Annotated in this window: 49 protein-coding genes, 1 tRNA gene, 1 other RNA gene and 1 pseudogene (2 of these 52 only partly in view); 24 read left to right on the top strand and 28 right to left on the bottom strand. The window is 42.3% G+C overall.

All coding sequences use genetic code 11. From position 1 onward, the window contains the following. Positions 1–748: the 3' portion of an EAL and GGDEF domain-containing protein gene (locus CYCME_RS05075; RefSeq protein ID WP_020932312.1), read on the top strand. 1,949 nt of this gene lie to the left of the window's left edge; the window shows 748 of its 2,697 coding nt (coding positions 1,950–2,697); the start codon falls outside the window, past its left edge; the stop codon is at positions 746–748. A 16-nt stretch (positions 749–764) separates the two neighbouring features. On the opposite strand, the gene CYCME_RS05070 is transcribed toward CYCME_RS05075, so the two are convergent. From CYCME_RS05070 to CYCME_RS05060, 3 genes are all read right to left on the bottom strand, one after another. After that, positions 765–1,346, bottom strand: coding sequence for a DUF3501 family protein (locus CYCME_RS05070; RefSeq protein WP_020932311.1), 582 nt, complete (start codon positions 1,344–1,346; stop codon positions 765–767). 16 nt (positions 1,347–1,362) lie between these two features. Further along, positions 1,363–2,688, bottom strand: a complete 1,326-nt coding sequence (locus CYCME_RS05065; RefSeq protein ID WP_016390069.1) for a heterodisulfide reductase-related iron-sulfur binding cluster — start codon at positions 2,686–2,688, stop codon at positions 1,363–1,365. 61 nt (positions 2,689–2,749) lie between these two features. Then, complete coding sequence (locus tag CYCME_RS05060) at positions 2,750–3,169, bottom strand: rubrerythrin family protein (RefSeq protein ID WP_015006241.1); 420 nt, start codon at positions 3,167–3,169, stop codon at positions 2,750–2,752. A 204-nt stretch (positions 3,170–3,373) separates the two neighbouring features. Here CYCME_RS05060 and CYCME_RS05055 point away from each other — a divergent pair, with 204 nt between their 5' ends. The 8 genes from CYCME_RS05055 to mobA all read left to right on the top strand — a co-directional run bounded on the left by CYCME_RS05055 (position 3,374) and on the right by mobA (position 14,042). After that, entirely contained in the window at positions 3,374–3,598 is a 225-nt protein-coding gene (locus CYCME_RS05055) for an exodeoxyribonuclease VII small subunit (protein ID WP_015006242.1), read from the top strand. A gap of 21 nt (positions 3,599–3,619) precedes the next feature. Then, the gene (locus CYCME_RS05050; protein WP_020932310.1) at positions 3,620–4,504 is read left to right on the top strand and encodes a polyprenyl synthetase family protein; all 885 of its coding nucleotides are present in this window, start codon (positions 3,620–3,622) and stop codon (positions 4,502–4,504) included. 90 nt (positions 4,505–4,594) lie between these two features. Next, positions 4,595–6,466 carry a 1-deoxy-D-xylulose-5-phosphate synthase gene (dxs, locus tag CYCME_RS05045; protein WP_041932904.1) on the top strand — a complete coding sequence of 624 codons (1,872 nt, stop codon included), beginning with the start codon at positions 4,595–4,597 and terminating at the stop codon, positions 6,464–6,466. Between the two features lie 24 nt (positions 6,467–6,490). Continuing rightward, on the top strand, positions 6,491–7,273 hold the full coding sequence (folE2, locus tag CYCME_RS05040) for a GTP cyclohydrolase FolE2 (protein WP_015006245.1): 783 nt from the start codon (positions 6,491–6,493) through the stop codon (positions 7,271–7,273). 19 nt (positions 7,274–7,292) lie between these two features. Beyond that, positions 7,293–8,897: a phosphoenolpyruvate carboxykinase (ATP) gene (gene pckA, locus CYCME_RS05035; RefSeq protein WP_020932308.1), complete on the top strand. Its 1,605-nt coding sequence runs from the start codon at positions 7,293–7,295 to the stop codon at positions 8,895–8,897. 55 nt (positions 8,898–8,952) lie between these two features. Continuing rightward, positions 8,953–10,689: an NAD(P)H-dependent oxidoreductase subunit E gene (locus CYCME_RS05030; RefSeq protein ID WP_223253225.1), complete on the top strand. Its 1,737-nt coding sequence runs from the start codon at positions 8,953–8,955 to the stop codon at positions 10,687–10,689. After that, entirely contained in the window at positions 10,690–13,404 is a 2,715-nt protein-coding gene (fdhF, locus tag CYCME_RS05025) for a formate dehydrogenase subunit alpha (RefSeq protein WP_020932306.1), read from the top strand. Continuing rightward, on the top strand, positions 13,404–14,042 hold the full coding sequence (gene mobA, locus CYCME_RS05020) for a molybdenum cofactor guanylyltransferase MobA (RefSeq protein WP_020162372.1): 639 nt from the start codon (positions 13,404–13,406) through the stop codon (positions 14,040–14,042). The genes fdhF and mobA overlap by 1 nt, the downstream gene beginning before the upstream one ends. A 2-nt stretch (positions 14,043–14,044) precedes the next feature. On the opposite strand, the gene CYCME_RS05015 is transcribed toward mobA, so the two are convergent. From CYCME_RS05015 to rlmE, 10 genes and pseudogenes are all read right to left on the bottom strand, one after another. Next, positions 14,045–14,851, bottom strand: a complete 807-nt coding sequence (locus CYCME_RS05015; RefSeq protein ID WP_020932305.1) for a formate dehydrogenase accessory sulfurtransferase FdhD — start codon at positions 14,849–14,851, stop codon at positions 14,045–14,047. Between the two features lie 86 nt (positions 14,852–14,937). After that, on the bottom strand, positions 14,938–15,915 hold the full coding sequence (locus CYCME_RS05010; RefSeq protein WP_015006251.1) for a malate dehydrogenase: 978 nt from the start codon (positions 15,913–15,915) through the stop codon (positions 14,938–14,940). Positions 15,916–16,012: 97 nt separating this feature from the next. After that, complete coding sequence (locus CYCME_RS05005; RefSeq protein ID WP_015006252.1) at positions 16,013–16,333, bottom strand: DUF2818 family protein; 321 nt, start codon at positions 16,331–16,333, stop codon at positions 16,013–16,015. Between the two features lie 26 nt (positions 16,334–16,359). Then, positions 16,360–16,445, bottom strand: a tRNA-Leu gene (locus CYCME_RS05000). 191 nt (positions 16,446–16,636) lie between these two features. After that, a pseudogene (gene secG, locus CYCME_RS13305) lies at positions 16,637–16,856 on the bottom strand (preprotein translocase subunit SecG); the annotation flags it as partial. Between the two features lie 68 nt (positions 16,857–16,924). After that, positions 16,925–17,671 carry a triose-phosphate isomerase gene (tpiA, locus tag CYCME_RS04990; RefSeq protein ID WP_020932304.1) on the bottom strand — a complete coding sequence of 249 codons (747 nt, stop codon included), beginning with the start codon at positions 17,669–17,671 and terminating at the stop codon, positions 16,925–16,927. A gap of 92 nt (positions 17,672–17,763) precedes the next feature. Next, positions 17,764–19,104 carry a phosphoglucosamine mutase gene (glmM, locus tag CYCME_RS04985; protein ID WP_016390058.1) on the bottom strand — a complete coding sequence of 447 codons (1,341 nt, stop codon included), beginning with the start codon at positions 19,102–19,104 and terminating at the stop codon, positions 17,764–17,766. 7 nt (positions 19,105–19,111) lie between these two features. Continuing rightward, positions 19,112–19,891, bottom strand: a complete 780-nt coding sequence (folP, locus tag CYCME_RS04980; protein ID WP_020932303.1) for a dihydropteroate synthase — start codon at positions 19,889–19,891, stop codon at positions 19,112–19,114. A gap of 52 nt (positions 19,892–19,943) precedes the next feature. Continuing rightward, positions 19,944–21,866: an ATP-dependent zinc metalloprotease FtsH gene (gene ftsH / locus CYCME_RS04975; RefSeq protein WP_020162380.1), complete on the bottom strand. Its 1,923-nt coding sequence runs from the start codon at positions 21,864–21,866 to the stop codon at positions 19,944–19,946. Positions 21,867–21,961: 95 nt separating this feature from the next. Further along, entirely contained in the window at positions 21,962–22,582 is a 621-nt protein-coding gene (gene rlmE, locus CYCME_RS04970) for a 23S rRNA (uridine(2552)-2'-O)-methyltransferase RlmE (RefSeq protein ID WP_020932302.1), read from the bottom strand. Positions 22,583–22,705: 123 nt separating this feature from the next. Between rlmE and yhbY the strand changes: the two genes are divergently transcribed. Beyond that, positions 22,706–22,993: a ribosome assembly RNA-binding protein YhbY gene (gene yhbY / locus CYCME_RS04965; protein WP_015006259.1), complete on the top strand. Its 288-nt coding sequence runs from the start codon at positions 22,706–22,708 to the stop codon at positions 22,991–22,993. On the opposite strand, the gene greA is transcribed toward yhbY, so the two are convergent. From greA to grpE, 8 genes are all read right to left on the bottom strand, one after another. Next, positions 22,984–23,460 (bottom strand): transcription elongation factor GreA, encoded by a 477-nt coding sequence (greA, locus tag CYCME_RS04960; protein ID WP_015006260.1) that lies wholly within the window; start codon positions 23,458–23,460, stop codon positions 22,984–22,986. The genes yhbY and greA overlap by 10 nt on opposite strands. Before the next feature lie 23 nt (positions 23,461–23,483). Further along, entirely contained in the window at positions 23,484–26,699 is a 3,216-nt protein-coding gene (carB, locus tag CYCME_RS04955) for a carbamoyl-phosphate synthase large subunit (RefSeq protein ID WP_020932301.1), read from the bottom strand. 80 nt (positions 26,700–26,779) lie between these two features. Further along, a complete protein-coding gene (carA, locus tag CYCME_RS04950) occupies positions 26,780–27,913 on the bottom strand; it encodes a glutamine-hydrolyzing carbamoyl-phosphate synthase small subunit (RefSeq protein WP_020932300.1) in 1,134 nt (377 codons plus the stop codon). Positions 27,914–28,053: 140 nt separating this feature from the next. Next, positions 28,054–29,343: an NAD(P)/FAD-dependent oxidoreductase gene (locus CYCME_RS04945; RefSeq protein ID WP_015006263.1), complete on the bottom strand. Its 1,290-nt coding sequence runs from the start codon at positions 29,341–29,343 to the stop codon at positions 28,054–28,056. 163 nt (positions 29,344–29,506) lie between these two features. Then, positions 29,507–30,313 (bottom strand): 4-hydroxy-tetrahydrodipicolinate reductase, encoded by an 807-nt coding sequence (dapB, locus tag CYCME_RS04940; RefSeq protein ID WP_015006264.1) that lies wholly within the window; start codon positions 30,311–30,313, stop codon positions 29,507–29,509. A gap of 78 nt (positions 30,314–30,391) precedes the next feature. Then, positions 30,392–31,522: a molecular chaperone DnaJ gene (gene dnaJ, locus CYCME_RS04935; RefSeq protein WP_015006265.1), complete on the bottom strand. Its 1,131-nt coding sequence runs from the start codon at positions 31,520–31,522 to the stop codon at positions 30,392–30,394. 103 nt (positions 31,523–31,625) lie between these two features. Then, positions 31,626–33,560, bottom strand: coding sequence for a molecular chaperone DnaK (gene dnaK / locus CYCME_RS04930; protein WP_015006266.1), 1,935 nt, complete (start codon positions 33,558–33,560; stop codon positions 31,626–31,628). Between the two features lie 68 nt (positions 33,561–33,628). Continuing rightward, positions 33,629–34,267 (bottom strand): nucleotide exchange factor GrpE, encoded by a 639-nt coding sequence (gene grpE, locus CYCME_RS04925; protein ID WP_015006267.1) that lies wholly within the window; start codon positions 34,265–34,267, stop codon positions 33,629–33,631. A gap of 423 nt (positions 34,268–34,690) precedes the next feature. On the opposite strand from grpE, the gene CYCME_RS04920 reads away from it, so the two are divergent. Beyond that, positions 34,691–35,575: an NAD(+) kinase gene (locus CYCME_RS04920; RefSeq protein ID WP_015006269.1), complete on the top strand. Its 885-nt coding sequence runs from the start codon at positions 34,691–34,693 to the stop codon at positions 35,573–35,575. An 8-nt stretch (positions 35,576–35,583) separates the two neighbouring features. Then, positions 35,584–37,254 carry a DNA repair protein RecN gene (gene recN, locus CYCME_RS04915; RefSeq protein WP_020932299.1) on the top strand — a complete coding sequence of 557 codons (1,671 nt, stop codon included), beginning with the start codon at positions 35,584–35,586 and terminating at the stop codon, positions 37,252–37,254. On the opposite strand, the gene fur is transcribed toward recN, so the two are convergent. Continuing rightward, positions 37,247–37,657, bottom strand: coding sequence for a ferric iron uptake transcriptional regulator (fur, locus tag CYCME_RS04910; protein WP_015006271.1), 411 nt, complete (start codon positions 37,655–37,657; stop codon positions 37,247–37,249). The genes recN and fur overlap by 8 nt on opposite strands. 80 nt (positions 37,658–37,737) lie before the next feature. Here fur and CYCME_RS04905 point away from each other — a divergent pair, with 80 nt between their 5' ends. The 3 genes from CYCME_RS04905 to CYCME_RS04895 are packed head-to-tail and all read left to right on the top strand — an operon-like array spanning position 37,738 to position 39,110. Continuing rightward, on the top strand, positions 37,738–38,232 hold the full coding sequence (locus CYCME_RS04905) for an outer membrane protein assembly factor BamE (RefSeq protein WP_016390050.1): 495 nt from the start codon (positions 37,738–37,740) through the stop codon (positions 38,230–38,232). 1 nt (position 38,233) lies between these two features. Continuing rightward, complete coding sequence (locus CYCME_RS04900) at positions 38,234–38,662, top strand: PaaI family thioesterase (protein WP_020932298.1); 429 nt, start codon at positions 38,234–38,236, stop codon at positions 38,660–38,662. Between the two features lies 1 nt (position 38,663). Next, positions 38,664–39,110 (top strand): PaaI family thioesterase, encoded by a 447-nt coding sequence (locus CYCME_RS04895; RefSeq protein WP_015006274.1) that lies wholly within the window; start codon positions 38,664–38,666, stop codon positions 39,108–39,110. A 63-nt stretch (positions 39,111–39,173) separates the two neighbouring features. On the opposite strand, the gene CYCME_RS04890 is transcribed toward CYCME_RS04895, so the two are convergent. The 6 genes from CYCME_RS04890 to CYCME_RS04865 form a co-directional block, all read right to left on the bottom strand. Continuing rightward, positions 39,174–40,427, bottom strand: coding sequence for an aromatic ring-hydroxylating dioxygenase subunit alpha (locus tag CYCME_RS04890; protein ID WP_020932297.1), 1,254 nt, complete (start codon positions 40,425–40,427; stop codon positions 39,174–39,176). Between the two features lie 15 nt (positions 40,428–40,442). After that, positions 40,443–40,928, bottom strand: coding sequence for an aromatic-ring-hydroxylating dioxygenase subunit beta (locus CYCME_RS04885; protein WP_015006276.1), 486 nt, complete (start codon positions 40,926–40,928; stop codon positions 40,443–40,445). A gap of 239 nt (positions 40,929–41,167) precedes the next feature. Next, positions 41,168–42,721 (bottom strand): 2-isopropylmalate synthase, encoded by a 1,554-nt coding sequence (locus CYCME_RS04880; protein WP_020932296.1) that lies wholly within the window; start codon positions 42,719–42,721, stop codon positions 41,168–41,170. 244 nt (positions 42,722–42,965) lie between these two features. Beyond that, positions 42,966–43,274: an RnfH family protein gene (locus tag CYCME_RS04875; protein ID WP_015006279.1), complete on the bottom strand. Its 309-nt coding sequence runs from the start codon at positions 43,272–43,274 to the stop codon at positions 42,966–42,968. Beyond that, the gene (locus CYCME_RS04870; protein WP_016390047.1) at positions 43,267–43,698 is read right to left on the bottom strand and encodes a type II toxin-antitoxin system RatA family toxin; all 432 of its coding nucleotides are present in this window, start codon (positions 43,696–43,698) and stop codon (positions 43,267–43,269) included. The genes CYCME_RS04875 and CYCME_RS04870 overlap by 8 nt, the downstream gene beginning before the upstream one ends. Before the next feature lie 4 nt (positions 43,699–43,702). After that, complete coding sequence (locus CYCME_RS04865; RefSeq protein WP_020932295.1) at positions 43,703–45,055, bottom strand: sodium-dependent transporter; 1,353 nt, start codon at positions 45,053–45,055, stop codon at positions 43,703–43,705. Positions 45,056–45,164: 109 nt separating this feature from the next. Here CYCME_RS04865 and smpB point away from each other — a divergent pair, with 109 nt between their 5' ends. From smpB to mcrC, 9 genes are all read left to right on the top strand, one after another. Further along, positions 45,165–45,641: an SsrA-binding protein SmpB gene (gene smpB, locus CYCME_RS04860; protein ID WP_015006282.1), complete on the top strand. Its 477-nt coding sequence runs from the start codon at positions 45,165–45,167 to the stop codon at positions 45,639–45,641. Positions 45,642–45,866: 225 nt separating this feature from the next. Beyond that, positions 45,867–46,242: a transfer-messenger RNA gene (ssrA, locus tag CYCME_RS12910) on the top strand. A 516-nt stretch (positions 46,243–46,758) separates the two neighbouring features. Continuing rightward, the gene (locus CYCME_RS04855; protein WP_020932294.1) at positions 46,759–47,658 is read left to right on the top strand and encodes a WYL domain-containing protein; all 900 of its coding nucleotides are present in this window, start codon (positions 46,759–46,761) and stop codon (positions 47,656–47,658) included. A gap of 117 nt (positions 47,659–47,775) precedes the next feature. Then, positions 47,776–49,527: a type I restriction-modification system subunit M gene (locus tag CYCME_RS04850; protein ID WP_020932293.1), complete on the top strand. Its 1,752-nt coding sequence runs from the start codon at positions 47,776–47,778 to the stop codon at positions 49,525–49,527. Continuing rightward, on the top strand, positions 49,517–50,896 hold the full coding sequence (locus CYCME_RS04845) for a restriction endonuclease subunit S (RefSeq protein ID WP_020932292.1): 1,380 nt from the start codon (positions 49,517–49,519) through the stop codon (positions 50,894–50,896). The genes CYCME_RS04850 and CYCME_RS04845 overlap by 11 nt, the downstream gene beginning before the upstream one ends. 2 nt (positions 50,897–50,898) lie before the next feature. Then, a complete protein-coding gene (locus tag CYCME_RS04840) occupies positions 50,899–51,570 on the top strand; it encodes an abortive infection family protein (protein WP_020932291.1) in 672 nt (223 codons plus the stop codon). Continuing rightward, the gene (locus CYCME_RS04835; protein ID WP_020932290.1) at positions 51,563–54,748 is read left to right on the top strand and encodes a type I restriction endonuclease subunit R; all 3,186 of its coding nucleotides are present in this window, start codon (positions 51,563–51,565) and stop codon (positions 54,746–54,748) included. The genes CYCME_RS04840 and CYCME_RS04835 overlap by 8 nt, the downstream gene beginning before the upstream one ends. Positions 54,749–54,763: 15 nt before the next feature. Continuing rightward, positions 54,764–56,962: an McrB family protein gene (locus tag CYCME_RS04830; RefSeq protein WP_020932289.1), complete on the top strand. Its 2,199-nt coding sequence runs from the start codon at positions 54,764–54,766 to the stop codon at positions 56,960–56,962. Further along, positions 56,962–57,671 carry the 5' portion of a 5-methylcytosine-specific restriction endonuclease system specificity protein McrC gene (gene mcrC, locus CYCME_RS04825; RefSeq protein ID WP_020932288.1) on the top strand. The gene runs 418 nt beyond the window's last position, so the window shows 710 of its 1,128 coding nt (coding positions 1–710); it begins with the start codon at positions 56,962–56,964; its stop codon lies beyond the right edge, outside the window. Before CYCME_RS04830 ends, mcrC begins: the two co-directional genes overlap by 1 nt.

Raw genomic sequence — 57,671 nt, 5'->3', positions numbered from 1 at the left:
GGCCAATCGTTTCGAGTGTTATGTACAAAAAATACGCACTGTTTCTAACGAAGACTCCAATACCAAAAATACGCTCTCAAATTATGAAGTATTGGTGCGTATGCTCGATGCAGATGGCAGTATTATCGCACCCAATGTGTTTTTGCCTGCTGCAGAACGCTATAAGTTAATGTATAAAATTGATCATTGGGTTATAAAAAACTCGATTCAGGCAATGGCAACCATTCAAGAGCAAGTTGACTGGTTTAGCATCAATCTATCAGGGCAGACCATCGCCCACCAAGGTAGCTTTGAGCTCATCAAAAAGTGTATCGATGACGCCAATATCCCTCCCCATAAGATTTGTTTCGAAATAACTGAAACAGCCGCTATTACTAACCCTGAGTTTGGAGTGAGTTTCCTAAATAAATTACAACAACTGGGTTGCTTAATTGCCTTGGATGACTTTGGCTCCGGTTTATCATCGTATGAGTACCTCAAGCGATTGCCCGCTGACATTCTTAAAATTGATGGTCAATTTATTCAAAATATGCTCTACAATCCTTTGGACCTTGCGATGGTGAAGTCTATTAACGAAATTTCACACATCATGGGGAAAAAGACTGTAGGAGAGTATGTTGAAAACGAAGCAACGCTCAAAAAAATGAAAGATATTGGGATTGATTTTGCACAGGGCTTCTATCTTGATACCCCAAAGCCTCTTCGCACCATACTAGAAGCCCACCCCATGCAAATCACTCTAGAGTAAACGTAGCGTTTACTTATTAATCCAAATCACTCGCCAACGAGTTTCGTATATTATCAGGCACCGTCACCTCATGTTTATATGCTGGGTGATCAACACCTGCATTAATAATCGCACCGTTTTGCACCGCTTCCACCATCGGTTGGGTCAACTCAAAGCGTAAAAAATGAACGGAAGATGTTTTCTCATTCGTTTCACGTTCTAAGTCTTCATTAGCAATGGGGTGAACCTTATCAAAACCCGCTACTTGAACCCACGTCGCACGTTCAATACCAATCATTTTTTCCAGCGCCACTTTACGATCACCAGCATTATCAAACTGAATCATCATTGTTGCTTTCCAGTTTTGCCCGTCAGGAATCAATGGGTTATAGGTTTCAATTTCTTCGATAATGCCCGCCGAGTCAAAGATTTTTTCGGCACGTAACATTTCTTGAACCTGGTAGCGCATGGTTAAATAGTCTTCAAAATGTAGGCTGACATTCTCCCCGATTCGCACTATTCGATTAAGTTTATGAGCACGAACCTTTTGCCTATATTCATCACGTTTATTCGAATACTCTTCAAGACCATACAGTTCTTCTTTAACTAGCTTTTTCATTTTCAACCTCTAATGTTCAAATGCCGTACGCTTGCTTTAGCAAACTAATAGGGCTCTTTACGTTTGACTCATCTTCCAAGCCACTTGCAATGTGATCAGCTGCCATAGGGCAATCGCTTGAAAACACATCGGCTTCAGCCTTTTTCACTCGGTTTACAACCGGCTTTGCAATTTTTTTAGCTATATCATGGAACTCACTTTTTAGCGCATACGTTCCATCATGCCCAGAACACCGTTCTATCGCATTTACTGATGTATTTGGAATTAACTCTAATACCTCTTTCGTCTTTAATCCAATATTTTGAACCCGTAAATGACAAGCAACTTGATAAGAGACCTGCCCTAATTCACCTTTAAATTCTGTTTTTAATAAGTTCGATTTATGGCGAAGCATCAAATATTCAAATGGGTCGAAAATAGCATCACGCACTTTTGCTACCTCTTCATCATCTGGAAACATTAACGGCAACTCTTGTTTAAACATCAACACACATGATGGCACAGGGGCAATTACATCCCAGCCCTCATCAATCAATTTAACAAGTTGTGGAATGTTATTGTTTTTTAAACGCTCTACCTCTTTAAGATCACCCAGTTCAAGCTTAGGCATACCACAACAGTTCTCTTTACTTGCCATCGTTACCGCAACATTATTATGCTCTAGCACATCAACCAAATCATTTACTAAATCTGGTCGATTATAGTTACCATAACAGGTGGTAAAAATAGCCACTTTTCCGGTTGTTTCTCCGCAAGCTTGCACCCCCGAAGCATCATGTTTTTGCTGGGCAAATTTTTTCCTTGCTGTTTCGGTATGATAGGCTGGGATAACCGCTTCGTTATGAATCCCTAATTGGCTGTCTAAAACTCGTCGAATTGTCTTGTTCTGGTTCGCTGCATTCACCACATTAACAACGATGGGGATAGACGCTAATTTACCAATTCTATCGGTAGATGTAATTAATTTATCGCGTTGTTTGACTTCATTTTTTTCAAACTTAACGGCCTTCGCACGAAGCATTAAGTGTGGAAAATCCAAGTCCCATTCATGAGGAGGCACATAAGGGCATTTTGACATAAAGCACATGTCACATAGATAGCAATTATCGACCACATCCCAATAGACTTTTTTATCGACGCTATCGAGTTCCATTGTTTCTGACTCATCAATGACATCAAACAATAATGGAAACGCATTACATAAATTAAAACAACGACGACAACCATGACAAATATCAAACACACGATCTAATTCGTTGAATAAATTAGCCTCATCGTAAAAACTAGCGCCTTTCCAATCTATTGGATGCCTTGTGGGGGCCTCTAAGCTACCTTCTCTCATTTATTTATCTCCAAAAAAAAGGAGAGCACATGCGTACCCTCCTTTTGATCTAAATCAACACTTAAGCGTTTAAGCTATCTAACGCTTTTTGGAAACGATTCGCGTGTGAACGCTCCGCTTTTGCAAGTGTTTCAAACCAATCAGCAATTTCATCGTGACCTTCGTCACGTGCTGTTTTTGCCATACCTGGGTACATATCAGTGTACTCATGCGTCTCACCGGCAATCGCTGCTTTTAAGTTATCTTCAGTTCCACCAATTGGCAGACCTGTTGCTGGATCACCAGTTTCTTCTAAATATTCTAAGTGACCGTGTGCATGGCCTGTTTCACCTTCTGCAGTTGAACGGAAAACAGTAGACACATCGTTGTATCCTTCGATGTCTGCTTTGTTTGCGAAGTATAGGTAACGACGGTTTGCTTGTGACTCACCAGCAAACGCATCTTTTAAATTCTGTTCTGTTTGAGAACCTTTAAGTGACATAGTAATTCCTCTTAATAAGTTGAATGATATCAATTCTACCTTTAGACTGGGTCTAATAGTAAGCTCAAGATACGTTACCATCTATTTGATGTCAATATGATTACTTCGTGCTAACTAACACGACAAGCATTTTAAAAAAATAGTGACCCTATCCAGTCTAGTTAAGGTAACGTATTTCCTTTTACAAAATCAACGACAAAACTAATGGCCAAAGCAAAAAAACTCGATTTAGAATCATCCCTTCAATCCTTAGAAGAACTTGTTGACCGTATGGAAAATGGAGATTTGAGTCTCGAAGAATCACTAAAAGAGTTTGAATTAGGCATCAAGTTAATTCAATCCTGTCAAAAGTCACTTACAGACGCTGAACAAAAAGTTGAAACTCTATTAAACAGCTCCGCCTTGGCAAAACCCGTCGATTTCGATTAAATATTTAATTTACCCACAGCCATGACTGCTTTTAAAGACTTCCAAAGCGCCAAAACACAACAAATAGAAACCGCGCTAGCGCGCTATCTCCCCGCGAGTCACATTGAACCCAAGCGATTGCACGAAGCCATGCGTTATTCAACTCTTAATGGTGGCAAACGTATTCGAGCGATGCTCGTCTATGCGACTGGGAACTTACTTGAAATACAACAACCTATATTAGACAGCATAGCTAGCTCAATTGAGCTTATTCACGCTTATTCACTCATTCATGACGACCTTCCATCGATGGACGACGACGATTTACGTCGTGGCAAACCGAGTTGTCATAAAGCCTTTGACGAAGCAACTGCTATTTTAACCGGAGACGCGTTATTAACACTCGCCTTCAACGTGCTGGCAAAGGCGGATTGCAGCAATGAAAAAAAAATAACCTGTATTCAACTGTTATCACAAGCTGCCGGTTCAAGAGGCATGGTCGGCGGCCAAGCCATTGATCTGGCTAATGAAGGAAAGTCCATTTCCATTGCTGAAATTGAAAATATGCACCTACATAAAACAGGGGCCTTGATCTGTAGCTGTATCACTTTAGTCGCAAGTTTAAAGTTTCAAACAACAGATACCCAGTATCGCCACCTAAAACATTATGCAGAATGTATCGGGCTGGCGTTTCAAGTACAAGATGATATTCTTGATGAAACCTCATCCACTTCAACACTCGGCAAAACACAAGGTAAGGACCAGCAAGCTAAGAAGTCCACCTACCCTTCTATTTTAGGCTTAAAGGCTTCGAAACACTTAACCAAAGATTTGCATGACGAGGCTATACAAAGTCTTTCAAATTTTGACCAGCGCGCTAATTACCTTAGGGATATTGCACAGTTCACTATCTCACGAATATCTTAAGCACATGGTCCTTAGACGAGTATTCACTTGCATAGTCTTTGCTTGCAAACGATAATACGCAACCTTAACCTAACGTATTATGAGCATTACGTGACGCCACTGGCAAAATACCCTATTCTCGATAAAGTTGATATACCAAACGACCTTCGTAACCTTACGGAAGAGGAGCTTATTGGTTTGTCACATGAGCTACGTGAGTTTCTAATTTCCTCCGTCAGTAAATCAGGGGGACATTTATCAGCAGGGCTTGGTACCGTTGAACTGACCATTGCCTTACATTATGTTTTCGACACCCCTACTGATAAATTAATTTGGGATGTTGGACACCAGGCTTACCCACACAAAATTTTAACTGGGCGTAAAGATAAGATTTCAACAATTCGTAAAAAACACGGCGTTACCCCTTTTGTAACACGTGCAGAAAGTGAATACGACGCATTTGGCGTTGGCCACTCGAGTACATCAATCAGTGCCGCTTTAGGTATGGCCATTGCCGCCGCTATAAATAACGATGAAAAACGTACAGTTGCTATTATTGGTGATGGTGGAATAACCGGTGGTATGGCTTTTGAGGCGCTAAATCACGCCGGTGCCTTAGATGCAAATTTACTGGTTATTTTAAACGACAACGACATGTCTATTTCGCCAAATGTCGGGGCGATGAAAAACTATTTAGCTAAAATCTTATCCGGAAAATTCTACACAACCGTAAAAGAAGGTAGCAAAAAGGTGATGGCTAACATGCCCAGTGTTTGGGAGTTGGCAAGACGAACTGAAGAACACGTAAAAGGCATGGTTATACCGGGGACATTATTTGAAGAGATGGGCTTCAACTATATTGGACCTATTGATGGTCACGACCTCCCCACTTTAGTTAAAACATTATCCAACCTAAAAGACTTACAAGGCCCACAATTCTTACACATTGTGACCCAAAAAGGTAAGGGCTACTCCCCTGCTGAAGCGGACCCAATTGGATACCACGGCGTTTCAACCTTTGACCCAAGTAAAGAAAAGTTACCAGAAAAGGTACCTAGCTCAGCCACTTACAGTGAAGTTTTTGGCCAATGGCTTTGTGATATGGCTAAAGAAAATGACAAACTCGTTGGCATTACCCCTGCTATGCGTGAAGGCTCTGGCATGGTGACATTTGAACAGCAATACCCGGAGCATTTTTTTGATGTTGGTATAGCTGAACAACACGCTGTTACCTTAGCGGCGGGAATGGCTTGCGAAGGCTTACAGCCTGTTGTTGCTATTTATTCAACGTTTTTACAACGTGGATATGATCAACTTATTCACGACGTTGCCTTGCAAAAACTCCCTGTTCTTTTTGCTATTGACCGTGCAGGCTTAGTTGGCCCTGATGGCCCCACTCATGCTGGTTCGTACGACTTTAGCTACCTGCGCTGCATCCCAAATATGGTTATTATGGCGCCCGCTGACGAAAACGAATGTCGACTTATGTTAACAACAGGGATTCAACATAAAGGACCAGTTGCAGTACGTTATCCACGCGGTAAAGGTCCTGGGGTCACTATTAGTAATACACTTGATAGCATTCCAATTGGCAAAGCCGTTACTCTAAGGGAAGGCAAAGATATCGCCTTATTAGCATTTGGCTCATCGGTGACACAATCACTTGAAGTAGCCGAGGAATTTAATGCAACGGTGATCAACATGCGCTTTATAAAACCCTTGGATGAAGACATGATCAAACATATTGCTAGCACTCACAACACGTTGGTGACACTGGAGGAAAATGTTATCAAAGGTGGCGCAGGCAGCGGTGTTAACGAGTTTATTAACCAAGCTTCAATCGATACCAAGGTCTTAAACATTGGCTTGCCAGACCTTAATCTTGAACACGGTTCAAGAGAAGAACTATTGCAAGAAGCAGGTCTCGACACTCAAAGCATAAAAAACTATATAAGCAGCAGCTTAAATAAAACAAACACCTGATACAACACAGCTTACTTACTAAATATGACCATCGAAGACGTACAAAACCACCCAGATTCTAGAAATATGCCCATTAATAAAGTCGGCATAAAGGATATCCGCCACCCATTTGTTTTTGTCGATAGGGACGGTCACCAACGAGCAACTGTTGGCACCTTTAACATGTCTGTCAACTTACCTCATCATCAAAAGGGCACTCATATGTCACGTTTTGTGGCCCTTTTGAATGAAGATTGCCAGCAATTATCTATTAAGGGGTTCAATGCATTATTAGAAAAAATGACCCACACCCTTGAAGCGGAAACAGGTTACCTAACCACAGAGTTCCTATATTTTGTTAACAAGTCTGCCCCTATTACTGGCGTTAAAAGCTTATTAGACTATCAAATAAAGCTTGACGGGCACTGGTCAAAAAGTGATCAAAAAATCAAAATTACAGTAGTCATCCCCGTTACCAGCTTATGCCCTTGTTCAAAGAAAATTTCTGAATATGGCGCGCATAACCAGCGTTCTCATATCACCGTTACCGCAGAAATTGGTGACAATATTTGCGCTGAAGACATTATCCAGCTGGTTGAAAAGCAGGCATCGAGTGAACTTTTCAGCCTGTTAAAAAGGCCTGATGAAAAATACGTAACAGAGCTCGCCTACGACAACCCTAAATTCGTAGAAGATGTCGTAAGGGATATTGCTAGTGTACTTAACGATGACCAGCGAATTTTAGCTTATACCCTAGAAGCTGAAAACTTTGAATCCATACACAATCATTCTGCCTACGCAGTAATCGAAAACAACAAATTAACTTAATAATACCGGAGCTCCAACAATGTCTAACACCATAGACCTCACCCAATACGGGATAACCAACCCTAGCGAAGTTATCTACAACCCTTCTTTCGACCTTTTATTTGAAGAAGAAACTCGAGACGATCTAACAGGCTATGAAAAGGGAACTGTAACTAACTTAGGTGCTGTTGCAGTCGATACCGGTATTTTCACTGGACGCTCACCAAAAGATAAATACATCGTGATGGATGACGTATCACGTGATACCGTTTGGTGGTCTACCCAAGGCAAAAATGATAATAAACCCTTATCAGAAGAAAACTGGGGACACCTTAAAAATATTGTCACTAAACAATTATCTGGTCAGCGATTATTTGTTGTGGACACCTACTGTGGTGCCAATAAAGATACCCGTTTGGCGGTACGCTTTATTGTTGAAGTCGCTTGGCAGGCACATTTTGTAAAAAATATGTTTATTCGCCCAACAGAAGAAGAATTGGTTGATTTTGAACCAGACTTCGTTGTTTTAAATGGTGCCAAAACAAATAACCCCGATTGGCAGGAGCACGGCCTTAACTCAGAAAACTTCATTGCTTTCAACCTAACTGAAAAAATGCAGCTTATCGGTGGCACTTGGTATGGTGGTGAAATGAAAAAGGGCATGTTCAGCATGATGAACTATCTGCTTCCACTGCGCGGTATAGCCTCAATGCATTGCTCTGCTAATGTTGGTAAAGATGGCGATGTTGCAGTGTTCTTCGGTTTGTCTGGAACAGGCAAAACAACACTATCCACCGATAAAGACCGTCAATTGATTGGTGATGATGAACATGGCTGGGATGATGACGGCGTATTTAATTTTGAAGGTGGCTGCTATGCTAAAGTTATCAATTTAAGCGAAGAAGATGAACCTGAAATTTATGGTGCTATTCGTCGCGATGCTCTTTTAGAAAACGTTACTTTATCTGAAGGTAACGTCATTCAATTTGCTGATAATTCTAAAACCGAAAATACGCGTGTTTCTTACCCAATTGATCATATTGACAATATTGTTAAGCCAGTTTCAAAAGGTGGCCATGCTAAAAAGGTTATTTTTTTAACCGCTGATGCGTTTGGCGTAACACCGCCGGTCTCAAAATTAACAGCCGCGCAAACTAAATATTATTTCCTATCTGGCTTTACTGCAAAGTTAGCCGGTACTGAACGAGGCATTACAGCGCCAACGCCAACATTCTCAGCGGCCTTCGGTGCAGCATTTTTATCATTACACCCCACCAAATACGCACAGGAATTAGTGAAACGTATGGAGGCTGTTAATGCCGAAGCCTACTTGGTTAATACTGGATGGAACGGCACGGGAAAACGAATTTCGATTAAAGATACCCGCGCTATCATTAATGCAATCCTTGATGGTTCAATTGAAGAAGCAGAAACAACACATATTCCCTACTTCAATTTAGAAATACCAACCGCGTTACCAGGCGTTAACACGGACATTCTTGACCCACGAAACACCTATGAAAATGAAGCTGATTGGGAAAAACGCGCCCATGAGCTTGCTCACTTATTTGAACTTAATTTCGAAAAGTACACAGATAACGAAGAAGGAAAATCTCTCGTAGCTGCTGGGCCGCAACTAAAATAATAACGTCAATCATAAACGTTAACCTCAAAGGCCATGCTCATGCATGGCCTTTTTTGTGGTATCTTTGATAGCTACGTCACCACCGATCTCATCATTATTTATGCCCAATGATCCAAGCCATATCGTCAGACCTGGTAATAAAAAAAAACGTAAAGGGAAGTTTACTGAGAAAGGACGTCAACTCGATGCCAACGCTCAACAAGCGATAAAGCAATTACTTGCTAACAAACCACATCGAAAAGACCTTCTTATTGAGTACTTACACCTTATACAAGATACTTGGTCCTATATCAGCGAACAGCACTTAATGGCCTTGGCAGATATACTAAAATTACCTCAAGCGGCGGTCTATGAAGTTGCCACTTTTTATCATCATTTTGATGTCATCAAAGAAAATGAGGCTGCACCACCACCTATCACAATTCGTGTTTGTCAGTCCTTAAGCTGCTGTCTGGCCGGTGCTGATAATTTAATACTAGAATTAAACAAGCAAAACCCAGAAAACATTCGAATAACATCCGCCCCATGCATGGGTTTATGCAACCAAGCACCCGCTGCTGCTGTCGGCAAAAATTATCTCGGTCAGGTAACCTCCAGCTCGCTCCTGTACGCTGCACAGAACAACCTGACACAGGCCAATGTGCCTACATACCAACGTTATGAACAATACATAAACGCAAACGGGTATCAATTACTCGCATCGCTGAGCAAACAAACTCTCAGCGTCACTGACGCTATTAACGAAATTGAAAAAAGCAATTTAAAAGGTTTAGGTGGGGCGGGGTTTCCTACTGCCAGTAAATTACGTCTTGTAAAAGCCGAGCCCGCTCCTAAGTATTTTTGTGTAAATGCCGATGAAGGCGAACCCGGCACATTTAAAGACAGACATTACTTGTCCACCGCGCCACATCAATTTTTAGAAGGCCTGCTCATCGCAGCATATATTATTGATGCTAATAAAATCTTTATTTATTTGCGCGACGAATACCCTGCTATCCATCAATTATTGCACAACGAAATTCAACTCCTCGTTAATCATAAGATCATTAAAGAAGATTATATCGAGATTAGGCGCGGCGCTGGCGCCTACATTTGCGGCGAAGAATCTGCAATGATTGAATCAATTGAAGGTAAACGTGGCATTCCCCGCCAACGCCCGCCTTATGTTGCTCATCACGGTTTATTTGGTCGGCCGACCTTAGTACAAAACGTTGAAACCTTGTACTGGATTCCCACAATTTTAACTGATGGCGGTGAGCACTTTGCACAACAAGGTAAAAATGGGGCCAGTGGCTTGCGCACATTTTCAGTATCAGGTCGTATCAACAAACCCGGTGTCATTGTTGCCCCCGCTGGCAGCAATATTCGCGAATTAATTCATTTAGCAGGCGGTATGCTTAAGGGACATTCATTTAAAGCTTACCTACCGGGCGGTGCCTCTGGTGGTATCTTGCCTTCATCCTTAGACAATATTCCGTTAGATTTTGGCAGCTTAACAGAGTACGGCTGCTTTATAGGTTCGCATGCCATTATTGTTTTATCAGACAAGGATAGCATCAAGGCAACGAGTCAAAACCTACTTGCATTTTTTAATGATGAAAGTTGCGGTCAATGCAGCCCCTGTAGAGTTGGCTGTGAAAAGGCCAGCTCCTTGTTATCCGAACAGCAGTGGAATAAACCACTATTAAAAGAGTTATGTACAACAATGGCTGACGCATCAATCTGCGGACTAGGCCAAGCCGCTCCAAACCCAATTTTATCGAGCATTAAATATTTCAGCGATGAGGTCTAAATGAGCAATTTAGTTTCATTTGTAATAGATGGAAAAAAGGTTTCTGCTGAACCTGAAGAATCAATTTGGCAAGTCGCTAAACGACTCGGCACCACTATTCCGCATTTATGTTTTAACAATAAGCCCGGTTACCGCTCCGATGGCAACTGCCGGGCCTGCATGGTTGAAATTGACGGCGAACGCACACTCGCCGCTTCGTGTTGCAGACACCCCAGCGATGATATGGTCGTTCACACACAGAGTAAACGCGCCACAGCAGCTCGTCGGCTTGTCATCGAATTATTAAGTACCGATGTAAATCAGCAGACGATTGCGGGATCAACTTTCGATAATTTGGTGCAATCCATGGAGATTGGGCCTTCACGATTTCCAAAAAAAGTAACTAACACCCCCGACTTATCTCACCCAGCCATCTCTGTAAAGCTTGATGCCTGTATTCATTGTACGTTGTGCGTTCGTGCCTGCCGAGAAATTCAAGTTAATGGTGTGATTGGTCTAGCTGAGCGAGGTCATGATGAAAAAATAATTTTTGATTTTGACGACCCAATGGGGCAATCCACCTGCGTTGCTTGTGGTGAGTGCGTTCAAGCCTGCCCAACTAATGCACTCTCACCTGCTTCAGCCAAAGTCACTAAGACAGACAAACAAGTACAATCCGTTTGCCCCTATTGCGGTGTAGGTTGCCAAGTTAGCTTAAAGGTTAACGATAACAAAATCTGCTCTGTCGAAGGTGCTAATGGCCCCTCTAACCAAGGCCGCTTATGCGTAAAAGGCCGCTTTGGTTTTGATTACATTACATCTGAGCAGCGACTTACCGAACCGCTAATCAGAAAAGAGGGTATCGAAAAAGGCGTTAATATCGACCCAGCTAACCCCTATTCGCATTTTAGAAAAGCCTCTTGGGAAGAAGCACTTAATCTTGCTGCGAAAGGTTTTTCAGACATTAAACAACAGCATGGTGCTGATTCCCTGGCTGGCTTTGGCTCTGCAAAGTGCTCTAATGAAGAAGCTTATATTTTCCAAAAACTAATTCGAGCCGGCTTTGGCACTAATAACGTCGATCACTGCACACGTTTATGTCATGCTTCCTCCGTTGCCGCACTCATGGAAACAATTGGTTCAGGGGCCGTTACCGCACCGTTTATGGCAGCTGAAGACAGCGATTTGATCATCATTATTGGCGCGAATCCAAGTGAAAACCACCCCGTTGCAGCAACCTTTTTTAAACAAGCTGTCGAGCGCGGTACCGAATTGGTTGTGATGGATCCTAGGGCTCAAGCGTTAAAACAACAAGCAACGCATATGCTACAGTTTACACCGAGCACAGATGTTGCCTTACTGAACGCCATCATGCACGTGATTGTTGATGAAAAACTTTATAATCAACATTATATTGATCAACACACCTCTGGTTTTAAGCTGTTTGCTACACACCTTAAAGACTATGCGCCTGAAAAAATGCAGAGTATTTGCGGCGTAACTGCCGACACCATCAAAACAGTTGCAAGGAAATATGCAACCGCCAAATCTGCCATTATTTTTTGGGGTATGGGCATCTCACAGCATACACACGGAACAGACAATGCGCGTTGCCTTATTTCATTAGCCTTAATGTGTGGTCATATAGGACGCCCCGGCACAGGCCTCCACCCTCTACGCGGCCAGAATAATGTTCAAGGCGCCTCGGATGCTGCTTTAATCCCAATGTTTTACCCCGACTACAAGCCAATAAGTGACTGTGAAACACAAACCTTTTTTGAATCCCTATGGGACACACCCTTGAACCCCAAAGAAGGCTTAACAGTCGTTGAAATTATGCATGCGATACATCGCAACAGCATTAAGTCCATGTACATCATGGGGGAAAATCCTGCCATGTCAGACCCTAATTTAAACCATGCCCGTGCAGCACTGGCTAAATTAGAGCACCTTGTTGTACAAGATATTTTTCTAACCGAAACAGCTATGTTTGCAGACGTTGTTTTACCTGCTACCGCGTGGCCGGAAAAAAATGGTACTGTAACAAACTCAAACAGACAGGTACAAATGGGGCGACAAGCTGTTGAACCACCAGGCAATGCAAAAGCTGACTGGTGGATTACACATCAGATCGCTCAGCGTTTAGGTTTAGAGTGGCCCTATTCAACACCAAAAGATATCTATCATGAAATGCTGTTAGCCATGCCCTCATTAGCTAACATCAGCTGGGAACGTCTTGAGCAAGAGCATTCCGTCACCTACCCTTGCCCGTCCCCTAAGGAAGCTGGTCACGATATCGTTTTTGCCGATGGTTTCCCCACTGAAGACGGACGCGGAAAATTTATCCCTGCAAGCTTTTTGCCGGCTAATGACAAATTAGACACCGAATACGACTTTATTCTGACAACAGGCAGACTACTAGAACATTGGCACACTGGCGCAATAACTCGACGTAGTGAAGTACTCAACACACTCGAACCAGAAGCTTTTGTTCAAATGAGCCCCATCGATTGTTCAGCGCTTAAGGTACAAGCAGGTGACATGGTTTGCGTTTCAAGCCGCCGAGGATCTATTAACATCAAGGTTCGTGTTGACCATAAAGTACAAACTGGCCTCATATTCATCCCGTTTGCTTACGTCGAAGCAGCGGCTAATTTATTGACCAGTCATGATCTGGACCCTTTTGGAAAAATACCTGAATACAAGTTCTCAGCTGTCAAAGTAGAGCCAATTTAATGCCCAACAACTCAAATAAAATTATCGGCGTCATCCTGTCAGGTGGTCTCTCGAGAAGGATGAACAACCAAGACAAGGGCTTCATTCAACTCGCTCATAAGCCTCTTTTTGAACACGTATTAGAGCGATTGTCTCCTCAATGCGACTCAATTATTATTAGTAGCAACAAGGAGAGCCAGCAACTGTCTTCTTATGATTTACCTATTATTAAAGATTCATTAGAAGGGTTCTTAGGACCTTTAGCCGGGCTTTTAGCCTGCATGCAGTGGGTAAGAAAGCATCAACCCGGTGTACAATGGATTGCCTCTGTGCCCGTTGATACGCCTTTTATACCCCAAAATTTAGTTTCCACGCTTTATCAATCAATGCTTGAAAACACCGCCGATATTGCCTGCGCCACTTCAAATGGTCGCACACACCCCGTTATTGCCTTATGGCCAATAAGGCTACTTGATGATCTGGAAGCTGCACTAAGCAAGGAGAATATACGCAAAATTGATTTATGGACATCTCGCTACAAAGTCTCCCTCCCAGACTTCAGTGATAGCTTGCTTGACCCTTTCTATAACATTAATTGTCATGAGGATTTAGTGCACGCCGAAGCGTTGCTACGTAAGCCGAATGAAAATACAGCCTAAACTTAAGCTGTTACATCAAACACTATCCGCTCGGCCCCATTCAAAACTTGAAAATGTTGCCCTTTTGCTCGCGAAATTAAAGTTACACCAAACTCGCAGGCAAGCTCAAACCCCATCTTAGTGGCCCCAGAACGAGACAATAATATAGGCACCCCCATTTGCGCGACCTTGATAACCATTTCAGAGGTTAAACGCCCTGTTGTGTAGAAAACACAGTCATCACCTTTAATACCCTTCAACCACATATGTCCAGCAATAGTATCAACGGCATTATGACGCCCTACGTCTTCAACAAAGAACAATACCTCCTTACCTTTACAAAGCGCACAACCATGAACAGCACCCGCCTTTTTATAGACTTGGTTACGTTGCCCAAAATGATTAAGCAAATAATACAATACAGATTGTTCAATACTACGTTTGGCTAACACCTGCTCCTTTAAACTCTCAACAACATTACCAAACATCGTGCCTTGTCCACACCCTGAAGTAATTGTTCGACGTGCTTTTAATTTCTCAATATTAGGGTTCTTTTTACTCGATACAATCACTGCAGCATTGGTTTGCCAATCAACTTGAAGTACCTTTATATCTCCGATAGTCTCAAAGAAGGTTTGATTTTTAAGGTAACCCAACACCAACAATTCAGGAAAAGACCCCATCGTCATTAAGGTTACTATTTCTTTTTTATCGATATAGATGGTTAGCGCACGTTCTTCAACCAATTCAATTTCAATCGACTGCCCCTTCTCGTTGACGGCAAAAACACAAGATGAACCCTTAATTTTTGACGCTGTCATCTCGATCATTATGTTTTCTCTTTTAGAATTACCCCCTTATAACACGCAAAAAAAAAGCCATGCAAATGCATGGCCTTTTTAAACGCATAGAACAATTAAAGCAGGTGCTTTACACCATCACGTTCTTCTTTAAGCTCATTTTCCGTTGCGATCATTCTTTCACGACTGAAATCATTAATTTCAAGACCTTGAACGATTGAATAGTCACCGTCTTTAACAGTCACAGGGAATGAGTAAATTAAACCTTCTTCAATACCATAGCTTCCATCACTTGGAATTCCCATACTCACCCAATCGCCGTCTGCTGTTCCTTGCACCCAAGTACGCATATGGTCTAATGCAGAACTGGCAGCAGACGCTGCGCTTGACAAGCCACGTGCTTTAATAATGGCAGCGCCACGTTGTTGAACAGCAGGAATAAAGTCATCGGCATACCAGCTTGCATCGACCTTAGATAACGCATCTTCACCGTTGATTAAGCAATTGTGAAGGTCTGGGTATTGTGTTGCTGAGTGGTTGCCCCAGATTGTCATCTTAGTAACGTCCGTATTATGATTACCCGTTTTTTCGGCCAATAAGCTCATCGCACGATTATGGTCTAAACGTGTCATTGCTGTGAAGTTACGTGGGTCAAGGTCTGGTGCATTATTCATCGCAATCAATGCATTTGTATTTGCAGGGTTACCCACCACTAATACACGAACATCACGTTTAGCAACTTTATTTAAGGCTTTACCTTGTACCGAAAAGATGGCCGCATTTGCTTCCAACAAGTCTTTACGTTCCATACCAGGACCACGTGGACGAGCACCCACTAAGAATGCAAAATCGATATCTTTAAAGGCAACTTCAGCATCATCAGACATTGAAACACTTTGTAATAAAGGAAATGCACAATCGTTCAATTCCATAACCGCACCCTCAAGCGCACCTAAAGCAGGTGTGATTTCTAATAGGTGTAAACAAATTGGCTGATCTGGGCCTAAAAAGTCGCCAGATGCTATACGAAATAATAATGAGTACGAAATTTGACCAGCGGCGCCGGTAACGGCTACATGAACAGGTGCTTTCATTTCTAACAATCTCCTTAATAAAAAAGATGAATTATAGCTGATATTCGACTTTTTTTACTTAAAAACCATCATTCCTTATTAGCTAGGCGGTATTAAGCTATTCTTTTTCTCGAGATTTAAGAATTTTTTTTAAATCGTAATGATAGATAAAGCTCGGCAAAGCAAAGACAACAAATAAACATATTGTAACCACGTAGAACTCCCAGTTCTGCGCAGTATTTGTTCCCATTATTTTGTATTCCAAAGCAAAGCCAACACTGAACGTCAGCACATACCAACATAGCCATTCAAACCAGCGAAACCAGCCTGATTTATGCGCGATTTGTCTAATACAAAAAAGTTTATCGCTTAACCATGGCAAATTAGCCATAAGAATCGAAAAAATCAGAAAGATAACAATTGTTAATTGATTACTCATCAATGAATTTTAATGCTTATAATTATTGGTGCCGAGAGCGGGATTTGAACCCGCACGTCCATAGGACACTACCCCCTCAAGATAGCGTGTCTACCAATTCCACCACCTCGGCAAATCCATTCAGTTAATCAGGAATGGGCAGGTCATCAGCAGGCTTCATACCATTTTGCTTAGCCAGCCCATCTGTTGGTTCCACAAGGTTGTTGATTAAGTCCGCAGGCGTAGCTTCTGTTGATTTTGCTGGTTGTGAAACCGTCAAGCCATCAATAATATCATCAGGTGCTGCTCTATTGCCTCCTAGATAAGCAAGCGCTAGACTTGTTGAAAAAAACAATGCGGCCAAAATAGCTGTCGAACGACTTAAAAAAGAGCCGGAACCTTTAGCACCAAATACCGTACCGGATGCACCACTGCCAAATGCTGCGCCAGCATCAGCGCCTTTACCATGCTGAATCAAAATCAACCCTATCATCAATGCTGCAATAACCACATGCACTGATAAAACTATTCCAAACACACTCATTCTCTTATCCTTCTATACCTAAACGGTATGAGTTTTATTACGGCAGAACTTACCCACCAAGTTTATTTTTACGCTTTTTGGCAAATTGAAACAAACGCTTTTGCATCCAAGGATGCGCCACCTATCAAACCACCATCAATATCTTTTTGTCCAAACAATGACAATGCATTATCTGGTTTTACACTTCCGCCATATAAAATGCGAAGCATGTTAGCTGCATTTATATCTCTCTCGCTAACCAATGCTCTTATAAAAGCATGCACCTTTTGAGCCTCTTCAGGGGAGGCCGTTAACCCCGTTCCAATGGCCCAAACGGGTTCATAAGCCAGAACCAGTTGCGTCAAATCTACAGCGCTATTATTTAATAACGCCTCAACCTGATCTTTAATTACATCAAATGTAGCACCAGACTTGTATTCTTCCTGTGTTTCACCAACACAATAAACAGGAGTAACTCCAGTCATTTGGGCTGCCAGCACTTTCTTAACCAGCTGCGCATTTGCTTCATTAAATAGTGTTCGCCTTTCTGAGTGACCTATTAGTACCCAGCTACAGCCAACATCTTCCAACATATGCGCCGACACTTCACCGGTATATGCCCCAGGCTGATACTCTGAAACAGTTTGAGCACCTATGGTTATCACTGTCGGTTTAGTTATTTCTTGTGCAGCCGTTATATAGACGAAAGGCACGCAGACTCCTATATCACACGTTATTTTATCATCAATTGTCGTTTCAATTGCACGTAAAATTTCACTTGTTGAGTCAAGTGAACCATTCATCTTCCAGTTTCCAATAACTAGTGATCGACGCATCAAACTTCTTACCTTAAAAAACGAGCAAGGTTAGCGGCTATTCAGCAATAAATCAATCTTAATTAAGCGAGCACTCATGCCCAATTCACCCCTTAAGCGTCAAGTAGGCTTTCAACTGTTTTACTAAGGTCCATCGCCAGTTTTTCCACTAACTTCACATCTTCGCCTTCAACCATTACCCTAACTAATGGTTCTGTGCCAGAAGGCCTTAACAATACTCTTCCTGCGCCTTTTAAAACCTTCTCTATAGAAGCAACGGCTTTATTAATATCATCCGTCATCGCAAACTTTTTAGCACCACTTAGCTTCACATTAATCATACATTGAGGATACTTTTGAATATCACTTTTTAGTTCATTCAAAGAGGTGCTCTCGCGCATCATAATCTCAATCACTTGTAGAGCTGAAATAATTCCATCACCTGTTGTCGTTCTATCAGCACAAATTATATGCCCAGACCCTTCACCACCCAAGATTGACTCTGATTCGTTCATCAACTGAATAACATGCCGATCTCCTACTGCTGAGCGTAATAAGTCAATACCTAATCTATTGAGTGCATGCTCAACGCCTAGATTAGTCATCAATGTTCCTACAACAGATGAACCTGAATAACCATTTGATTGACGACCTTTGGCTAAAATATACAAAATATCATCACCATCCAACACTTCGCCTAAGTGGTCAACCATGATTAATCGATCGCCATCGCCATCTAATGCCACACCAAAGTCAGCATTATTGGATAAAACCGCCTCGGTTAACGCCTGAGGGTTAGTTGCTCCACAACCATCATTAATATTAATGCCGTTTGGCTCAGCACCTATTTTAATCACCTCCGCACCTAATTCACTAAACACATAAGGAGCAATATGATAGGTAGAGCCGTGTGCGCAATCGACAACCATTTTTAAAGAAGATAAGTCGATCATTGAAGAAATCGTGCTTTTACAAAACTCTATGTATCGACCCGCCGCATCATTAATACGGTTAGCTTTACCTAACCGAGACGATTCCACAACGATGAGTGGCTCGTCCATTTTTTGTTCTATCGCTTGCTCTATCTCATCGGCAAGCTTTTCACCTTCACTAGAAAAAAACTTTATACCATTATCATAATGAGGGTTATGTGAAGCACTAATGACTATTCCTGCATTGGCACGAAGCGTTCTCGTTAAATATGCAATTCCTGGGGTTGGCATAGGACCTAATAACTGAACATTTGCGCCTGCTGCAACTAAACCAGCCTCTAATGCTGATTCAAACATATAACCGGAAATACGAGTATCTTTACCAATTACAATTTTACAATGCCCTTGTTGCTCGAACACTCTCCCGGTCGCCCAACCCAGCTTTAAAATAAATTCGGGAGTAATGACCCCTTCCCCAACTAAGCCTCTAATACCATCGGTACCAAAATATTTTCTTGTCATAGTTTCCTCATTTGGCAGCCTGAACAGCCATATAGACTTTTAACGCATCAGCTGTTTCAGCAACATCATGCACACGAACAATAGACGCACCATTAGCCACTGCTAACAACGCGGCACTAACACTGCCAATTAATCTCTCATCGACTTTTTTATCTAATAACTGACCAAACATTGATTTTCTTGATAGGCCAGCCAATATTGGGCAGCCATGGCTCTCAAACTCTTTTAGTTTCGCCAATAATGTCAGGTTATGTTGTAAGGTTTTACCAAAGCCAAACCCTGGGTCTAATATAATCTTCCCTTTAGCAATACCGACTTGCTCACAGGCCGCTATACGCTGAGCAAAAAAATCATTCAGCTCTTCAACCACATTAAGGTAATGTGGTTGATCTTGCATCGTGGTAGGGTCTGCTTGCATATGCATTAAACAGACAGGCACTCCTAAAGAAGCCGCCATATCCAGTGAACCCGTTCTCTGTAATGCATACACATCATTGATAAAGTCCGCTCCGGCCTCTATGGCAGCCTTCATAACATCAGCTTTGCTGGTATCAATTGAAATGGCAATATCCGATTTATGTCGAATCCCTTCAATAACAGGAACCACCCTTTGGATTTCCTCGTCTGTAGAAACAGGTAATGCATTAGGCCGTGTAGATTCACCGCCAATATCAATAATTGTGGCGCCTTGCTCAGCCATCTTCAAGGCATGTTGCACCGCTGATTCTATCTGTGTAAAAGAACCTCCGTCAGAAAAAGAATCCGGCGTAATATTAAGAACCCCCATAATTTGGGGGCTCTTTAGATCAAATATTTGGTCAAGACGACTCTTCACAGCATTAAGGTTGTTCAGCAGGGCCTCCAATAGTCGGCTTTGACTCCTTATCTGTAGCGTCTTTATCTTCTATCGTCGCTTTCCCTGAACCAGATTGATCATCATTTTCCCAATCTTTAGGTTCACTCACTGGCTGACGAGCCATTAATTGGTCTAATTGATCGCTATCAAGTGTTTCATACTTCATTAACGCTTCTGACATAGAGTGTAAAATATCAATATTTTCAGTCAATAAGCTCTTAGCACGCTCGTAGTTTCTATCAATAAACACTCTAACTTCTTTATTAATAAGCTCGGCTGTTTCATCCGAAATCATCTTAGTTTGACCACCAGAATGCCCCATTGCATTTTCATCTTCTCCGTAATTTAATGCGCCAAGTTTTTCTGAAAAACCCCATTGAGTTACCATATTTCTAGCAATAGCGGACGCTCTTTCAATATCGTTTGATGCACCAGTTGTTACCGCTTCTTCACCAAAGATAATTTCCTCTGCTAAGCGACCACCATATAAGCTTGATAATTGACTTTCTAACTTCTGTTTACTGATACTAATTTGATCTTGCTCAGGTAAGAACATTGTGACACCTAACGCTCGCCCACGTGGAATGATGGTCACCTTATAGACAGGATCGTGCTCAGGCACTAAGCGACCAACAATTGCATGACCTGATTCGTGATATGCCGTGCACCTTTTTTCGTCTTCACTCATCACCATAGAACGACGTTCTGCGCCCATTAACACCTTATCTTTAGCGTTCTCCATGTCGTTCATATCAACTAACTTCTTATCAGCTCTAGCCGCAAATAATGCCGCTTCGTTTACCAAGTTAGCCAAATCTGCACCTGAAAAGCCCGGTGTGCCTCGTGCAATCACATTAGGGTTAACACTGTCACCGAGAGGCACCTTTTTAAGGTGCACTTTTAAGATTTGCTCGCGCCCTCTAATATCTGGTAAAGGAACAACCACTTGTCGATCAAAACGACCTGGGCGTAATAAGGCCGGGTCTAAAACATCAGGACGGTTAGTCGCGGCAATAACAATCACCCCTTCATTACCAGAAAACCCGTCCATCTCAACCAATAATTGGTTCAAGGTTTGCTCACGCTCATCATTACCACCACCAATACCAATACCACGGGCACGGCCAACCGCATCAATCTCATCGATAAAAATAATACACGGTGCGTTTTTCTTGGCTTGTTCAAACATGTCTCGAACACGTGAAGCCCCTACACCAACAAACATTTCAACAAAATCAGAACCCGATATGCTGAAAAAAGGCACTTTAGCTTCACCAGCAATCGCCTTCGCTAACAAGGTTTTACCTGTACCAGGCGAACCCGACATTAAAATTCCGCGTGGGATTAAACCACCTAATTTTCGAAACTTACTAGGGTCTGTTAAAAAATCAACAACCTCTCCAACCTCTTCTTTTGCTTCTTGAACACCCGCCACATCAGCAAACGTTACTTTTATTTCATCTTCACTTAATAGTTTCGCTTTGCTTTTACCAAAGGACATTGCTCCACGACCACCGGCACCGCCTCCGCCACCTTGCATTTGGCGCATAAAGAATATCCACACACCAATCAACAAGAGCATCGGGAACCATGATATTAAAATTGACATAAGCACCGATTGCTCTTCAGGTGGTTTGGCAATAATTTCAACACCATTTTTTAGTAAGTCATCAACAAGGTGAATATCACCAGGACTACGTGTTGTAAAACGCTCACCTAACGTAGTTTGACCACTAATATTAGGCCCATCTATGGACACTTTACTAACCTGGCCTGCATTAACAGCACTGATAAACTGCGAATAACTTAAATTACTAGTTGATGATTGTTTTGATCCACCAAAATTATTGAATACGGACATCAGCACGACGGCGATTACCACCCACATAATAATGTTCTTAACCATTTCGTTCAAAGTGTTACTCCCTCGTGATGTTTATGACAGTGCTCAATTAAACTGTTATTTTTAAAATTCATTCAGTAATTTATGGGGTTAGATTACTACAATTTCAAGCCCTTTGCCAAAAGGTAAACCTCTCGACTACGTGCGCGTGAAGCTTTGGGTTTTCGAATCAGTACTGTCGAGAAAACTTTTTTAGCCTCTTGAAGATACTGGTCAAACCCTTCACCTTGAAACAGCTTTATCAAAAACGAGCCCCGGCTATTTAAACTGTTTTTTGCAAAATCTAATGCCAATTCTGCTAAATACATGGATTTTGGTTGATCAATCGCCTTACTACCACTCATATTAGGCGCGATATCAGACATCACTATATCGACTGTTTGATGACCGATTAAGTTTTGTAAGCGCTCAAAAACCTCGTCGTCACTAAAGTCACCTTTAATAAAGTCAACACCATCAATAGGAACGATATCTAATAAATCTAACGCGATGACTCGCCCATCGCCTGTGATTTTTTTTATGGCATATTCTGACCAGCCACCCGGCGCGGCACCTAAGTCCACCACAATTTGTCCAGGCCTCAATAACCGGTCTTTTTTGTCAATTTCTTCTAATTTAAATACGGCGCGCGAACGAAGCCCCATTTGTTGAGCTTTTTTTACATACTCATCGTTAAAATGCTCATCCAGCCACTTTTGTTTGTTTTTATGCTTGGTCATACCTTTGCATTATTATTTGTTTACCCACTGTTAACATAGGTACATCTACAAAACAGACGCACCTTCTTGTATCTTTTAAGTGTAGAATGCGCGACCTAACTTAACAGAATTTAATGAAACACTATGGCATTATCAAATCAGCAAAAAAAGAAACTAAAGGCACACGCACACTCTTTAAAGCCTGTTGTTCGTCTAGGTCAGTCTGGCCTAACCAGTAATGTATTAGACGAGATTGAGTCTGCGATCACGCACCACGAGCTGATTAAGGTAAAAGTGTCTGCTGATGATCGAGACGACAAAAAAGCGATCATTCAAGAGATTGCTGATAAAACCGCCTCAGAACTCATTCAAAGCATTGGTTTTATGGCTGTTTTTTACAGAGAAAACCAAGATAAAAAAGCTTATTCGTAACGAACATCCAAAATTTCAAACTCTGTGACTCCACCAGGCGCTCTTACCTCAGCAACATCCCCTTCTTCCTTTCCTATCAATGCTTTTGCAAAAGGGGATGCATAGGAAATTAAGTTTTTCTTTATATCTGCTTCATCTTCGCCAACAATCGTATAGACAACTAACTCTTCTGTCTCGATATTTTCAAGCTCAACGGTACAACCAAAAATAACTTTGCCGTTAGCGTCCATGGTAGAAACGTCTATAATTTGTGCATTACCTAATTTACTTTCAATATCACGAACCCGTGCTTCTATTAAGCCTTGCTCTTCTCTGGCCGCATGATATTCAGCATTTTCTTTTAAATCACCGTGCGCGCGAGCATCAGCAATCGCTTCGGTCACTTTAGGACGCTTTACATTTTTTAGTTCGTCCAATTCTTTTTTAAGGCTTTCTGCGCCTTTTTTAGTTAATGGTACCTTACTCATAAATAATCCTTAATTTTTACAACTTAATGACGTGCTTGCAATGCGTGAAGCTCTCTGACTTCTTTCACAGTAATATCTGCCAATGCATCAATTGTCGCTTTAGCACCCGCCATAGTAGTGCAATATGTCACCTTATTTTGTAACGATTCACGACGGATTGAAAATGAATCAAGAATCGCTTGTTTACCTTCTGTGGTATTAACGATTAGCTGAATAGGTTCATTTTTAACCACATCTACAATATGAGGACGGCCTTCGTTAACCTTGTTGACTAGCTCACATTCAACCCCAGCTGCCTTTAAGGCATCTGCCGTCCCTTTTGTAGCCAATATTTGCTTCCCGCGTGAAACCAATACTTTGGCTAAATTAATCATTTTATCTTTGTCAGCATCTCTAACACTAAACAATACTTTATCTTTATTTGATAATTCAATACCAGCAGCACGCTGTGATTTACCGAATGCCTCTCCAAATGTATCCCCTACACCCATCACTTCACCTGTTGATTTCATCTCAGGGCCTAATAACGGATCTACATTAGGAAATTTAACAAAGGGGAAAACCGACTCTTTAACCGAGAAATACTTAGGAATGATTTCTTGAGTGGTGCCCTGATCTGCTAATGACTGCCCTGCCATACAACGAGCTGCAATTTTCGCTAACGGGTACCCCGTCACTTTCGATACAAAAGGAACTGAGCGTGATGCACGGGGGTTTACTTCTAAGATATAAATATCATCCCCTTTAATAGCGAATTGAATATTCATCAAACCGACAACGCCTAATTCACGAGCAAGGTCTTTAGCCTGTACACGCATTCTATCTTGCACCTGCTGACTCAAATCAAATGGAGGTAATGAGCAGGCCGAATCGCCCGAGTGAACACCCGCCTGCTCGATATGTTCCATAATGCCGCCGATTAACAACTCCTTACCATCGAAAATAGCATCTACATCGACTTCAACAGCATCATCTAAGAAACGGTCCAATAACACCGGTGAATCATTTGAAACACTAACTGCTTCTCGCATATATGTACGAAGTTCTGCTTCGTTATAAACGATTTCCATCGCACGACCACCCAATACATATGATGGCCTTACAACTAGCGGATAACCAATTTCTTCTGCATGAAGTACGGCTTGTTCTGGATTTCGCGCGGTTCTATTAGGTGGCTGTAAAAGCCCTAGCTTTTCAACTAATTGTTGGAAACGCTCACGATCTTCTGCCAGATCAATAGCTTCCGGTGATGTTCCAATAATTGGGACGCCTGCAGCTTCTAAATCTTCCGCTAGTTTTAGCGGTGTTTGACCCCCGTATTGAACAATCACGCCCTTTGGCTTTTCAAGGTGCACGACTTCAAGCACATCTTCCAGTGTTAATGATTCAAAGTACAAACGGTCTGAGGTATCAAAATCAGTTGATACCGTTTCAGGGTTACAGTTAACCATAATGGTTTCATACCCGTCTTCACGCATTGCCAACGCTGCATGGACACAACAATAATCAAACTCGATTCCCTGTCCTATACGGTTTGGGCCGCCACCCAATACCATAATCTTTTCACGGTCACTTGGCTGTGATTCACACTCTTGTTCATAAGTAGAATACATATAAGCTGTAGAAGACGAAAACTCACCTGCACAAGAATCAATCCGTTTATAAACAGGGCGAATATTCATCTCGTGTCGGGCTGCCCTTACGGCACTTTCTTTAGCGCCCAGTAAAGCAGCTAATCGCGCATCTGAGAAACCTTTTCGTTTCAATCGATACATTGTTAAATTATCAATTGAAGCAAGCTCACTGTTTGATAAAACAGCTTCTTCATTTAACAAATCTTCTATTTGAATCAAAAACCAGCGATCAATTTTTGTTTGCTCAAAAATACTTTCTAAACCAAAGCCTTTCCTAAACGCATCTGCCAAATACCAAATACGATCAGCACCTGGTTGTTGTATTTCACGCCTTAAAATAGCATCAACCCCTTCTTCGTTTAAATCAACGATTGGGTCTAATCCATTCTTACCTGTTTCAAGCCCGCGTAAGGCTTTTTGTAGTGACTCTTGAAATGTTCGCCCTACAGACATTACCTCACCGACAGATTTCATCTGCGTAGTAAGACGGTCATCTGCCATTGGAAATTTTTCAAAGGTAAAGCGAGGAATTTTCGTAACAACATAATCAATAGACGGCTCAAATGATGCGGGTGTTGCGCCCCCTGTTATTTCATTACTTAGTTCATCCAAGGTGTAACCGATCGCCAATTTTGCAGCCACTTTAGCAATAGGAAACCCCGTTGCTTTTGAGGCTAACGCTGATGAACGGGAAACTCGTGGGTTCATTTCAATCACAATCATCGCACCATTTTCTGGATTGATGGCAAATTGAACATTAGACCCGCCTGTATCCACACCAATTTCACGCAATACATCGATCGATGCATTACGCATAATTTGATATTCTTTATCGGTTAATGTCTGGGCGGGGGCAACCGTAATAGAATCCCCTGTATGCACTCCCATTGGGTCAAAATTTTCAATGGAACAAATAATAATACAGTTATCTTTACGATCACGTACCACTTCCATCTCGTATTCTTTCCAACCTAAGACGGACTCTTCAATCAACAACTCATTAGTGGGTGATAAGTCCAAACCTCGCTCACATATCTCTACGAACTCTTCTCGGTTATATGAAATACCGCCACCACTACCACCCATCGTAAAAGATGGACGAATAATTGTTGGAAAACCGATATCATCCAAGGCTTCAAATGCTTGCTCCATATTATGTGCAACAAATGAACGTGGCGTCGACAAACCGATTTTAGTCATCGCTTTTTTAAACAGATCCCTATCTTCTGCTTTATCTATTGCTTGTTTTGACGCGCCAATCATTTCAACATTATGTTTTGCAAGCACGCCATGCCTATCCAAATCTAGCGCACAATTAAGTGCCGTCTGCCCACCCATCGTTGGTAACAGCACATCTGGCTTTTCTTTTTCAATAATTTTTTCAACCGTCTGCCAATCAACCGGCTCGATATAAATTGCATCGGCTGTTTCGGGGTCCGTCATGATTGTCGCTGGATTTGAATTAACCAAAATCACGCGATAACCTTCTTCTCTTAGCGCCTTACAAGCCTGCGTTCCTGAATAATCAAACTCACAAGCCTGACCAATAACAATAGGGCCTGCACCTAATAGTAAAACGGATTTTATGTCGGTTCTTTTTGGCATAATTCTCTTTATAAATTTTTATGGCTAATTACCAGGTGTACACAAAAGGGTGTCAACGTTTTCATTGACCGCTCGCTTAATTAAGCTTTATATGAGTCCATCATTGTCGTAAACCGGTCAAACAGGTACACAATATCTTGCGGACCAGGGCTCGCTTCTGGGTGCCCTTGGAATCCAAATGCGGGGCAATCCGTTCGCTCTATCCCTTGTAGGCTCTTATCAAATAATGAAGTATGCGTTGCCTTTAAATTAGCTGGCAAAGAATCCGCATTCACAGCAAAGCCATGGTTTTGACTAGTGATCATAACCCGTTGCGTTACTAAGTCCTGTACCGGATGGTTAGCGCCATGGTGACCAAATTTCATTTTTACTGTTGAGGCACCACTGGCTAACGCCAACAATTGATAGCCTAAACAGATACCAAATACGGGGACTTTCTCTTTTAAAATAGTTTTGATGGCCTCAATGGCATAATCACATGGCTCTGGATCGCCGGGGCCATTTGATAAAAACACACCATCTGGTGACATTGCTAACACCTCTGAAGCTGGCGTTTTCGCTGGCACAACACAGACTTCGCAGCCCGACTCCACCAACAACCTAAGAATATTTCGCTTAACGCCAAAGTCATACGCGACAACCTTGTAGTTTGCTTTCTTCGTTGCAGCCTTGCTTGTTTGCCCTAACTGCCAAACTGGGCTTGTCCAGTCATAAGGTTTTTTGCAGGACACCAGCTGCGCAAGATCAAGCCCTTTAAGTGGCGTCACTTCTTTTGCTGATGCTAAGGCATGCGCCTCATCAACTTCCTCACCGGCTATGATACAGCCTCGTTGCGCGCCTTTTTCACGTAGAATTCTTGTCAACCTACGCGTATCAATATCAGCAATTGCAACGATATTATTTCTAGCTAAATATGCAGATAAGGACTCTTCTGAACGCCAATTACTATGCAGTAACGGTAAATCCCTAATAACCAAGCCCTGCACATGAACTGCGGCAGACTCTTCATCTTCAGCATTTGCGCCAACATTACCAATATGCGGGTACGTTAGCGTTACAATTTGATGTGAATAGGATGGGTCAGTGAGAATTTCTTGGTAACCCGTCATCGACGTATTAAAAACAACTTCGCCTGTTGTCAGGCCTTGAACGCCAATTGATTGGCCGTGAAACACACTACCGTCTTCGAGAACCAGTATCGCTTTGTCAGACAAATTACACCACCTTTAGATATACAAAACGGGAAGAACCTTTACTGGCACCACCCGTTTTGATTGTTAATATGTATGACCGCGAATTTTACTGGATTAAGTGCCTCATTGTCCATTCCAACACGAGCATATTTTTTAGCAAATTATTTTGCGACATCCAGCGATTTCGACAAATACGCATTCATTATTAGCGTGGGGTCTTCTTTTAACCTTTCTTTCCATTCCCCTAAAGGTATTTCCGATTGAATCAATCCTCGCATAACACCAATAAAATCCGTACGACCAACTGTGATAGCACCCACCAGCAAATCATCTTTAAAGTTTAAACGAATATATTTATAGTTATCTTTATCTAGCAAAACTGCACTGTCACCACCTTCTACTCCGCCCCAACTGCCAAATGAAGTTGATACTAAACCAGATGTATCAAGAACATTCATGCTTAAACTACCTTTATAGGTAGAGTTACCACCCATCATATTAACCGCAGCTATCCGCCCATGATCAACGGCTGTTGGCTGAATAGCGTGCACTGAATTTCCACCTGTTGAAAAGTCTGGCCCCTGAGCAACATCACCAGCAGCAAAAACATCTTCAACACTGGTATGCAGCCCCGCATCGACAAGAATACCGTTATCCGTTTCAATACCACTGCCTTCTAAAAACTCAATATTTGAATAAACCCCTGTTGCAACAATAATCAAATCGTATTCAGTTAAGCTGTCGTCATCACGCTTCAAAGCTGGGCCAGGCTCAATTGATTTAATACTACTGGGCAGGATCATCTCCACCCCTTTTGCTTCACACCAAGACTGAATCATTTTGCCTGCGGTTTCATCCATCATCCGGCTAACCATAAAGCCAGTACGCCCCAGCATAACAGTCAGATTAACGCCTTTTTTTAGCATTGCCTCAATAATAATAGAGGCAACAAAGCCAGCCCCTAATAAAGCTACTTTAGAGCCTGGTTTAATTGAATCAAGTATTCGTCGACCATCCGCTAATGTCCAACAATTCACCACACCATCTGTTTCCGATCCCGGGAAAGGGCAATTTGCAGGACGCGAACCAGTCGCAATCATCAACTTGTCATACTCAAAGACATCACCACTATCAATAACAACCTGATGGCTTTTAGTCTCTACCTTTTCAACCCTTGCAATAACATGGTTAATATTCAAATCATCGAAATGGCCCGCTGTTTTTCTAAGGTGCGTGCCCGTATCTTGTATCATTCCACTTAAGTAATATGGCAACGCCATACGGGAATATGGTGACTCTTTTTCTTGACCAATCATCGTGATTGAACAATTTGCATCGGCTTTTCTCAGCGTCTCTGCTGCCCTCACAGAGGCTGGCCCAGCACCAATCAGAACGTACTTTTTAATATTCGATGAAGCCTGCGCCGGCTCAACTGTTTTAACTTGTGACATTACTTTTCTCTCCTATGTGTCGGCATCCGGCTTTATACTTTAATTACCAGCTCCCAACAGTATTGATGTCCTGTTTTATTACTGATTCTTATAACAGTATTTACATAAACCCTTACGTTATCTTTAAATATTAACAGAAAACTATCAATACAAAAGACGGCATTTAATCTTTCAGACCTAGTACGTCTTGCATGTCATATAAGCCAGGAGGTTGATCGGCAAGCCAACAAGCCGCCCTGATTGCACCAGTAGCAAAAGTCATTCGACTTGTTGCTTTATGACTGATTTCAATGCGCTCACCTTCATCGGCAAACATAACAGTGTGCTCACCTACAATATCCCCACCTCTGATGGTAGAAAAACCAATGGTTCCCTCTTCACGCTCACCAGTAATACCTTCGCGCGCATAAACTGCACACTCATCTAATGCCTTACCCATTGCATTTGCAACCACTTCGCCCATTTTTAAAGCAGTCCCGGATGGCGCATCTACTTTATGCTTATGGTGTGCTTCAATCACCTCAATATCAACAGATTGGCCGATTGCTTTTGCCGCCAACTCTAAAAGTTTTAACGTTACATTGACACCAATACCCATATTAGGCGCAAACACAATTGGGATATTTTTTGACGCTGACACTATCTGCGCTTTATCCGCCTCGCTAAATCCAGTCGTGCCAATTACGATTGCTTTTTTCTGTGACTGACAAAAAGACACCTTATCCAAACAAGCCTCAGGCCGAGTAAAGTCAACTAAAACATCAAAGTTAGGCGCTTGGTTTGAAAAATCTGAAACAACGTGAACTTGCTGCTGGCTCAACCCTGCCATTTCACCTGCATCTTTACCGATTGCAGGCGAGCCATCACGCTCAATAGCGACACCAAGTGTTGCCAACTTATTTTGTTGGCACGCTTTAATTAAGTTAAGTCCCATACGGCCACTTGCGCCAGATACCGCTATTTTTGTCATCTTTTCCCCTTATCAATATCACCTAGGCTATACACATCACTACAGCCTTTATTTTACTTTATAGAAACTCTAAACCTGTTAAGACTTCATTTTGTCAAAAAAACTTTTAACACCACCTAACCACGAATGCTCTTGTGGATTGTGCTTAGTGCCACCCGTTTTAAATGATGCTTCTAACTGTTCAACCAACGCCTTTTGTTCAGCTGTTAAACTAACTGGCGTTTCAACATTAACGCGACACATTAAGTCCCCGACAGGCCCTCCTCTTACAGGCTTAACACCTTTACCGCGTAACCTAAATAACTTACCTGTTTGCGTTTCGGGCGGAACTTTTAATTTAACTTTTCCAGACAAGGTAGGCACCTCAAGTTCGCCACCAAGTGTTGCTGTTGCAAAGCTAATGGGCATATCGCAATACAAATTTGCACCATCACGTGTAAATATGGCATGTTCACGAACATTAACTTGAACATATAAATCACCAGCAGGCCCACCATGATCTCCTGCTTCTCCTTCACCACCCAAGCGGATACGATCGCCAGTATCAACACCGGCAGGAATTTTTACCGATAATGTTTTTTGCTCTTTAGTTTTCCCTGTACCCCGACATTTACCACAAGGGTCTGTAATTTGCGATCCCGACCCATGACACGTTGGACAAGTTTGTTGAACAGAAAACATCCCTTGTTGCATACGCACTTGACCATGACCAGCGCATGATGAACAAACACCTGACTTACCACTTTTAGAACCGGTACCCTTACAAGTCGTACAACTAACAGAGGTAGGGATTTTTATTTTGGTTTCCATACCAAAAACAGCCTCTTCTAAAGACAAATCCAAGTTATAGCGTAAATCCGCACCACGAGTCACTTGGCTACGATGACCGCCTCCACCACCGCCAAATATATCGCCGAAAACGTCGCCAAATACATCACTAAATGAATCGCCACCAGAGTGTCCTCTGCCGCCACCCATAGAAGGATCCACTCCCGCATGACCGAATTGGTCATAAGCGGCGCGTTTTTGCTCATCACTTAAAATAGCGTATGCTTCTTGAATATCTTTAAATTTAGCCTCGGCATCTGGGTTATCAGTATTTCTATCCGGATGATACTTCATCGCCAAACGTCGATATGCTTTTTTTATTTCGCGCTCACTGGCATTTCGAGCAACGTCTAGTGTTTTGTAAAAATCTGCTTTTTCCATGACTCTCAAACCTTTAATACGTCAAAGCCACCGATAAATCGGCGGCCATGTCGTAGCCCAACACGGGCTATAGTTAAGTAACTTAAAACTAATGTTTTAAGGCTTATTTTTTATCGTCTTCTTTTACTTCTTCAAATTCAGCATCAACGACATCATCAGCATTTGCATCAGAGTCAGACTTTGCTTCAGCAGAAGCGCCTTCAGCCGCCCCTTCAGCGCCTGCATCAGCGTACATTTTTTCAGCTAACTTAGCGGACAATGTTGTTAAGGCTTCAGTTTTTTGCTCAATCGCTTCTTTGTCGTCACCTTTAATAGCTTCTTGAAGATCCGCAATAGCCGCTTCAATATCTGCTTTTTCAGAGGCATCAACCTTATCACCCATTTCTTCAATGGATTGTTCAGTTGCGTGAATCATGCCATCCGCTTGGTTTCTAACAGTCACAAGCTCATGCAATTTTCTATCTTCTTCAGCATGCGCTTCAGCATCGTTAATCATTGCTTCGACTTCTTCATCAGATAAACCACTTGATGCTTTAATAACAACAGATTGTTCTTTACCTGTGGCCTTATCTTTAGCAGATACATTTAGAATACCGTTTGCATCAATATCAAAAGACACTTCAATTTGCGGCGTACCACGACGTGCAGGCGGTATATCTTGAAGGTCGAAACGGCCTAAAGATTTATTGCCTGATGACATTTCACGTTCACCCTGTAGAACATGGATAGTAACTGCTGTTTGGTTATCTTCTGCTGTTGAGAATGTTTGACTCGCCTTACTAGGAATAGTCGTGTTTTTCTCAATTAGCTTTGTCATTACGCCACCCATTGTCTCAATACCCAATGAAAGTGGTGTTACATCTAATAAAAGCACATCTTTAACATCGCCAGCTAAAACACCTGCTTGAATTGCAGCGCCCACGGCAACGGCTTCATCTGGATTAACATCTTTACGTGGCTCTTTACCAAAGAATTCAGCAACAACTTCTTGAACTTTTGGCATACGTGTTTGACCACCAACCAAGATCACGTCATCAATCTCAGAGGCTGATAAACCAGCATCTTTAACAGCTGTTGCACAAGGCGCGACCGTACGTTGAACTAGATCATTAACAAGAGACTCGAGTTTTGCACGTGTCAATTTAACATTCAAATGCTTAGGCCCTGATGCATCTGCCGTAATGTAAGGCAAGTTAACATCTGTTTGTTGGTTAGATGATAGCTCTATTTTTGCTTTTTCAGCGGCTTCTTTTAAACGTTGAAGTGCTAATGGGTCGTTGTGTAAATCTACGCTGTTTTCTTTTTTAAACTCATCTGCAAGGAAGTCGATAATACGTAAATCGAAATCTTCACCACCTAAGAATGTATCACCATTGGTTGATAACACTTCAAATTGGTGCTCGCCATCAATTTCAGCAATTTCAATAATTGAAACGTCGAAGGTACCTCCACCCAAGTCATAAACAGCAACCGTACGATCACCACTTTTCTTATCCATGCCATAAGCTAACGCAGCCGCTGTTGGCTCGTTAATAATACGTTTAACGTCTAAACCGGCAATCTTGCCTGCATCTTTCGTTGCTTGACGTTGCGAATCGTTAAAGTAAGCAGGCACAGTAATAACGGCTTCTGTTACCTCTTCACCCAAATATGCTTCAGCATCTTTTTTAAGCTTCATTAAAATACGCGCAGCTATTTCAGGCGGCGCCATTTTTTTACCCTGCGCTTCAATCCAAGCATCGCCATTATCGGCAGCTAGAATTTTATAAGGCACCATGCTGACGTCTTTTTGCACAACATCATCTGTAAATTTACGACCAATTAAGCGCTTGGTAGCAAATACCGTGTTTGATGGGTTTGTTACCGCTTGACGTTTTGCAGACTGCCCTACAAGCACATCACTTTCTGCTGTAAACGCTACAATTGAAGGCGTTGTTCTTGCACCTTCACTATTTTCAAGTACTTTCGCGCTGTCGCCATCTAATACGGCAACACACGAGTTCGTTGTTCCTAAATCAATACCAATAATTTTAGCCATTTAAATATCTCCGAAATTTAATTTATTCTATTCTGTTAGTTACGATATAAGGGCGTGAAATTTAATTTTCAAGCCTGCTCATCAATTTTCTTTGTCTCTGTAGGTGCTTGAGGTTGCGACACAATAACCATTGCAGGACGTAATAAACGCTCATTGAGCGTATAACCTTTTTGAAAGACTTGTATCACCGTATTAGGCTCATGATCAGGGCTTGGAACCATAGAGATAGCCTGATGTAAGTCCGGGTTAAAACTTTCACCTTCTGGGTTAATTTGCTTAACGCCGGACTTTTCAAGCGAAGCTAGCAACTGCTTATGTGTCAACTCCATCCCTTCTTTTATGGCTACAACATCACCTTCTGCTGCATCCACTGATGCCAGCCCCATCTCTAAACTATCGACTACTGGCAACATCTCTTTAGCAAACTTCTCAACAGAAAAACGGTGCGCCTTTTCAATATCTTTTTGTGTTCGACGGCGAATATTTTCCACCTCTGCCTTTGCCAGCAACAATTTTTCCCAGTTTTCATCAGCACGAGTGGTCGCCGCATCTAGCGCCGCCTGCAAATCAACCTCTTCTGAGGCAGCAGTTTCCCCTTCCGCCTCATCTTTCAATGCATCCTCTACTATTTCACCAACAATACTTTCTTCCGTTTCAACCGCTGGTTGTTCAATATTCTCTTGATCTGTCTGTTCTTCAGACCCCATAGCCTTTCCTCTTTTTTACACTTAAATTTGATTGATAGCGACTTACCATTAAGGCAAGCGCATAAACTGTTTTAGTTAAATGGTGATAGTTTTCTAAATTTCAAGGTTCCAGCCAAAACTTTTACAGCAAAACCAAACAATAAGCTCAATTTGCCATAAAGTTCACCGATTACTCCACCCTTCGGCACTATGTATGATAAACCAAACAGTCGAGTGGCATTCAGCAACGCATACCTTATCAATAAAGCTATAGAAATGATCTCCAGCAATTAAAATTAGATATCTAACACACGCTTAGCACGCGTAAAATTCAAATTGATCCTTAAAATGCCGACACTCAGTAAATAAGCCGTCATTTAGATTTAGATTCTGGTGTAAATCGCTACATTTCGTGTAAACTTTTACCTTCAACTGAGGAGTAAAATGAATACAAAATTTAAACGAATTGGGCTGATTTCCAAGCCTAATGCCACGGATATATCTGCAACAGTTCAAGCATTATATACGCTGTTAATTGACGCCAATATTAACATCGTTGTTGATGAAGAAACGGCTCACCATATCTCATTGCCCTCTGAGCACATCATGAGCATCAGTGAATTAGCCGACCAATGTGATCTCATCATGTCTATTGGCGGTGACGGGACACTCTTATCAGCTGCTCGCGCCTTGGTTGACAAAAAGGTTCCTCTCGTCGGTATAAACTTAGGTCGCATTGGTTTTTTGGTTGATATATCACCAGAAGAGATGAATGTTCAAATAAGGCAAATCCTCGAAGGCCATTACCATGAGGAAGAACGTATTATCCTCAACACTCAAATCATCCGTAACAATACGCTTATTCACGAACAGTCAGCGTTCAATGAAGTCGCCATTCACCGATTAAAATCCCCTGGTTTAATCGACATTGAAACCTATGTTAATCAACGTTTTGTGAATGCTCAGCGCTCTGATGGATTAATCATAGCCACCCCAACTGGCTCAACAGCTTATGCACTATCCGGTGGTGGGCCGCTAATGCACCCCTCGCTGGATGCCATTGTGCTGGTTCCTATTAACCCACACACCTTGAGCAACCGCCCACTGGTGGTAGATGGAAAAAGCGAAATTGGTATTCGCTTTAGCCAACGAGATAAGCACGAGGCGCAACTAACATGCGATAACGTCATTCTTCCAAGTATCCTTGAAGATGACCTTATAAACATCAGTCGCCATGAAAATAAAATTCATTTGTTACACCCAACGAATCATGACTTTTTCAATATTCTGCGCGTAAAACTTGACTGGAGCAAAGCTCCTCAAACATAAAATTAGGTATGCTTAAATCCATCGACATAAAAGGCTTAGCTGTTGTTGATCAATTAAACCTCGAGCTTGAGCAAGGGATGACCGTGCTAACCGGCGAAACAGGTGCGGGTAAATCCATTTTACTGACAGCAATGAAACTGTGCCTAGGCGAACGAGCAGATGCTTCGTTATTGAGACCTGGGGCTAATAAGGCGGATCTTAGCTTAGAGTTTGACATTACCGATCTACCGGCCTCCCAGCAATGGCTTATAGACAACGACCTTGATGATCAAGGAGATTGCTTCATTCGAAGAACCATCAATGCTGACGGCCGTTCAAAAGCTTATATCAACGGTCAAGCCGTTAATTTAAAAGCCCTACAACAACTTTCTAAACACCTTATTAACATCCACGGCCAGCATGCACACCTAGATTTATTACACCCCGGCAAGCAATGTGAATTAGTCGATTCATCCTTACCCTCTCAAGCCTTGCTTCTTGAATGTCGCAAACAGTACTCACATTGGAAACGATTAACCGAAGAGCTTCACCACCTAACCGATGGCAATGAAGACAATGAGAGTGAAAAACAACTACTTAAATATCAAATCAATGAATTAGAGCAAGCAAATATTATCCATATTGACTACGATGAGTTGGTGCAAGAACACGCGTTAGCATCCAATATGCGTAAAATCATTGAGACCTCAGCACACCAAATAGACATATTGTATGAAAACGAAAACGCTTCTATATATGGTCAAATTAATAATGTCTCGCATGAATTAGAGTTACTGGCTGACTTAGCGCCTGAATTTACAAGCGTGGGCGAACAAATCAAAGAAGCCAGCATTCAAATTCAAGAAGCCAGTCGTGATTTGAGGCATCAAATTGATCAACAAGAAGATGACCCAGAAAAACTCAGCTTGCTCGACCAGCAATTAAGCAGCATTCATGAATTAGCTCGAAAACTGCATGTTGAGCCCTCGCAACTTTCCGACAAATATAATCAGCTCACTGCACGACTTGACTTGCTTGAAAACCGTAACGAGAAATTAAGCGCGCTTCAACTAGACATCGCTGAGGCAGAAACACTTTACCGCAAGCAGGCCGAGCTTCTCCATAATGAGCGCAAGCAACATGCTTTAAAGTTAAGCCGTAACATTACCAACACTTTAAAAACACTTGGACTTCCGGATGGAAAACTAAACATAAGCGTTAACCATTTGGCGAAGCAGCCTCCACAAAAAAATGGTCTAGATGATGTCGTCTTCCTTATATCAACAAACCCGGGGATGCCAGATTCGCCGATTGGAAAAGTGGCATCAGGGGGCGAGCTTTCTCGTATTAGCCTAGCCATACAAGTGGTCACTAGCCGCCGCAATACGACACCTACCTTGGTGTTTGATGAGGTTGATGCAGGTATTGGTGGTGGTGTTGCTGAAACAGTTGGAATACGCCTACGCGAGTTAGCTTGCGACCGTCAGGTCCTATGTGTCACCCACCTACCACAAGTCGCCTCTCAAGGGCATCAGCATTTATTAGTCAGCAAGCAAAAAAGCCAACAACAAACCACAACGAAAATTGATAGCTTAAATCAAACACAGAGAATTAATGAAGTAGCCCGTATGTTAGGTGGTATTGATTTATCAGATAAAACCATCGCCCACGCAAAAGAAATGGTGGAAAAGGCTATTTAGCGCATGATGGGCAGACCCCATAGATATATAAACTATGGTCTGTTATTTTGTAGCCTTTTTCTTTAGCGATCACTTTTTGACGCTGCTCAATCATCTCGTCGTAGAACTCATCAACCCGGCCACATTTCACACATAAAATATGGTCATGGTGCTCATCTTGGCATAATTCAAAAACTGAGTTACCACCCTCAAAATGATGACGATTGACTAAACCCGCCGTTTCAAATTGCGTTAACACACGATACACCGTAGCCAACCCAATTTCTTCACCATCGTCTAAAAGAGCCCTATACATGTCCTCAGCTGACAGATGTTTATTCTCAGTACTTTCCAACATATCAAGAATTTTTAACCGAGGTAAAGTAACCTTTAAACCAGCAGCCCTTATATCTTTTGACTCCATTTCGACCTCTAATTTGGGGTGGATATAAAAGTGAGATGATGTATCATCTCACCATTGCAATCATACACAGAAGATCTTAAATGCGAAAGCGTCTCATTCTAATAATGATATTCATTTCAAGCTCAACCTTGGTGGCTTGTTCAACGACAGAAACCCTAAACGACAAGATGCTTGACGTTGCTGACACCCTACCCGGTGTTTATAAAATTGATGTCCATCAAGGAAATGTGGTGACTCAAAAAATGATTGACCAACTCCGTCCGGGCATGGATAAGCGGCAGGTAAAATTCATCTTGGGCACCCCTTTATTGGTGGATCCATTCCATCAGGAGCGTTGGGACTATTTCTACGATATAAGAAAGGCAGGCAAACCACATAAAAGAGAACGGATTACCGTTATTTTTAATGAAGGCAGTCTTGCTAGCCTAAAAGGTAATTTCAAACCTAGCAATGAGTTTAAGCCGATGACCATCGATACCAAGGTGATTGATGTCCCCAAACGAGAAAAAAAGGAAGTCGGTATTATGGAAAAAATACTTAAATTCATCGGCATCGAACCAGAAGCAAAACCCTAGCATGAGCATCCAATCTTATTTAAAAACAATTAACCAAACCCCTCACGCTAAAAAATTAAACATTACCTTGGTGAGCCATGGTGAAACATCCACCACATTAAAGCTTCCTTTTAGCAAACAGATTATTGGCGATTGTGTTAACAACTACATTCATAGTGGCGCTGTTTCCACTGCTATTGATACAGCCTGTGGCGCTGATATTTTACAGGCACAAAACAATTTACGTGCTATGGCAACACTGGATCTAAGAATAGACCATATTCGCCCCGCTGCCTCCGGTGCCGATATAAACGTATATGCCGATTGCTACCATTTAACTCACACCATTGCTTTTGTTCGCGCCAGCGCCTATACCGATGATATAAATAGCCCTATTGCAACCGCCGTCGGTAGCTTTATGCGTTCTAACAAACAATTCCCAGTACAATAAAATGTCCTTAGTAGAAAAAATAAATGACATCAAACTGCGTCATGATTATGAGGCCATTGTAGAACTTATTCCGTATGCCAAAACAATCGGTGTAGAAACCAGCATGGTTGGCGAAAGCATCGTATCCAGCTTGCGCTTTATGGAAAGCAATATTGGCAACCCTGCGGTCCCTGCTTTGCATGGCGGCGTTATTGCTGGGTTTATGGAAAATTCCGCCCTGTTACATTTAATCTGGGAAATAGAACTCGTTAACATCCCTAAAATTATTGATGTCTCTATAGATTATTTACGCCCTGGGCAAACCACTACCACCTACTCAAAGTGCGATATTGTTCGCTTAGGAAGTCGTGTTGCTTTATGTAATATTATTGCTTGGCAAGAAGATATCAATAAGCCTATTGCGCAAGCGCGCGGACACTTTTTACTGTCAGAAAATAGACCTCTTTAATGCTATAAAAAAGCCTTGCTATCTATAGCAAGGCTTTACAGGTATCGATTTACTGTTTAACGCCTATACATCCATCATTTTCCTATACCCTTTCCACAAAGATCGTATCGCTCCCTCTGTCACAAAGTGATCATCTGTACCCGTTCCAACGCCACCCATTTCAAGTACATTAGTATAGTTTCCATCTCGCACAATAGCTTTTTGACACAACTCTGTTGATTCCCCATCTTCCATTGATATAAGCCCAGCAGGCCCGACAAGATTCAATTGTTTTAAGCGGAAGTTACGCATTTCTTCGGTATCATCGGCATAACCAAAAAACGTCCAAACTAGCTCAAACTCATTTTCATTCTTTGGCAGAATCTGCCGGAAAGCTAGTGTGTTTTGAATTTGGTGTACCACCAACGATGGAAAAAGCGAAAAAATGACGGTCGTGGTGTCATCATCAAATTCTTTCGCCCCGGCTAACAAAGACGGGTCAGCTAACTGGTAAGTACCTTCTTGATAGGTTCTTGTGTTATCACTCTTAACATCAGATAACTTACTTTCATCTTCTTTACTATTTTCCACCCACAACACGGAGTGCACATCATTATTTACGATAGTACCACCACCTAATGAAGCACGATAAATACCAAACGTTGGGTGAAATAAATGTAACAGACTCGCATGATAAGGGTCTTTAGTATTTTCTGAATAAAACTTCCAATTACCAGCTATGTATTGACGAGTATGCCCGATCACTTCAATAGGCCCTTTTAAGATGCGCTTGAAATGATACGCTACATCTTCGCCCATATAAGTTTCAATATCAGGCGTTTCATCACTAAAGGTGCCAAAAATAACGCCCAGGTGATTAACAACACGAACTTTACGTAAGCTGTGTTGATCCTTAGCAAAGTCTTTTGGCATCCCTCCCTTGCCGCCAAGGCCACGTTGAAAAGGGACTCCACGCAAATCACCTTTAGCATCAAATGCCCACTGATGGTAGACACATGTGTAAGCACCATCTTCTGATTTGCCATGGCGCTCTCGGCAAATTTCCGCACCTCGGTGAGCACAGCGGTTCACCCAAGCGTAAATTTCATTATCTTGACCACGGGTAACAACCACCGGAGTGTCACCAATATAAGTAGACTTAAAACTGCCTTTTTCAGGCAACTCTGCTTCCGTCGATAAATAATTCCATGTCGGGCCGTTATGTATCTTTTTTTGCTCAAGATCGTAAACTTCACGACTATTAAATATTGAGTAAGGAACCGCCGTATGGTCTGTGCCAGCTGGCCATTTTAAATGTGGGGGTGTTATTGCATTCATCATCTTTCTCCTGACTTAAATAGGGATAACCATCAAGGTGGTAATTCTATGCGTGTCATAAATGACTACACGTTCTTTAAATTTAAGAACACCATTTTCGCGAACAAGGAGATCAACATAGCGACCTACGTTATAAACGGTACTTTCACCATCATTACAGGTTTTAAAAACTGCGTAATTAGACTGCACCTTAATAGTGTCACCATCTTCTGTACTGATAACAGGGTTACTTGTGATATGGCGATACCATTGAACTTGATAAATATTAGCGTGCCTTAACGCCGTAATTCTATCTTGCAACATACCTTGGCTATCACACCACATAATAGCTGTCGGCATACCTATTTCATGGTTTTCTCTTGGAATAACCTTATACAAGCAATTTTCAGTAAAAAAATCTGGCCAACGTTCTAAATCATCATCATCGATACATTGAACGTAAGCATCAAGCAATTGACTGACTTCATGTTTTAATTCTGGCTCAATACTAGTACTTCTCATACCTTCTCCTCAATCTATTGGGTGCGCTAAAAACACCGGCGCGGTTGAGTATCGCATTGAGCTTTAAATGAAAAAATGATCGAGATCAGAAAGGACGTATTACCTTTAATACCTTAAAATAAAAAAAGGCGCTCTGTTTAAATAACAGAACGCCTTTCGCGTGTGTTGCAGCGTTGCCAGCACATTAAAATATTAGTACTACTCTGCAAGCAAAGCCTCTAGTTTATTGGGCAGTCGATTCAAACCCCTTCATAGGCTTGAGGGTGAATCCGCACACTATCACCAAACAATCGATTGAGCGCATTGATATAGGCTTTTGCTGAGGCAATCACAATATCTGTATCCGAACCGTGACCATTCACAATACGCCCTGCTTTTTCTAGCCTAACGGCAACTTCGCCTTGAGAGTCCGTCCCTTCAGTAACATTACTGACAGAATAAAGCTGAAGCGTCGCACTACTTGCCACGATTTTCTCAATGGCCTTAAATGTAGCATCAACAAGCCCACCACCTTGAGAGGTTTCTGTTTGCTCAACCTCATCTACCATTAACGTAATACAAGACTCAGGCATTTCCCCCGTTTCCGAACACGCTTTAACGGACACTAACTTAATCGCTTCACTAAAAGCTTCTTCCATTTTGAAGTCCGACACTAGGGCTTGAATATCTTCATCAAAAATTTCAGATTTTTTATCGGCTAAATCTTTAAAGCGACGAAAAGCATTATTTAACTCTTCTTGGCTATCCACCATTATGTTTAGCTTTTCTAAACGATCCTTAAATGCACTCCGCCCAGATAATTTCCCTAATACTAATTTATTAGAATTAAGACCAACATCTTCAGCCAACATAATTTCGTATGTTTCGCGCGATTTCAACACGCCATCTTGATGAATACCCGACTCATGGGCAAACGCATTAGCACCCACAATCGCTTTATTCGGCTGCACAGGAAAACCGGTTATACCCGACACCAACCGAGAGCAGGTCATAATCTGAGTTGTATCCAAGCCAACATCACAGGGAAATAAATCCTGCCGTGTTCGAACCGCCATCACAACCTCTTCAAGTGCTGCGTTTCCTGCACGTTCACCTAAACCATTGATTGAACACTCAACTTGGCGCGCACCATTCATAACACCGGCTAACGAGTTCGCCACTGCCAAGCCTAAGTCATTATGGCAATGTGTTGAAAAGATAGCTTTATCTGAATTAGGTACATTTTCAATTAACTGTCGAATCGTGTTGCCGTATTGGTCTGGCAAGTTATAACCCACAGTATCTGGAATGTTAATGGTTGTCGCACCCGCGTCAATAACCGCCTCAATAATCCGACACAAGAAATCAAGGTCTGAACGCCCCGCGTCTTCAGGCGAAAACTCAACGTTATCTGTGAAGTTTCTTGCCAATTTAACCGCATCAACAGCCTGTTCAAAAACCTGATCGGGGGTTAATAGCAACTTCTCTCTCATATGAAGTGGCGAGGTCGCAATAAAGGTATGGATCCGCGATGCATTTGCATCTTTAAGTGCTTCACCAGCACGTTCTATATCTGCTTTGTTTGCCCGCGCCAAACCACAAACCACACTGTCTTTAACGGTTCTTGCAATTCCTTGAACAGCGGCAAAATCGCCTTCACTTGAGATAGGAAAACCTGCCTCAATAATGTCAACCTTCATTTTCTCTAATGCTTTAGCGATACGAAGCTTCTCTTCTGCAGTCATTGCTGCACCGGGGCTTTGCTCACCATCACGTAAGGTTGTATCAAAAATTATTAACTTCTCTTTACTCATTTCTAAACTCCAAATGTCATCTTGATGACAAATTTTTACTTATACAATTAGCTAATTGCGTTTCACCTCGCCAGGTATATTCATTAGCCGCGTTGCGGCAGTCGAGCTAGGCTGAGAAGAAAAGACTTTGCAATGACAAAAAGGCGCACAGACACTTCACCAAAAGCGGCATTTAATGTTTTATTATTATCTGTGACTATCATATTGACTAATATAATCCATTTCCTTGGTATTTCAAGGCAAATCATTCATTCGCTGAACGCGCACCTTTTTTGGTAACTTTTCCGGCTTCAGCACGTTGGCGTCTAACTTCTTTAGGGTCCGCAATTAATGGACGATAAATTTCAACGCGGTCTCCCACTCTCAATAGCGTATCTAGTTTACAAGGCTTACTGAAAACTCCCACCGCATTGTTGTCCAAATTAATATCCGGAAAATGTTTCAAAATCCCAGAGGCATCTATCGCTTTTTGAACAGTCAACCCATCATGAAAAGGGACAACTAAAATTAATTGTTTTTCTGGCGTTGCGTAAGCCACCTCTACATTACCCATAAACCTCATCTGCCCTTTTGATAAAACAATCCATTAGTGAACCACATATTTGACTAAATATGGCACTAAAAACAAAATTACTAACGGAACTTTTAAACTCAAAGTCCACTTCCATTGTTATTTTACAAGCATCTTCACGAAGGTGCTTAAAACGCCATTCACCAGTCATAGACTTAAAAGGCCCTTCTAACAACTCAAGTTTAATGCTTTCACCTGCCGCTAATTGATTTTTCGTACTAAAGACTTTGTGCAACACCTTCCAAGCCACTTCAAGTTCCGCCGTCATACTGTCTTGCGTTTCAGACAGTACTTTACTACTTTTACACCATTTCAAAAACAATGGATACGATGCCACATCATTGACAAGGTCAAACATGTCTGCAGCTGAATGCCGCACTAAAGCACTGCGTTCTACTTTATGCATCGCCTTAGATCACATCAATTGATTTTAAGAAGACAATAACGACTGCCAGAGGCGATATAAATTTTACTAAAAACAGCCAAGTTTTATACAGCCACTGCCGCTTAAGGCTTAATTCCTTTACGCTATCTTCTTCACTCATCACCCAACCGGCAAAAACAGCTATGCATACACCACCCAAAGGCAACATGATATTTGCTGTTAGATAATCTAAAATGTCAAAAAATGTTTTACCAAAAAAAGTAACATCTGCAGTTAGGTTAAAGGATAAAACCGTACCTATACCCACGCCCCATGTGACAAGACCCGCCCAGATACATGAACGCATGCGGCTCATTTTTTTATTTTCAACCAACCAGGCAACAGCTGGCTCTATCAGCGATATTGATGAGGACCATGCTGCAAACACAAGTAATATAAAAAACAGCGTACCAAATATTGAACCATACGCCATATGCCCAAAGGCAATTGGCAATGTTTGAAAAATAAGGCCCGGTCCACTAGCTGGTTCCATACTATTAGCAAAAACAATGGGGAAGATAGCCAAGCCTGCCAATAACGCAACCACCGTATCCGCCAACCCAATCAGCATAGTGGTTGAACCAATTGAAACCTTAGACGGTAAATAAGAGCCGTACACCATGATCGCCCCCATGCCCAAACTAAGCGTAAAGAACGCATGTCCCATTGCGGTCAACACACCTTCACTGGTCATTTTCGTAAAATCTGCCTTAAATAAAAACGAAACGCCTTCTTCAAACGCACCACGCTCCATGGCGTAGCCAACCAATAAAATTAAAATAGCCAACAACGCAGGCATCAAGAACTTCACCGTTCGTTCAAGTCCTTTCACACCTCTAGCAACCACAAGCATCGTCACAATCATAAACAAACTATGCCATGCTAGTAGCTTTTCTGGGTCTGCCACAAAGGTGGCAAAGATATGACTAACTCCGTCAGCCGTAGCACCTTCAAAAACGCCCGATGCAACACGTACAACGTAGGCCATAGCCCAACCAGCAATAACACTGTAGTAAGACAAAATTAAGAACCCTGCGATAACACCCAGCCAGCCTAACCACGACCAATATCGGCTCGCTTTTGCTTCTGTTGCCAACGTTCTCATTGAATTAATGGGGCTTTGTCTTCCACGACGGCCCAACATTATTTCAGCCATCATAATGGGGATGCCTATGATCAAAATGCACAATAAATAGATAAGCACAAACGCACCACCACCATTTTCACCTGCAATATAGGGAAACTTCCATATATTGCCTAAGCCAACGGCCGAACCTGTAGCTGCCAAAATAAAGGCCAATCGGGATGACCATTCTCCATGTTGCGATATCTGTCTCATAAACCTTGAACGTTTGTTATTGATAATAAATTAACCCAACTTTACTATTTAACCAAGTTATTAGCTGACTTTTATAGCGATAAATCAACGCCTCGCTTAGAATATAGACATGGCAAGCAAAAAGAAAAAAACACATCCTAATTCCATCGCATCTAACAAAAAAGCGACACACGATTATTTTATCGAACAACGTTTCGAAGCAGGCATGGTCCTTGAAGGCTGGGAAGTTAAAAGCATCCGTGACGGACGTGTTCAATTAAAAGAAAGTTATGTCGTTATAAAAAATGGTGAAGCCTGGCTGGCCGGTGCACATATATCACCACTTTTGTCTGCCTCAACTCATATCGACCCAATGCAAACACGTTTACGAAAGCTCTTATTAAATCGTCGTGAACTTATCAACCTTGTTGCACTAGTCGAACGTAAAGGCTATACGATTGTTCCCTTATCAATGTATTGGGTTAAAGGCCGCGTAAAACTAGAAATCGGTTCGGCTAAAGGTAAACAGCTACATGACAAACGCGCCTCGGCTAAAAATAAAGACTGGCAGCGTGAAAAACAGCGCATCATGAAGCATTCAGGCTAGGCATACCAGCTACTTCACTTAAAATATCTAAGGCATGCTCCCCTTTTTTCACCTTTAAAAATTAGAACTTGGCTAAAACACATCCTCCCTGTGTTAATAACGGGTTGACATCCCTGCTATTAAGCCTACATAAACGCATAACCACCTGTTTTTTCTTCTCAATGAAAGAATTATTCACTATATTTGTGAACCTTTCATAATGTATAGTATCGAACCATAACCAAAGGGGGTGACCTGGCTTCGACGTGGGTAGCAAAACCTTAGGTGCATGCCGAGCTTTCAGGAATCTCGTAAAACATCTGAAAAATTATAGTTGCAAACGACGACAACTACGCAATCGCTGCCTAAACACCAGTAGATTGCTGTCTGACTGGAGCCGTGCTTATGCGTCCAGCGATCTTCGGATCATCTCAGGCATCATAGCTCATAAGATCGTATTGAAGCTTGTTCGGGGCGGATGTACTAAAACTTAACCGAAATCGTCTTTGGTCTTCCTAGCCTATCGGGTAGCCACTGATTAAACTAAAAGTTATAGGATAAGCATGTAGAGCCGAGGGCGGAGTGCTTGCGGACGCGGGTTCAATTCCCGCCACCTCCACCAATTTAAGAAGGTCAACCGTTCTCGGTTGGCCTTTTTTTATGCCAGAACCCCGCGCTACAGGCCTTATGTGGCAAGGGTTTACGGACTTCACGCCCTTCTTAATCCCGGACTATCCGAGGCATATATTCTCTGAATCGCCGAATACTCTCTGTGCCTCTCCCCACCGCACAGGCTCCAAGTCCATGACCAGAGAACAGAGAACCCTCTAAAATCAGCAGCTTATTATCGGACTAATCAAAAGGTTTGTTGGGTGAATTGGTTGGGCGAAAGGAACATAAACGTCATAATCATAAAAATGATTGTGGTTATCATATTGACACACACTAAATTATCATTTAAAACTACATCATACTAAATAGTTGTACCTAGCCCGCAGGAGTTGTTAGCAACCTTATGCTGGCAAATAACGACTCGAGCCCTAGCAGCAAACAAGAGCGAGACGATAAAACTTAAGCGCCGTTTAACTTGATAAAAGCGAATAACGACAACGCGCTATTAGAAAATACAGGGAACCGAATGCCCAACGAACAAAACACACAGGATCAGCTGGCGACTATAAGCCAAGCCCAAAGGGAGCGTCTATTCCATATAGACTTCAAGCTCTACTTTCTGGGTTCGGTTAACCGCACTGATCTGGTATCACGTTTTGGCATCAAGGAAGCAGCCGCCTCAAGAGACCTTTCCCTCTATAAAGATCTCGCCCCTAAAAACATTGAATATGACACCAAAGCCAAAACCTATATTCAGCGTGATGGCTTTTCGCCACTTTTTGAGTATTCAGGCAGCCAAACATTAGCGGCTCTACTACATGGTTTTGGTGATGACTTCGTCGGAACACAAAAGCCAATCGTTACCTGCGAAGCACCAACACAACTGAACTATCCAAATATTCAAACACTCGCTTTTATTACTCGTGCCATTCACAACAGCCAGGTTTTAAAGATCCAGTACCGCTCTCTTTCCAGCGGCTTAAGTGAAAGAGAGATCGTGCCTTTTGCATTAATCGACAATGGGCTGCGTTGGCATGTGAGAGGTTACGATCGAGCGCGAAGCCGTTTTGCTGACTTTGTTGTTAATCGCATTGAAGCACCTCAGCTGCTAAGCGAAGAGATTCCAGAAGAGCAAACCAAGGCAGCCGATAATCAATGGAACCGCATAGTTGATTTGCACATTGTGCCGCACCCTAAGCTCAAACACCCCGAAACAATTGAAACCGAATATGTCATGAATACCGGCTTATTGAATCTTAGCGTAAGAGCGGCACTTGCCGGGTATGTATTAAGGAAATGGAACGTAGACTGCTCAAAAGAGCATACGCTTGCGGGGCCGGAATACCACCTTTGGTTAAAGAACACGCCCACCCTATACGGGGTCGATAACTTGAGTCTAGCACCGGGCTATAAACCTGATGACTGAGGTAAACAAACCAATGACAGACAAAGTTATCAACAATCATTTTGAACATTTTTTTAATTTTTACTACACACCAGCCACCGTTTTTATAACGGTAAGCGGTAAGAGGAAAAACAGAATATGAACAATGCAGAACAGCAGTTTTTAAAGGAGCTTGATGTAAAGCTTTGGGCCTCAGCCGATCGTCTTCGCAACAACTTAGATGCAGCAAACTATAAGCACGTTGTACTGGGCCTTATATTCCTAAAATATGTATCAGACGCATTTGAAGAGCGCCAGGAAGAGCTTAGGCACCTTTTTACGCAAGATGTCCCTTTTCCCAACGGGGACGACAATATCTACTACATGCCTCGCGAAGATTATGAGTCTGACGAAGAGTATAACGAGGCAGTCAACGCGGAGCTTGAATTACACGAATACTACCAAGAAAAAAATGTGTTCTGGGTACCTAAGCAAGCGCGTTGGGAGTTTTTAAAAAGCTCTGCTGCGCTTCCAATCGGCACTGAAATTGAACTCGAAAGCGGTGATAAATTCAAACTCACCTCTATCTCAAAGCTGATAGACAACGCCCTAGAATCCATCGAAACCTACAAGATTGATGACAAGCTAGCCAACCCCAAGCTAAAAGGGGTTCTGCCTCGCATCAGCCGTTATGAGGTAGATAATCACAACCTTACTGAGTTAATCAACCGCTTCTCTGATACCAGCTTCCGTAACCCTGAGTACAACGGCGAAAAGCTCGATCTACACAGCAAAGATATTTTGGGCCATGTATACGAGTACTTCCTTGGTCAATTCGCCTTAGCAGAAGGCAAACAAGGCGGCCAGTATTATACTCCAAAAAGCATCGTTACACTGATCGTTGAAATGCTCCAGCCGTATCAAGGCCGAGTCTATGACCCGGCAATGGGTGCCGGTGGCTTCTTTGTGAGTAACGACAAGTTTATCGAAGCTCATGCCGCTGATAAACATTACAACGCAGCAGATCAGCGCAAACATATTTCTGTTTATGGCCAAGAAAGCAACCCGACTACCTGGAAGTTGGCTGCCATGAATATGGCCATTCGCGGTATCGATTTTAACTTTGGTAAAAAGAACGCCGATACCTTCTTAGATGATCAACACCCCGACCTGCGTGCTGACTTTGTGATGGCCAACCCGCCGTTTAATATCAAAGATTGGTGGCACGCCAAACTGGAGGGCGATATTCGCTGGAAACACGGCACACCGCCGCAAGGTAATGCCAACTATGGTTGGATACAGCACATGCTGCACCACCTTAACGATAACGGCTCAATGGGTCTTTTACTCGCTAATGGTTCTATGAGTTCCAATACCAATAACGAAGGTGAGATCCGCAAAGCACTTATCGAGGCCGATTTAGTCGAATGTATGGTGGCTTTGCCAGGGCAGCTATTCACCAATACACAAATTCCCGCCTGTATTTGGTTTTTAACCAAAAACAAAAAAGGCGGCACGTCGCCAACACAGAAAGGCAAACGTGATCGCCGTGGTGAAACCCTGTTTATTGATGCGCGTAATCTCGGTTTTATGAAAGACCGCGTGCTGCGCGATTTTACCAACGATGACATTGCAAAAATTGCCGATGTTTTCCACGCTTGGCAATCTGGCACTGGCTATGAAGACGAAAAAGGCTTCTGCTTCAGCGCCAAGCTGGAAGACCTGAAAAAGCATGATTATGTATTAACACCAGGGCGCTTTGTGGGTGCGGCCGATGCAGAGGAGGATAGCGAGCCATTCCCAGAAAAAATGCAGCGATTAACCGCGCAATTAAAATCTCAGTTTGAAGAGTCTGACCGACTAGAAAAAGCGATTAAGGATAATCTTGCGGGGATTGGTTATGAGTTCTAATTGGCCGATAGTTACCGTTGACGATATTAAGGCTGATGAAAAAGGTTCTATTGCCATTGGGCCTTTTGGTTCACGAATGAAAAGTGATTGCTACGTTGATAAAGGGATACCGGTCATACGCGGAACAAATATTACTGGTGGTCCAACTTTCAAGGGGGATTTTGTCTATATAACAAAAGAGAAGGCAGACTCTCTTGGGTCAAGTAATGTTTATAAGAATGACCTAGTGTTTCCTCATAGAGGTTCAATCGGCGAGGTCGGTATCATTTTAGAAGATAAACGTTACGTTTTATCATCAAGTTTGATGAAATTGACTTGTGATATGAATAAGGTCAATCCTGTATTTTTGTACTATTTTTTTAAGAGCAGAATTGGGCGGCACGAGCTTTTAAAAAACGCTTCACAAGTAGGTACTCCAGGGATAGGGCAACCTTTAACGTCACTTAAAGGTATCGAATTTCGTCTTCCTCCGTTAGATAAGCAAAATGAAATTGGAGATATTCTTTCGTCGCTTGACAAAAAAATTCAAAGCAACACCCAAACTAACCAAACCTTAGAGCAAATCGCGCAAGCCATTTTCAAAAGCTGGTTTGTCGATTTTGATCCGGTCAAAGCTAAGATTGAAGCCTTGGCTGCGGGTGGTAGCGCTGACGATGCAGAACTGGCTGCCATGGGAGTTATTTCTGCCAAAACACTTGATGAGCTGCACGGTTTAAAAGCCAGCAATTCGGAGGCATTTAACAAACTCGCCCAAACCGCCGCCCTGTTTCCTGCTGCAATGCAAGACTCTGAGCTTGGAGAGATACCGGAGGGGTGGAGTTATTGTACGTTTGGTGATATTTCTGCCTGTTTTGATTCCAAAAGGGTTCCACTTTCAAAAAGAAAACGAGAGGAAAAGCAGCCTGGAACCATTCCATACTACGGTGCAACATCCGTAATGGACTATGTGAATGAGTGGATTTTTGACGATACATATTTGCTTTTAGGCGAAGATGGTTCAGTAGTTAAAGATGATGGCACACCATTTGTTCAATATATCTGGGGTAAGTCTTGGGTTAATAACCATGCTCATGTTCTACAGGGTAATAATGGAGTATCAACGGAGCACTTGATGGTTTTCATAAAAGGAACAAATATAGCCTCTTATGTTACCGGTGCAGTTCAGTTGAAGTTGAACCAAAAAAACATGAATAGTATTCCATTCTTGAAGGCCAGCACTGAAATTAATTTGGTTTTTCAGGGGGTATTGAATGGTTTATATGATGCATACAAGAATAATATTGAAAGCTCTCAATCCCTTTCATCACTTCGTGATTCTTTACTTCCGAGACTGCTTTCGGGAGAAATGGAATTAAAAGATAAGGAGTGATAATGGATAGTGGAATAATGCGCAACTCTGAATCGCTTATCAGAGAAAGCCCAGATAGATACAAACTGACACGTACCATAACGGCTATTAATGCTGGTTTCAAAGACAATGAATCAGGTCTCGTTATAGGGCAATGCAAAGCGCTAGTTGAAAGTCTTTGTAAGTCTATTTTGTCGGAAAACTCAATTGATATAGAAGCAAATATCTCAGTTGGCAAGCTTGCCAAGAAGGCAGGAGCAGCAATTGGAATTGGCAATGAATATGGTGAAGATCAAAAAACAAAAGAAGCATTCATAAAACTTATTAATAGCTTCACTCTGTCACTTGAAAACGCAATTTCGTCAATAGGAACACTTAGAAACGAATATTGCCCATTAGCACATGGTCGCTCAAGTGATCAAAAACCATTACATATGCTTTATGCAGAGTTTGTGGCAAGCCAGACTGATGCACTTATAGTATTTTTTCTCAACCTTATTGAACATAAAAAGAACTTTGTACCAGAGATAAATTTTTCAGAAAATGAGGATTTTAACGAGTACTTAGTTGAAGAGTTTGGTGAAATAGAAATTTATGGAGATAAATATCAAGCACCGGATATATTGTATCAAATGAATGTTCCAAAATATAAAACTGCATTGTCTGAGTATCGAACAGGAGGTGGCGATGATTAATGAACAAACGTTAGAAGAGAACTGCCTCGCATGGTTTGAACAAGGAGGATGGGAAGTTTTTAACGGTGCAGATATCGCACCAGATAGTCCATACCCTCAGAGAGACGACTTTAGCCAAGTTGTGTTAAATGGTCAGTTGCGTACAGCTTTTGAGCGAATAAATACCCATATTCCAGAGCAACAGATTGAACATTGCTTCGATCAGTTTAAGGCGATTGTTTTAAAGCCTGAAAGCTTGGATTTGATCACTAATAACCGCGCATTTCATCGGTTGTTATTGGAAGGTGTGCCGGTTGAATACAAAAAAGATGATGGAGAGTCTTCAACGGATGGAGAGACAGTTTCAGACCATGCTTTTATCATTGATTTCGATAACCTAAACAACAACACCTTTTCAGTCGTCAATCAGTTCACGATTACTGGCACTAAACAGCCACGTCGGCCTGATGTCATTTGTTTTATCAACGGCTTACCGATTGCTGTGCTTGAGCTGAAAAGCCCGAGCGATGAAAATGCCGATATTTGGGATGCCTTTAATCAGCTGCAAACCTATAAAGATGAAGTCTCAGACCTTTTCATCTTCAATGAGGCGTTAGTCGTCAGTGATGGTTACACAGCTCGGGTAGGCTCTCTAACTGCTAACCAAGAGCGTTTTATGCCTTGGCGCACTATTAAAAGTGAAAACGATAAACCGCTACTGGAGTGGCAGCTAGAAACCATGGTTCGTGGTTTTTTTGATCGTGAGTTACTGCTGGATTACATACGATTTTTTGTATTGTTTGAAACAGACGGCGAGCAAATCATTAAAAAGATTGCCGGTTATCATCAGTTTCATGCCGTGCGTGAAGCGGTAAAGGCCACGGTCATTGCGGCGCAGCAAATTGATGGCGTAACAGAGAAGCGGGCAACCTATGCCGATGAGGTAGTACCTGGTAGTAAAAAAGCCGGTGTTGTTTGGCACACTCAAGGCAGCGGCAAAAGTATTTCAATGTGTTGCTATGCCGGAATGTTGCTTCAGCAAAAGGCCATGAATAACCCAACGCTGATTGTTGTTACCGACCGCAATGATCTTGATGGACAGCTCTATGCCACCTTCTGTAACGCGGTAGAGCTCTTGAAGCAAACGCCTGTTCAAGCATCTGACCGAGATGCGTTAAGACAGTTATTAGCTGAAAGAGAATCCGGCGGCATCATTTTTACCACAGTGCAAAAGTTTGCCCTGCTTGACGACGAGAAGCATCATCCAATTCTCAATGATCGTCACAATATAGTTGTTATCTCAGACGAAGCACACCGCAGCCAATATGGCCTGAAAGCCACCTTAAGTGCCGATGGCCAATATAAGTTTGGTTACGCCAAGCATATGCGCGATGCGCTACCGTCGGCTTCTTTTATTGGTTTTACCGGCACGCCGATTTCTCAAGAAGATAAAGACACTCGCGCTGTATTTGGTGGTTATGTGTCTATCTACGACATTCAAGATGCAGTAGATGACGGTGCAACCGTGCCTATTTATTATGAATCGCGCTTGGCAAAGCTTGATTTGAACCATGCTGAAATCGCTGAGTTGTCCGATCAGGTTGATGAAGTGGTGGAAGACGAAGAGGATGTAAGCAACCGCGAGAAAACCAAGGGGGAATGGAGCCGTCTTGAAAAGCTAGTTGGTGCGACGCCTAGATTAAGCCAAGTTGCGGCTGACTTGATCGAGCACTTTGAGACACGCAATGCCACTATGGATGGTAAAGCCATGATAGTGGCTATGAGCCGTGATATCTGTGCGCATCTCTACAATGAGATTATTGCACTGCGCCCAGAATGGCATTCGGATGATCCTGAAAAAGGGGCGATTAAGATTGTGATGACAGGGTCAGCTTCGGACAAGCCACTTTTGCAACCCCATATCTATAACAAAAAAACCAAAAAACGCTTAGAAAAGCGCTTTAAGGATCTCAACGACCCACTGAAGCTCGTCATTGTTAGGGATATGTGGCTAACCGGTTTCGATGCGCCTTGTTGTCATACCATGTACGTAGATAAGCCGATGAAGGGGCATAACCTGATGCAGGCGATTGCCCGGGTTAACCGCGTGTTTAAAAACAAGCCAGGCGGTCTAGTCGTTGATTATATCGGTATAGCCAATGAACTTAAGCAAGCATTAAAAACCTATACAGACTCTAAAGGTAAAGGCGAGCCAACACTCAATGCAGAAGAAGCGTTTTCCATTCTTTTAGAAAAAATTGATGCTATCCGTGGCATGTTTGGGAAAACACCAAAATCCGATGGTTTGGACATATCGGGTTATGAATCACAAGCGCACAAACTCTTGGTGCCTGCCGCTAACTATGTGCTCGGATTAGAGGATGGCAAAAAGCGTTTCTTAGACTTAGTGTTGGCGGCAACAAAATCATACTCACTATGCAGTACTTTGGATGAGGCTAAAGAGTTAAGGAAAGAAATCGCCTTTTACTCAGCCATTAAGGCCGCCATCAGCAAATTTACCAGCGTAGATAGAAAGCGCACTCAGGAAGAAAAGAACTCGGCACTGAAACAGATCCTAGATAACGCAGTGATCGCCGAAGGCGTTGCTGACGTGTTCGCACTTTGTGGCTTGGACAAGCCCAATATTGGTTTGCTATCGGATGAGTTTTTAGAAGACGTGCGACAGATGCCGGAGCGCAACCTCGCCGTTGAGTTACTTGAAAAACTACTCAAGGATGACATTAAAGCGAAAACACGTAATAACGTTGTGCAAGAGAAAAAATACGCAGACCGCTTGCAAGAAACGCTTAGAAAGTACAATAACCGCGCAATTGAAACAGCTCAGGTCATTGAAGAACTTATTCAAATGGCCAAAGAGTTTCAGGAAGAAATGATGCGCGAGGCTGAACTGGGGCTAAACCCAGATGAAATCGCGTTTTATGATGCCCTAGCCAACAATGAAAGCGCAGTACGTGAACTTGGCGATGAGATCCTTAAAAAGATTGCCGTCGAAATTACTGACAAACTCAGGAAATCGACCACGGTTGATTGGCAAGTTCGTGACAGTGTTCGAGCTAAATTAAAAATACTCGTGCGCCGCACTTTACAGCGTTACAAATATCCACCTGACAAAGCCGCTGAAGCAGTAGAGCTTGTGTTAAAGCAAGCAGAGTCATTGTCAAACTCATGGACGAAATAAAGGGTGCTTTTATAGATGACAACAAATAAATCTAATTCATTCTGGTTTGTGGGTGCATCCTACGGCAAAGGTAGTGAAGACCAAACGGAGCGTTTTCTCAACGATGGCGTTTGGCAAAATGGCTATGAAGATAAATATCTCGATGTAGTCCGCAGTATGCAGCCGGGCGACAAGATTGCCATTAAATCGTCATATACAAGAAAGCGAGAGCTCCCTTTTGATACTAAAGGCCAGACTGTTTCAGTAATGGGGATCAAAGCTATTGGTGTGATTACCCGTAATCATGGCGATGGCCGGTTTGTCGATGTTGAATGGCAACCACGCTTTGAGCCTGTTAATGAATGGTATTTCTATACCAATCGCAGCACTATTTGGCGCGTTTCTCCCGATGATTGGATGACAGAGGGGCTTATTGACTTCACTTTCAATAGTAAGCCCCAGGATATAGATCGTTTTCGCAATTCTCCCTATTGGAAGGAGCGCTTTGGTGATACCCCTGTCGATAAACAGCGTTTTAAATGGACCCAATTTTACGAAGATTTTGCCGACAAGCTATTAACTTACAAGGATGATCGTGCTTCTTTAATGGCAGCCATCCACGATTTACCGAACAAAATTGAAAGCATTTCTGTCCTTCAAGATCAGCCTAAGGAAGGCACAAAAGAGTTGCTAAGTGATATTTGCCCGTTTACCGTCTTCGGCCTGTTTAACCGGGGCATTACCGATGCTAACCGAATAGCCATCGCAAGCGAGCTTGCTGCTTTTTTGAAAGTTGAAACGCCTGTTCCTAATTCCTTTGAAGGTATCCCTGTTGTTAATAATCAGCGCTCTTGGTTTTTTGGATACAAATACCGACGGGGTGAACATGACATTGATACATTATGGAACCTTTTTGAGGCCGCCATAGAACACGCTAATAACTCAGAAACTGATACCGCAGAGGCACTTTACGACGCTTATGAAACTGCGACTAAATGCTGGGGAACCGGCTGGAACCTCTCAATGGGGCTGTATTGGATTAGACCATGGAAGTATCTGACACTTGATGGCCAATCACAGATATACATCACTAAAAAGCTGGGTTTAGAAATAGGCAAGAATGGTGAAAAAGGTCGCTGTAGCTCAAGAGATTACTTCGGCCTGATTGATGATCTAGAAACACGATTTCAAGAGGACGCCTACCCCGTACACTCTTTTCCAGAACTGTCGCTCTCGGCCTGGCTATTTAAGGATACCGACACATCCGCTCATCCGAATGCTACTGACCTTGATGACGAGGAGCTATCGGCAGAAGAAGACGAAGTTGCTGTTCAGACTGCGCCTATTGAACCTTATACAATTGACGACATCATTGCCGATGGTTGTTTTCTTGAAAGAGAAAGCATTGCAAAAATAATTACTCAGCTTAGACATAAGAAAAACCTTATTCTCCAAGGCCCTCCGGGAACTGGTAAGACATGGCTTGCAAAGAAACTTGCATATGCGTTAATGGGCCAAAAGGACGAAAACTCCCTGCGTGCTGTTCAGTTTCACCCCAATCTATCATATGAAGATTTTGTGCGTGGTTGGAGACCATCAGGCGAAGGAAAACTAACTCTCGTTGATGGCCCATTTCTGGAAATGATTAATGAAGCCAAAAAAGATGCGAGCATCAAACACGTTGTCGTTATCGAAGAAATTAACAGAGGAAACCCTGCTCAGATTTTTGGCGAAATGCTCACATTATTAGAGGCTGACAAGCGTACGCCAAGCGAAGCTTTAGAGCTTAGTTATCGTCGAGCTGAAGGCGAAAGAATCCATATTCCCGCTAACCTTTATGTTATCGGCACTATGAATATTGCCGACCGTTCATTAGCACTTGTTGACCTTGCGCTACGTCGCCGATTCGCATTTTTTGATCTTAAGCCAGCGCTCGGTGAGGCATGGCGCAACTGGGTTCATAGTAAGGCTGGTATTGATAACGATTTTTTGCAGTTAATTGAGCAGCGCATAGTCTCACTAAATAACGAGATCTCAAAAGATCGTAACTTGGGTCCTCAGTTTAAAATCGGCCACAGTTATGTAACACCACCGTTAAATACAAAGATTGAAGATGCTGCAGCATGGTTTCAAGGTGTCGTAGAAACTGAAATTGGGCCGCTTCTTGAAGAATACTGGTTTGACGATATAGAACGCGCTATCAAATCCAAAGACGCTTTGGTTGAAGGCATCTAGTGTCTGCCGTTATTGAAGCACAAAGCCAAACCACTTCGTCGAGACGATTAGGAAAGATTCCTGTTCGTAACCTGTGGTTGTTGATGCTCTATGCTTCAGATCTTTATCGCCACCTAGGCACCAATAAAGTCGACGTAGAAGACAACCCAGAAGACATAGCCGATTTGGTTGCCGAGATTCTCTGCCATCAAGTTGAAGAGCGCATGATGCGAAATTTAAGCTATGGGTATGAACCGAAAGTTGCTGTAATCAGTCGAGTTCGTGGACGCATAGATACCCTAACCACCGAGCGGCAAAGGCTACTTGAAAAAGGAAAGGTATGCTGTCGTTTTGATGAGTTAACGGTAGATACTCCGCGCAATCGCTATGTTAGATCTGCATTAGAACGTATATCAAAGCTGAATATTAAAACAACTCTTGCGCATAAATGCCGAGCCTTAATGCTGAGTTTAGAACGTCTAGGTGTGAGCAAGGCAAAGCCAATAAATTACAGCGGAAAGTCGGAAAGATTTGGTCGCCATGACATTAGCGATCAGAAGATGGTTGCTGCAGCCGATTTGGCTTTTTCACTTGCTTTACCCACAGAGTTTGACGGTCAATTTCATCTAACAGCTCCTGATACTCAAAAAGAGTGGCTTAGAAAATTATTTGAAAAAGCTGTAGCGGGTTTTTATGCCGTAGCACTAGATAAAAGAGAGTGGCGAGTATT

The sequence above is a fragment of the Cycloclasticus zancles 78-ME genome, assembly GCF_000442595.1.
GTDB classification, from domain to species: Bacteria; Pseudomonadota; Gammaproteobacteria; order Methylococcales; family Cycloclasticaceae; genus Cycloclasticus; species Cycloclasticus pugetii.
The sequence above is the reverse complement of the archived record's forward strand: the minus strand, read 5'-3'. Positions and strand labels throughout refer to the sequence as shown.

Bases quoted from the DNA above. Each gene is read 5' to 3' on its own strand.
- CYCME_RS05070 (WP_020932311.1), bottom strand. From the start codon at position 1,346: ATGAAAAAGCTAGTTAAAGAAGAACTGTATGGTCTTGAAGAGTATTCG.
- CYCME_RS05065 (WP_016390069.1), bottom strand. From the start codon at position 2,688: ATGAGAGAAGGTAGCTTAGAGGCCCCCACAAGGCATCCAATAGATTGG.
- CYCME_RS05060 (WP_015006241.1), bottom strand. From the start codon at position 3,169: ATGTCACTTAAAGGTTCTCAAACAGAACAGAATTTAAAAGATGCGTTT.
- CYCME_RS05055 (WP_015006242.1), top strand. From the start codon at position 3,374: ATGGCCAAAGCAAAAAAACTCGATTTAGAATCATCCCTTCAATCCTTA.
- CYCME_RS05050 (WP_020932310.1), top strand. From the start codon at position 3,620: ATGACTGCTTTTAAAGACTTCCAAAGCGCCAAAACACAACAAATAGAA.
- folE2 (WP_015006245.1), top strand. From the start codon at position 6,491: ATGACCATCGAAGACGTACAAAACCACCCAGATTCTAGAAATATGCCC.
- pckA (WP_020932308.1), top strand. From the start codon at position 7,293: ATGTCTAACACCATAGACCTCACCCAATACGGGATAACCAACCCTAGC.
- fdhF (WP_020932306.1), top strand. From the start codon at position 10,690: ATGAGCAATTTAGTTTCATTTGTAATAGATGGAAAAAAGGTTTCTGCT.
- mobA (WP_020162372.1), top strand. From the start codon at position 13,404: ATGCCCAACAACTCAAATAAAATTATCGGCGTCATCCTGTCAGGTGGT.
- CYCME_RS05015 (WP_020932305.1), bottom strand. From the start codon at position 14,851: ATGATCGAGATGACAGCGTCAAAAATTAAGGGTTCATCTTGTGTTTTT.
- CYCME_RS05010 (WP_015006251.1), bottom strand. From the start codon at position 15,915: ATGAAAGCACCTGTTCATGTAGCCGTTACCGGCGCCGCTGGTCAAATT.
- CYCME_RS05005 (WP_015006252.1), bottom strand. From the start codon at position 16,333: ATGAGTAATCAATTAACAATTGTTATCTTTCTGATTTTTTCGATTCTT.
- tpiA (WP_020932304.1), bottom strand. From the start codon at position 17,671: ATGCGTCGATCACTAGTTATTGGAAACTGGAAGATGAATGGTTCACTT.
- glmM (WP_016390058.1), bottom strand. From the start codon at position 19,104: ATGACAAGAAAATATTTTGGTACCGATGGTATTAGAGGCTTAGTTGGG.
- folP (WP_020932303.1), bottom strand. From the start codon at position 19,891: ATGGGGGTTCTTAATATTACGCCGGATTCTTTTTCTGACGGAGGTTCT.
- ftsH (WP_020162380.1), bottom strand. From the start codon at position 21,866: ATGGTTAAGAACATTATTATGTGGGTGGTAATCGCCGTCGTGCTGATG.
- rlmE (WP_020932302.1), bottom strand. From the start codon at position 22,582: ATGACCAAGCATAAAAACAAACAAAAGTGGCTGGATGAGCATTTTAAC.
- yhbY (WP_015006259.1), top strand. From the start codon at position 22,706: ATGGCATTATCAAATCAGCAAAAAAAGAAACTAAAGGCACACGCACAC.
- greA (WP_015006260.1), bottom strand. From the start codon at position 23,460: ATGAGTAAGGTACCATTAACTAAAAAAGGCGCAGAAAGCCTTAAAAAA.
- carB (WP_020932301.1), bottom strand. From the start codon at position 26,699: ATGCCAAAAAGAACCGACATAAAATCCGTTTTACTATTAGGTGCAGGC.
- CYCME_RS04945 (WP_015006263.1), bottom strand. From the start codon at position 29,343: ATGTCACAAGTTAAAACAGTTGAGCCGGCGCAGGCTTCATCGAATATT.
- dapB (WP_015006264.1), bottom strand. From the start codon at position 30,313: ATGACAAAAATAGCGGTATCTGGCGCAAGTGGCCGTATGGGACTTAAC.
- dnaJ (WP_015006265.1), bottom strand. From the start codon at position 31,522: ATGGAAAAAGCAGATTTTTACAAAACACTAGACGTTGCTCGAAATGCC.
- dnaK (WP_015006266.1), bottom strand. From the start codon at position 33,560: ATGGCTAAAATTATTGGTATTGATTTAGGAACAACGAACTCGTGTGTT.
- grpE (WP_015006267.1), bottom strand. From the start codon at position 34,267: ATGGGGTCTGAAGAACAGACAGATCAAGAGAATATTGAACAACCAGCG.
- CYCME_RS04920 (WP_015006269.1), top strand. From the start codon at position 34,691: ATGAATACAAAATTTAAACGAATTGGGCTGATTTCCAAGCCTAATGCC.
- recN (WP_020932299.1), top strand. From the start codon at position 35,584: ATGCTTAAATCCATCGACATAAAAGGCTTAGCTGTTGTTGATCAATTA.
- fur (WP_015006271.1), bottom strand. From the start codon at position 37,657: ATGGAGTCAAAAGATATAAGGGCTGCTGGTTTAAAGGTTACTTTACCT.
- CYCME_RS04905 (WP_016390050.1), top strand. From the start codon at position 37,738: ATGCGAAAGCGTCTCATTCTAATAATGATATTCATTTCAAGCTCAACC.
- CYCME_RS04900 (WP_020932298.1), top strand. From the start codon at position 38,234: ATGAGCATCCAATCTTATTTAAAAACAATTAACCAAACCCCTCACGCT.
- CYCME_RS04895 (WP_015006274.1), top strand. From the start codon at position 38,664: ATGTCCTTAGTAGAAAAAATAAATGACATCAAACTGCGTCATGATTAT.
- CYCME_RS04890 (WP_020932297.1), bottom strand. From the start codon at position 40,427: ATGAATGCAATAACACCCCCACATTTAAAATGGCCAGCTGGCACAGAC.
- CYCME_RS04885 (WP_015006276.1), bottom strand. From the start codon at position 40,928: ATGAGAAGTACTAGTATTGAGCCAGAATTAAAACATGAAGTCAGTCAA.
- CYCME_RS04880 (WP_020932296.1), bottom strand. From the start codon at position 42,721: ATGAGTAAAGAGAAGTTAATAATTTTTGATACAACCTTACGTGATGGT.
- CYCME_RS04875 (WP_015006279.1), bottom strand. From the start codon at position 43,274: ATGGGTAATGTAGAGGTGGCTTACGCAACGCCAGAAAAACAATTAATT.
- CYCME_RS04870 (WP_016390047.1), bottom strand. From the start codon at position 43,698: ATGCATAAAGTAGAACGCAGTGCTTTAGTGCGGCATTCAGCTGCAGAC.
- CYCME_RS04865 (WP_020932295.1), bottom strand. From the start codon at position 45,055: ATGAGACAGATATCGCAACATGGAGAATGGTCATCCCGATTGGCCTTT.
- smpB (WP_015006282.1), top strand. From the start codon at position 45,165: ATGGCAAGCAAAAAGAAAAAAACACATCCTAATTCCATCGCATCTAAC.
- CYCME_RS04855 (WP_020932294.1), top strand. From the start codon at position 46,759: ATGCCCAACGAACAAAACACACAGGATCAGCTGGCGACTATAAGCCAA.
- CYCME_RS04850 (WP_020932293.1), top strand. From the start codon at position 47,776: ATGAACAATGCAGAACAGCAGTTTTTAAAGGAGCTTGATGTAAAGCTT.
- CYCME_RS04845 (WP_020932292.1), top strand. From the start codon at position 49,517: ATGAGTTCTAATTGGCCGATAGTTACCGTTGACGATATTAAGGCTGAT.
- CYCME_RS04840 (WP_020932291.1), top strand. From the start codon at position 50,899: ATGGATAGTGGAATAATGCGCAACTCTGAATCGCTTATCAGAGAAAGC.
- CYCME_RS04835 (WP_020932290.1), top strand. From the start codon at position 51,563: ATGATTAATGAACAAACGTTAGAAGAGAACTGCCTCGCATGGTTTGAA.
- CYCME_RS04830 (WP_020932289.1), top strand. From the start codon at position 54,764: ATGACAACAAATAAATCTAATTCATTCTGGTTTGTGGGTGCATCCTAC.